The organism is Streptomyces sp. NPDC021100 (genome assembly GCF_044333095.1).
Taxonomy (GTDB): Bacteria; Actinomycetota; Actinomycetes; order Streptomycetales; family Streptomycetaceae; genus Streptomyces.
Window position 1 is genome coordinate 273,749 of record NZ_JBIRQH010000007.1, and the last position, 56,193, is coordinate 329,941.

Consider the following 56,193-nt stretch of genomic DNA (forward strand, 5'->3'; position numbering starts at 1 on the left):
GGGCATCGACACGACCGAACGCGCCGCGCGGCTGGCGGAGTTCCCGCTCGCCGCCGCGGCGGGGCCCGAGCTCTTCGGGGACGCGGACGCCGGGTTCGAGGCGGGGCTGTCGGCGATCATCGCGGGGATCGCGGCGACGCGGGAGCGGGCGGGCTGATCGGGGGTGGGCTTCAGCGGCTCTTCGCCGCCGGCTCCTGTGGTGTCGCTTCCAGTCCCCTCCGCAACAGCGGCGTCAGACGCCGCTCCACCCCCACGTGCAGCACCCAGGCCAGGGCCAGCATCAGTCCCACCGTCAGCGCCAGCACCCCGTACGACGGGATCCCCAGCCTCCGGTGCAGCACCTGCACCACGAGCCACCCCAGGTGCTCGTGGACCAGGTAGAAGGGGTACGTCAGCGCCCCCGCGACCGTCAGCCAGCGCCAGGACGGCCCCCGGGCCCCCCGCACCGCCACGGCCGCGACCGCCGCGTATCCCAGGGCCAGCACCGCGATGATCACGACGGGAGAGCGGTACGAGAAGTGGTGCGGGCCCGGCGGGTGCCACAGGCCCGCCACCGCGTAGTGCTGGCCGATCAGGAAGCTCACCGCGACGATGCCCCAGGCCGTCAGCGAGTGACCGTACCGGTGGACGAGGTAGAGGCCGATGCCGCCGATGAAGAACGACGAGTCCTCCGGCATCACCACCACCTTGAGCGCCTCGGCGTGCGCGGCCGTGGTGAGCGCCGACGCGAGCGTCCACACCGCGCAGAACAGGACGACGCGGTGGCGGGTCGCACCCGGCAGGACGACGAAGAGTGCGAACAGGGCGTAGAAACGGACCTCCACCCAGAGCGTCCAGCACACGCCGAGTACCCGCTCGGCGCCGACGGGCTGTTGCAGCATCGTCAGGTTGACGAGGGTGTCGCTGGTGGACACCGAGCCGTAGTGCCGCGCGAACGGGAGCGCGAAGGCGGCGGTGACCAGAAGGATCGCCGCCCAGTAGGCGGGGTAGAGGCGGGCGGCGCGGGAGGCGGTGAAGGAGCGGAGGGAGCGGCCCCAGCCGCTCATGCAGATGACGAAGCCGCTGATGACGAAGAAGAGTTGGACGCCTAGGCAGCCGTAGGCGAACGCCTGTGACAGGTGGGGGAATTGGTGGCGTGGGGAGCTTCCCCACGCCGTGGTGATCTGGCCGCCGCGGCCGCCGTAGTGGTAGAGGGCGACCATGAGGGCGGCGAGGAGGCGGAGGGCGTCGAGGGCGGTGAGGCGGGTGGGGTGGCGGGGGGTGGGGTGCCCCGGTCCCGCCCCTTCACCGTTTCCCGGGGCCGCGCCCCAGACCCCCTTGTCGCGGCTTCGCCGCTCGTCCTCAAGCGCCGGACGGGCTGAAATCAGCCCGTCCGGCGCTTGAGGACAGCGCGCGGCAGCGCGCTTCGGGGGTGCGGGGGCGGAGCCCCCGCAGGAAACGGTGAAAGGGCGGGGTTGGGGCTCCCCTCCGGGCCGGCTCACACGCGCCCCTTCCCATGCAACCGCCGCCGCAACCAACGGGCTTGGCGGGCCATCCGGCGTACCGCCGGGCTGCGCGGGAGGAACGCGAGGCGGCTCGGCAGGGCGCCGGGAAGGGCCAGGGACGTGAGGCGGCGGCGCTTGAAGTAGCGGCGGGTGCGGGCGGTCAGGTGGTGGGCGAGGTAGCGCTCGGCGGCCGGACGCAGGTCCGGGTTGATGCGCGGCTGCATCGCGTAACCCACCGCCGAGAGGAGGCCGTTCAGCTCGGCCGCGTCCGGCGGCGCCGCGTCGCCGGACGCCTTCTCCAGCGCGGGCAGCAGCGCGTCGACGATCGTCACCGGCACCCGGTTGCTGTTCTCGTACGGCGAGAGCCGGTCGAGCAGCAGGTCCGTGCCGGTCCGGGCGGCCGGGAGGCCGTAGAAGGCGCCCGCCGTGACGAGCGCGGTCGAGAAGCAGCCGGCCACCAGCGCGGGCCGCAGGCGCTGGAACACCGCCTCCGCCAGAGCGGTACCGTCCAGCACCGTGAGACGGACGCCGAGCCGGCCGGCCTCGTCCTCCAGCAGCCGCGACCAGCGCGCGGGGGCGGTCGGGTGGGGCTTGAAGACGACGTCCCGGTGGCCGCGCCCGGCCGCGCCGCGCAGCATGCGGACGTGCAGCCGCTCCTCCTCCTCGGGGGTGAGGATGCCCAGCGCGGAGAGGTACTGGCCGAGGAGCAGCGCGGCGCCTTCCGGGGCGGGCGGCAGCGGGGTGGCGTCGGCCAGTTCGGCCAGCACTTTGGTGACGACGTCGCCGGGGACGATCTCCGGCCGGACCCCGAACTCGCGGAGCAGCAGCGGGCGCAGGCCCGGTACGAGGTCGAGGTGGAGCAGTCGGCGCACCCGGGTGCCGACCAGCGGGTCGAGCTTGTCGCGCGTGGGGCCGTAGCTCATCAGCCCGTCCGCGTAGACGTCCAGCGGGGCGTCGGGGAAGATCCGGGCGACCGCCTGGGCCGGGTCGACCTGGAGGGATTCGAGGACGAGCGAGACTTCGTCCGTCCCCAGGTCCCACAGCAGCCGCAGGTGCCGCTCCCACAGGGGGACGTCGTCGGGGCGCGGGGACCAGCCGCCGGGGTGGAGCGGGCTGATCGTCTCGTTCCAGGAGAGGACGTCGTCGAAGCGGGTGCGCAGCCGGTCGAAGCCGGGGGTCCGGTCGAGGCCGGGGCTGGTCTCGGGGACGGCGGCGTTGTTGGCGACGAGCAGCAGCCGGCGGCCGGCGGCGGGGAAGAGGCCGGCGTCGAGGGCGGCGGCGAGGGTCGCGGCGCCGTAGAGGGTGGAGGCCAGGAAGATCTGGGCGGTGCGCGGGTGGCCGGGCATCAGGCGGGCACCCCCGCCCGGGGCGCGGGGACGGGCCGGCGGCGCAGTCTGCGCAGCCGGGCCGCCCGGTCGGCGTCCATGGCGTTCAGGGCGTCGTTCAGCAATGCCGGGGGCATCCGTTTCATCGCGGCGGCACTCATCGACCGCAGGGCGCGGGCGACGCCGGGTTCGAAGCGTTCGATGGAGCCGAGGTGGTGGGAAATGATCGCGCAATAGGTGCGCACGGCTTTCGGCAGCAGTGCGTCGGCGTCGCGGTCCCGGCGCGTTTCCTCGATCACCTGGTCGAATGCGCGCAGGAAATCGAGTTGCCGCACGTCGCCGATCTGGGTGAGCGAGGAAGCCACTCCGCGGCGGTAGAAGACGCCGAGGAGCCCGGCGATCGCGAAACTGCGGGCCTCGCGGTGCAGCCGCCAGATCCAGGGCCGGTCCTCGGCGGTGCGCAGACCGTCGGGGAAATGCAGGAGTCCGTCGTCCAGCAGCCTGCGGTGGTAGATGCCGGCCCAGGCGTACGGGTAATCGACGGCCGTGGAGCGGTCCGCGGGGAGTATCGCGTCGCGGGGGTCGAGGACGACCCCGCGCCGGCCGTCCGGAACACGGTGGAGGGTGCGGTTCCGGCCGGTGCACCGCACATGGTCGGTGCGGACGAAGTCCACGCCGATGTCCTCGATGACCTGCACCAATCGGGCGTAGTAGCCCGGTGCGAGCCAGTCGTCGCCGTCCAGGAAGGTCACGTACTCGCCGCGGGCCGCGTCCAGTCCGGTGTTGCGGGCGGTGGCCAGGCCGCCGTTCCGTTCGTGGCGCTTCAGCACCACGCCGGGTATGTCGTCCCGGGCCCGTTCCAGAAGCGCGGACGTACCGTCGGTCGAACAATCGTCGACGAAAATGAATTCGAAATCCTCGCGGGAGTTCGCTTTCAGGCTGAGCAGCGCGTCCGAGGCATACGTCTGCACATTGAAGAACGGCACGATGACGGAGAGCTTGACCACCCGCGTCACGTTAGGTGACGCCCCGGCATTCGTGCTGTCCGGTGCCGTAAGCCGGGGTGAACGAAGTGCGGCGGAATGATGAACCGGGTGCGTGCGTCAACCGCTTCGCCGGGTGTCGACACGCTGTTTACCGAGTGTTGCGCTCGCGTTGGTCAGCCAAACCGGATCCATTCCTATCGTCGGTTCCGTGCCCTCAGCGCCCTCCGCTCCCGCAGCGCCCCCGCATTCCGCGTCCCCGCCGCGCGTCGCCGTGCTCGCGGACTCCGACACCCGGTGGAAATGGGGAGCGCTCACCGCGCACCGGCTCGCCCCCGGCGCCCGGCTGGACGGCTTCCTGCTGCGCGGGCGGGCCACTCCCACCCGCCGCCAGCTCGCTGAAGTCAGCGTGCGGGCCGACGTGTTGCGGGAGGTAACCGCCGCGGAGTTCACGGCCGCGGCCGGCCGGCCTCCGTACGACGTCGTGCTGCTCGCCTGCGTCGGCGGCACCGTCCAGGCGATGCTGCACGCGCTCGCCCGGGCCTGGTCCGGCGCCGGACGGCGGCCGGTCGTCGTGACCGGCTACGTCGGCGTCGTCTACGAAAAGCTGGCCGACGGGCTGCTGTTGCGGCACGGAGCCGACGTGGTCCTCGCCAACTCCCGTCATGACGCCGACCGTTTCCGCGCGGTCTATGAAGGAGTCGGCGCCCCGGCGGACGGCGTCACGGAGTGCGCCCTGCCGTTCCTCGGGGGGCTCCCGTACGAGCCCGTGCCCCGTGAAGTGCGCCCGTACACCGTCGTGTTCGCCGCCCAGCCGTCCGTGCCGGAGAGCCGCGCGGACCGGCTGTACCTGCTGCGGAGGGCCGCCGGACACGCCCGCGCGCACCCCGGCCGCGATGTGCTGATCAAACTGCGCAGCAAGCCCGGCGAGCACACGACGCACATCGAGGAACACCCGTACCAGAAGCTCGCCGCCCGGCTGCCCGGCGGCCTCCCCGCCAACTGCCGCCTGGTGTACGGCAACATGGGCGCGGTCCTCGACCGCACCGACCTGCTGGTCACCGTCAGCTCCACCGCCGCTCTGGAAGCCCTGCACCGGGCGGTCCCCACGGCCGTCCTCACCGACCTCGGCGTCCGCGAACGGCTCGGCAACCACCACTTCCTGGGCTCCGGCTGCCTGACCTCATGGGACCACCTGGACGCCGGACGGCTGCCGAAGGCCGAACCGGAGTGGCTGGCCCGGCAGGGGGTCGTCGCCGACCAGCCCTACGAGCGGGCGTTCGACGCGGCCCGGCGGCGCGTCGCGGACCTCGTCGCCCGCGACCGGCTGCCGCCCCCGAGCCCGTACTACACACCCGAGACGGCCCCCGGCTACCTGCCCGCCGTCCTCGCCCGCCACGGCTTCGGCCCCGACGGGCGCCCGCTGCCCGGCCGCGCCGCGCCCCCGCCCGGCCGGAGCGCCCTGCGCCGCGCCGGCCGCGACATCCTGCGCGGGGCCGCCCGCGGGGCGTACCGGCACGGCGTACAGCGGGTGGCGCCCGTCATCCGGCGGCTGGGGGAGCTGTGAGCACGCCGGCCGGCCACCGCCGCCCCGCGCCGGACGGCGCGTCCGGAGCACCCGAACCCGAGGAGTCCCCGATGCCCTCCGTCCTCGCCGTCGTCCCCGCCCGGGGCGGATCCAAGGGGGTGCCCGGCAAGAACCTGGCGCCCGTCGGCGGGATACCGCTCGTCGCCCGCGCGGTACGCGCCTGCCGGGCCGCCGCGCTCGTCACCGACGTCGTCGTCTCGACCGACGACCCCGCCGTCGCCGCCGCGGCCCGCGCGGCCGGCGCGGAGGTCGTCGAACGGCCCGCCGCGCTCGCCGGGGACACGGCGACCAGCGAGGCGGCGGTGCTGCACGCCCTGGACGCGTACGAGGCCGCGACCGGCCGGGCGGTGGACACCGTCCTGCTCGTGCAGTGCACCAGCCCGTTCGTCACCGCCGGGGACGTCGACGGCGTCGCCGCGCCGGTCCTGCGGCGGGAGGCGGACTGCGCGCTGACGGTGGCGGCGTTCCACGGCTTCCTGTGGCGGGAGGGGCGGGATGAGGGGGAGGTGCCCCCATCCACCGGCGCCCGGGGCGTCAACCACGACGCGTCCCACCGGCCCCGCCGCCAGGACCGCCCGCAGGACCTGCTGGAGACCGGGGCCGCCTACGCCATGCGCGCCGACGGGTTCCGCGCCGCGCGGCACCGCTTCTTCGGCCGCGTCGAACCCGTCCGCACCGAGCCCGCTCGGGTCCTGGAAGTGGACGACCCCGCCGACCTGGCGCGCGCCCGCGCCCTCGCGCCCCTCCTGGACGCCGACGCGCCCGCCCCGCACTCCGCGCGACAGCCCGCCACCGGCACCCCCGACTGCTTCCCGGACGGGTTCCCCGGGCGCGACGGCATCGACGCCGTCGTCCTCGGCTTCGACGGCAACCGGGCCGACGGCCGGTTCCCGGTGGACGCCGACGGCCGCGAGCGCCCCGCCGTCCGCCCCTCCGTCCGCGTCCCGCATCCCTGACGGGTCACCGCCGTACCCCGCGTCCACGCCCGCGCGGCCCGGCGGACCGGCCCGGTACATCCCGGTCCGAGCCCGGCGAGAGGTCCGCACCCCACACCGCCCGCGAACCCCGCGCCCCGGCGCGGGGCCGCACCACCCGCGGGCCCCGCGCCCAGCGGCCCGCACCACCGCCCCCACACGCGTCCCCACACGAAGGAAACCGTCCCCATGGCCTCCACCGCCACCCTCATCAGCCCCGTCGCCCGCACCCGTCACCTGGGCGACCGCCCCGTCGGCCCCGGTCACCCCGTCTACATCACCGGCGAGATCGGCATCAACCACAACGGCGATCTCGATACCGCGCTCGCCCTCGTCGACGCCGCGGCGGACGCGGGCTGTGACGCGGTCAAGTTCCAGAAGCGGACCCCGGAGGTCTGCACCCCGCGCAGCCAATGGGAACTCGAAAGGGACACGCCCTGGGGCCGGATGACGTACATCGACTACCGCCACCGGGTGGAGTTCGGGGAAGACGAATACCGCAGGATCGATGCGCACTGCCGGGAGCGCGGCATCGCCTGGTTCGCGTCGCCGTGGGACGTCGAGTCCGTCGCCTTCCTGGAGAAGTTCGACCTCCCGGCCCACAAGGTCGCCTCCGCCTCGCTCACCGACGACGAGCTCCTGCGCGCCCTGCGCGCCACGGGCCGCACGATCGTGCTGTCCACCGGGATGTCCACCCCGAAGCAGATCCGGCACGCCGTCGAGGTGCTGGGCAGCGAGAACATCGTGCTCTGCCACGCCACTTCCACCTACCCGGCCCGGGCCGCCGAGCTCAATCTCCGCGTCATCCACACCCTCCAGGCCGAGTACCCCAACGTCCCCATCGGCTACTCCGGTCACGAGACCGGCCTCCAGACCACCCTGGCCGCCGTCGCCCTCGGCGCCGCCTTCGTCGAGCGGCACATCACCCTCGACCGCGCCATGTGGGGCTCCGACCAGGCCGCCTCCGTCGAACCCGGCGGTCTGCAGCGGCTGGTGCGCGACATCCGGGTGGTCGAGGAGTCCCTGGGGGACGGGGTGAAGCGGGTGTACGAGAGCGAACTGGCGCCGATGCGGAAGCTCCGCCGGGTGCCGGGCGTCGTCGCGCAGGCGGACGAACGGGCCGAGGGGGCCGAAGGGTCCCCCGGGAGCGACCGGACCGACTCCGCCGGTGACCGCGAACCGGCCGCGGTCTGACGGGCGCCGGCCGATGACCGAACCCGCCGACGACGCGGTGGACGACGACGCGGTGGACCCGGAGCGCTCCCGGCGGCCCGGGGGCCCGGCCGCCGAACCGGACCGCGGCCCGGCCGAGACCCTGGCCTTCGTCGAGAGCCCCGTCCAGCTCCTCAACGTCCTGGAGTGGGCGCACTCCCGCGCGAGCACGCCCCCCGCACCGCCTCCGCTCCCCGCCGGCCTCCTCAGCGCCGGCGTCCCCCGCCAGACTGACCGCCACGCCGCCGACCGCCGCGCCACCGAGGGCATCGACACCACCGACACCGCGAACGGCACCCACGACACCCACAGCACCGTCATCGTCGTCCTCGCCCCCCACGACCCCATGACCCGCGGCCAGCTCCGCCGCATGGCCGAGCTGGCCCGCGCGCAGGGGTACCGGCTGCGCTGGGAGGAGGCGCGCGGCGGGGCCGGGGCGCCGGTGCAGACCATCGGCGGGCTGGCCGGGCCGCTGCGCGCCGCCCGCCGCGTCGTCATCGGCGACCCGTTCTCGCGCTATGTGCAGCTGCTGCTCACCCTCACCCGGGCGAGGGAGCTGGTGGTGGTCGACGACGGCACGGCCACCATGGAGTTCGTCGGCCAACTCGCGCGCGGGGAACGGTTCGTACGCTGGCACCGCTACCGGGGCGGGCGCGGTGGCTGGGGAGCGCGTGACGTCGTCTTCGCGCCGGTGTCCGCTTCGGCGCGCCGGATGCTCACTCCGAACAACCGCCGAAGTGTGGAGTTGTTCACGTCGATGCCGGTCGAACCACCCCCGGGAGTGGCCGTCACGGCGAACACCTTGGCGTGGACGCGCGCGGCCTTCGGCCCGCCGCGCCTCACCCGGAGCACGGACCTGGTGGGAACGTCCCTGGTCGAGACGGGGATCGTGGACGAGGAGCGCTACCTGGAGGCCGTCGCCGCGCTGGCCGGGGAGCACGGCGCCACCCGCTACTTCGCGCACCGCCGCGAGAACACCGACAAGCTGCGCCTCATATCCGGACGGCTCGGCCTGGAGGTCGTCCGGCCCGACCTGCCCCTGGAACTGATCGCCCGGCGCGGCCCGATAGGACGTACGGTGCTGAGCTTTCCGTCCACCGTCGTGCACACGCTGCCGCTCGCGCTGGCCGGCACCGGGGTGACCGTCGCCGTGTGCGATGTCGACCCCGACTGGCTCACCGCCCATGCCTCGCCGCGTGCCGAGGGCTTCCTCTCCCGCGTCACCGGCAGCGCCCGAGGAGCGCACCGCCTACCGCGGATGTCCGCCCGGGCGAGTACCACCTGACGGTGTCTCGCAAAGGTACGCCGTAAATACGGGTCATACCCCCCTGACGGCCCATCCATGCGGCTGAACTTTTCATGATCGGAGGGCAGTTGCCCTGTGAAGGGCTCTACCCTTCAAAGGGTGAATCACCTGATGCCCTGTGAGGCCGCTCCCGAAACCTCCGTCGACGATCTCGAAGGCGACCTGGCCGGCGCGCTGCCCGGCCGTCTTCCGGCCGACCTGCGCGCCGAACTCATCGCGTTCCGACGGGACTTGCACATGCACCCCGAGCTGGGGCACCGCGAGTTCCGGACCACCGCGGCGGTCAGGGCCAGACTGGAGAAGGCCGGGCTGCGGCCCCGGACGCTGGCCTCCGGCACCGGGCTGATCTGCGACATCGGGCGTTCCCGGCCGGGCGCCGTGCGCCGCCCGGTGCTGGCCTTCCGGGCCGACCTCGACGCGCTCCCCATCCCCGACACCAAGCAGGTCCCGTACCGCTCCACCGTCCCGGGCGCGGCCCACGCCTGCGGGCACGACGTGCACACCACCGTCGTCCTCGGCGCCGGCCTGGTGCTCGCCGCGCTGGCCGAGGAGGGGCTGCTGCCGCACCCCGTCCGGCTGATCTTCCAGCCTTCCGAGGAGGTGCTGCCCGGCGGCGCCCTCGACGCGATCGAGGGCGGCGCCCTGGACGGCGTCGGGCGGATCATGGCGGTGCACTGCGACCCCAAGGTCGAGGTCGGACGGATCGGGCTGCGGACCGGACCCATCACCTCCGCCTGCGACAAGCTGGAGGTCGCGCTGGACGGCCCCGGCGGCCACACCGCCCGCCCCCACCTGACCACGGACCTGGTGACCGCCGCGGCCAAGGTGGCCACCGAGGTGCCCGCCCTGCTCGCCCGCCGGATCGACACCCGGGCGGGCCTCGCCGTCACCTGGGGACGGCTGGAGGCAGGCCACGCGGCCAACGTCATCCCACAGCGCGCCGAGCTCTCCGGAACCGTCCGCTGCCTGGACATCGACGCCTGGCGCGACGCCCCCGACCTGGTGCACGCCGCCGTGGACGAGGTGGCCGCCATGTACCGCGCCAAGTCGCAGATCACCTACATCCGGGGAGTCCCCCCGGTGGTCAACGACGCGGAGATCGCCGGGCTGCTGGGCCGGGCCATGACGGCGCGGCGCGGCGCGGACGCGGTGGAGGACACCGAGCAGAGCCTCGGCGGGGAGGACTTCTCCTGGTACCTGGAGCGGGTCCCGGGGGCCATGGCCAGGCTGGGCGTCCGCCCGGTAGGGGACACGTCGCGCCGCGACCTGCACCGCGGCGACTTCGACGTCGACGAGGGGTCCATCCAGGTGGGAGTGGAGCTGTTCACGGCCGCGGCTTTGCTTGATCGCAACCAAATGTAGGTTTGTCGGTCGAGTTCGGTTCGCGACGATCCGATAACGGCTTGGGACTAGCCCTTTTCAGGCCATCTACGCGCGTTACGATCCCTCCGAACCAGCGCCAATGGAGGCGCTTCGAGTGAAGGGGCCCTCGTGCGCCGGGTATCCACCATCACTGTCGCGGGCATTGCCACCGCGGCTCTCGCATTCACCCTCACCGCCTGTGGCGAGTCCTCGACCGAGTCGGGCGGCAAGGAGGACAAGGGTCTCGGTCTCGCCTTCGACGTCGGCGGCCGTGACGACCACTCCTTCAACGAGTCCGCCGCCCGCGGCGCCGACAAGGCGGAGAAGGAGCTGGGCGTCAAGGCCCGCCTGATGACCGCCAAGAACGGCGAGACGGAGGCCGAGCGCGAGCAGCGGCTGAACTCGCTGGCCGAGGCCGGGTACAACCCCGTCATCGGCGTCGGCTTCAACTACCAGAAGTCGATCGAGAAGGTCGCCAAGGACCACCCCGACACCACCTTCGCGGTGATCGACTCGGTGGCCCAGGGCAAGAACGTCGCGAGCGTCACCTTCGGTGAGCACGAGGGCTCCTACCTCGCGGGCGTCGCCGCCGCCCTGAAGTCCAAGACCCACAAGGTCGGCTTCATCGGCGGTGTGAACAACGCCCTCATCCAGAAGTTCCAGGCGGGCTTCGAGCAGGGCGTCAAGGACACCGACCCCAAGGCGCAGGTCACCTCGCAGTACCTGTACCCGAACAACGACAAGGGCTTCAACGACCCGGCCGCCGCCAAGGACAAGGCCAAGGGCATGCTCGACTCGGGCATCGACGTGATCTACACCGCGGCCGGCCTCTCCGGCAACGGCTCGATCGAGGCCGTCGCGGGCCAGAAGGACGCCTGGGCGATCGGCGTGGACTCCGACCAGTACCAGCTGCCGGGCCTGGCGCAGTACAAGGACCACATCCTCACCTCGGTGGTGAAGAACGTGGACGTGGCCGTCTTCGACCTGGTCAAGAGCGTCAAGGACAAGAAGCCGATCACCGGCCCGAAGACCTACCTGCTCAAGGACGGCGGCGTCTCGCTGGTGACCTCGGGCGGCTTCATCGACGACATCAAGGACAAGATCGAGGCCGCGAAGAAGAAGATCGTGGACGGTCAGGTCAAGGTCAAGACCCAGCCGTGACCCTCGGCCGGCTCCGGCCGGCCGACCGGTTGACCGGGCCCGGCGGGGAACACCCTCGCCGGGCCCGCACATACGCGCCAACGCTACGCGCGTAGCGTGCAGTTGCCGCGTGTAGCGTCACCCCCGCCCGTCCGGAGATCTCCACCGTGCCCCCACCCGGTGGACACCCCGGTGCCACCCCCGCTCCCTTTCCCCGAGGAGAGTGCGCCATCAAAGCGTCCAGCAAAGAGTCCAGCAGCGGCACCGCTCCCGCGGTGGAACTGCAAGGCATCACCAAGCGGTTCCCCGGTGTCGTGGCCAACCACGACATCTGCCTCACGGTCCGCCGCGGCACCGTCCACGCCCTCTGCGGCGAGAACGGCGCCGGCAAGTCCACCCTGATGAAGATCCTCTACGGCATGCAGAAGCCGGACGAGGGCACCATCACGCTCGACGGCGAGCAGGTCAGCCTGCACAGCCCGGCCGACGCCATCGCGCGCGGCATCGGCATGGTGCACCAGCACTTCATGCTCGCCGACAACCTGACCGTCCTGGAGAACGTCGTCCTCGGCGCCGAGAAGCTCCACGGCATCGGCGGCAGGGCACGCAAGAAGATCAAGGAGATCTCCGACGCGTACGGCCTCGGCGTCCGTCCCGACGTCCTCGTCGAGGACCTCGGCGTCGCCGACCGCCAGCGTGTGGAGATCCTCAAGGTCCTCTACCGCGGCGCCCGCACGCTGATCCTCGACGAGCCGACCGCGGTCCTGGTCCCGCAGGAGGTCGACGCGCTCTTCGACAACCTGCGCGAGCTCAAGGCCGAGGGCCTGACGGTCATCTTCATCTCGCACAAGCTCGGCGAGGTGCTCTCCGTCGCGGACGACATCACCGTCATCCGCCGCGGCACCACCGTCGGTACCGCGGTCCCCAGCGAGACCACGCCCAAGCAGCTCGCCGAGCTGATGGTCGGCGAGGAACTGCCCTCGCCGGAGACCCGCGAGTCCACGGTCACCGACACGCCCATGCTCACCGTCGAGGGCCTGCACCTGTCGGCCACCGACTCCGACGGTGTGGTCCGGACCGTCCTCGACGGCATCGGGTTCACCATCCACAAGGGCGAGGTCCTGGGCCTCGCGGGCGTGGAGGGCAACGGCCAGGCCGAACTGGTCGAGACGATCATGGGCATGCGCGACCCGGACCGCGGCACCGTCACCCTCGACGGCGTCGAGATCACCCACGCGCCGACCCGCAAGCGGCGTGAGGGCGGCATCGGCTACATCCCCGAGGACCGGCACCGCCACGGCCTGCTGCTGGAAGCCCCTTTGTGGGAGAACCGCATCCTCGGCCACGTCACGGAGAAGCCCAACAGCAAGGGCGCGTTCCTCGACAACAAGGCCGCCCGGGCCGACACCGAGCGCATCGTCCGCGAGTTCGACGTCCGCACGCCCGGCATCGAGGTCACCGCGGCCTCGCTCTCCGGCGGCAACCAGCAGAAGCTGATCGTCGGCCGCGAGATGAGCCACCAGCCGAAGCTGCTCATCGCCGCCCACCCCACCCGCGGTGTGGACGTCGGCGCGCAGGCGCAGATCTGGGACCAGATCCGCGAGGCGCGCCGCGAGGGACTCGCGGTGCTGCTGATCTCCGCCGACCTGGACGAGCTCATCGGGCTCTCCGACACCCTGCGGGTGATGTTCCGCGGCCGCCTGGTCGCCGACGCGGACCCCGCCACCATCACCCCGGAGGAGTTGGGCTCGGCCATGACCGGCGCCGCGACCGGGCACCTCGAGCACCCCGAGAACCCCGAAGAGCCGCCGGCCCCGGCCGACGGCACCAACGACGACAGCGACAGCGCGGAAGGAGGAGACTCCAAGTGAAGAAGTTCGACAAGAACAAGATCATCCTGGGGATCGCCGCGCCCCTGCTGGCGATCGTGGCCGCCGTCGCGATCACCTCGATCATCATCGCGGCCACCGGTAAGGACCCGTTCCACGCCTACCAGGTGATGGTCGACTTCGGCTCGAAGAGCGACAGCCAGGTCTGGATCATCAACAAGGCCACCCCGTACTACCTGTCCGCGCTGGCCGTCGCCATCGGCTTCCGGATGAACCTCTTCAACATCGGCGTCGACGGCCAGTACCGCATCGCGGCCTTCTTCGCCGCCGTCGTCGGTGGCGCGCTCACCCTGCCCGGCATCATCCAGATCCCGATCATCATCATCGTGGCGATGGCGGTCGGCGCGATCTGGGCGGGCATCGCGGGTCTGCTGAAGACCACCCGCGGCGTCAACGAGGTGATCAGCACGATCATGCTGAACGCCATCGGCGCCTCGGTGATCGGTTACTTCCTCCAGGACGGCCGGCTGGCGAAGAAGGAGGGCAACCTGCTCCACACGCCCTACCTGCCGGACTCGGCCCACTTCTTCGAGATCCCGACCACGCCCAAGCCGATCTACGGCTTCGTGATCGTCGCGGCCGTCGCGGGCCTGGCCTACTGGTTCATCCTGGGCCGCACCCGCTTCGGCTTCGACCTGCGCACCGTCGGGCAGTCCGAGTCGGCCGCCCAGGCCAGCGGCGTCAGCGTCAAGCGCATGATCGTCACCTCGATGCTGCTCTCCGGTGCCGTCGCCGGCCTCGTCGGCATGCCGACCCTGCTCGGCGTCTCGTACAACTACGGCACCGACTTCCCCACGGGCATCGGCTTCACCGGCATCGCCATCGCCCTGCTCGGCCGCAACCACCCCGTCGGCATGGCGCTGGGCGCCCTGCTCTGGGGCTTCCTAGACCGCACCGGCACCCAGCTCGAATTCGAGGGCTACGCCCAGGAGATCGTCGGCGTGATCCAGGGCGTCATCGTCCTCTGCGTCGTCATCGCCTACGAGATCGTGCGGCGCTACGGCCTCAAGACCCAGCAGCGCAAGGTCGGCGAGGAGCTCGCCGCCCAGGCCCGCAAGAGCGACAAGGCGGAGGTTTCCGCGTGAGTACCACCTTCACCTCCGGGCTCGCCGACCGGCTGAGCGGGAAGAACAAGGGCGACGGCGGAAAGCGGAAGCTCTCCTACCCCGTCATCATGCTGGGCGTGGCGGGCGCGCTGATCCTGCTCTCCGCGCTGCGCGCGATCACCGGCGCCAACGACCTGACCGGATCCGGCCAGTTCGGCTCGGCACTCGCGGCCGCGGTGCCGATCGGCCTCGCGGGCCTCGGCGGTCTCTGGTCCGAGCGGGCGGGCGTCGTCAACATCGGCCTCGAAGGCATGATGATGCTGGGCGCCTTCTCCGCCGGCTGGATGGGCTGGCAGCACGGCCCCTGGGTCGCGGCCGTGGCCGGCATCGTCGGCGGTGCGCTCGGCGGCCTGCTGCACGCGATCGCCACCGTCACCTTCAACGTGGACCACATCATCTCCGGTGTGGCCATGAACATCCTGGCGCTGGGCATCACCCAGTACTTCGCCAAGCTGTGGTTCGGCGCCGAGGGCAGCGCCGCCCAGCAGGCGGGCGGCAACGACAAGCAGTCGCCCGTCATGAGCAACATGGGCGACTTCTCCATCCCCGGCCTCGCCGACTGGCTCCACGACGTGGAGAAGCACCACTGGTTCCTCGTCTCGGACCTCGCCGGCATCGTGCGCGGCTTCGTCTCCGAGGTGTCGTGGCTGACGATCGTCGCCGCGCTGCTCTTCGTCGGCACGTTCTTCGTGCTCTGGCGCTCGGCCTTCGGTCTGCGCCTGCGTTCCTGCGGTGAGAGCCCGGTGGCCGCCGAGTCGCTCGGCGTCAACGTCTACACGTACAAGTACGCGGCGGTCGTCGTCTCCGGCGCCCTCGCCGGCCTCGGCGGCGCGTTCCTCGCCATCGGCACCCACATGTACTCCGACGGCCAGACCGGCGGCCGCGGCTACATCGGTCTCGCCACGATGATCTCCGGCAACTGGCGGCCGGGCGGCGTGGCCATGAGCGCCGGCCTGTTCGGCTTCATGGACAGCCTCCAGCTGCGCTCCGGCGGCCCGACCGTCCACGCGCTGCTGCTGCTGATCGCCGTGCTGCTGGTGGGCTTCGCGGCCTGGCGCTTCAAGGGCGGCAAGGTCAAGGCGGCCGTCGCCGCCGCGGTCGTCGCCGTGGCGCTGTTCGTCTGGTTCGCCCTGACGGACACCGTGCCGCTGGAGTTCGTGGACGCGACGCCGTACGTGGTCACGCTGCTGGTGCTGTCGCTGTTCTCGCAACGGCTGCGGATGCCCAAGGCGGACGGCAAGCCCTACCGAAAGGGTCAAGGAAAGTGACCTCTCCCGCTCTCTGGGCGGAGCTGCGTGCGCAGGCCCGGGACGCCATGTCCCGGGCCTACGCCCCGTACTCCGGCTTCCCCGTCGGTGCCGCGGCCGTCGTCGACGACGGCCGGGTCGTCACCGGCTGCAATGTGGAGAACGCCGCCTACGGCGTCGCCCTGTGCGCCGAGTGCGGTCTGATCTCCGCCCTCGTCTCCTCCGGCGGCGGCAAGCTCACCGCCTTCACCTGCTGCGACCGCAACGGCGACGTCCTGATGCCGTGCGGCCGCTGCCGCCAGCTCCTGTGGGAGCACGGCGGCCCGGAGCTCGCGGTGGACACGGCCTCGGGGATCCGCCCGCTGGCCGAACTCCTCCCGGACGCGTTTGGGCCCGCCGACCTCGATCGATGAAGATGTCCTCAAGCGCCGGACGGGCTGACGCGTCAGCCCGTCCGGGTCACTTTCCGGCCCCGGGAAGACCTGAGGACGCACGAACTTAAGGAAAATGTGCTGATGGACGCCATTTCCGTCATCCGCGCCAAGCGCGACCGCGGCCGTCTGACCGACGAGCAGATCGACTGGATGATCGACGCCTACACGCGGGGCGAGGTCGCCGACGAGCAGATGTCCGCGCTCGCCATGGCGATTCTGCTGAACGGCATGGACCGTGCGGAGATCGCCCGCTGGACGGCGGCGATGATCAAGTCCGGCGAGCGCATGGACTTCTCCTCGCTGCCCGTGCCCACCGCCGACAAGCACTCCACCGGCGGCGTCGGCGACAAGATCACGCTGCCGCTGGCCCCGCTGGTCGCCGCCTGCGGCGCGGCCGTCCCGCAGCTTTCCGGCCGCGGCCTCGGCCACACCGGCGGCACCCTCGACAAGCTCGAGTCCATCCCCGGCTGGCGGGCGCTGCTCTCCAACGACGAGATGATGGACGTCCTGCGGAACGTCGGCTCCGTCATCTGCGCGGCGGGCGACGGCCTGGCTCCGGCGGACAAGAAGCTGTACGCGCTCCGCGATGTCACGGGCACGGTGGAGGCGATTCCGCTCATCGCCAGCTCGATCATGTCGAAGAAGATCGCCGAGGGTACGGGCTCGCTCGTCCTCGACGTCAAGGTCGGCTCCGGCGCGTTCATGAAGAACATCGAGGACGCGCGCGAGCTCGCCTCCACGATGGTCGGCCTCGGCACCGACCACGGCGTCAAGACCGTCGCCTTGCTCACCGACATGTCGACCCCGCTCGGCCTCACCGCCGGCAACGCCCTCGAGATCCGCGAGTCCGTCGAGGTCCTCGCGGGCGGCGGCCCGGCCGACGTCGTCGAGCTCACCCTCGCCCTCGCCCGCGAGATGCTCGCCGCGGCCGGCCTGCCCGACGCGGACCCGGCCAAGGCCCTCGCCGACGGCTCCGCCATGGACCACTGGCGCCGCATGATCATCGCCCAGGGCGGCGACCCGGACGCGGCCCTCCCGGTCGCCCGCGAGCAGCACGTCGTCACCGCCGCCTCCTCCGGCGTCCTCACCACGCTCGACGCCTACGCCGTCGGCGTCTCCGCCTGGCGCCTCGGCGCGGGCCGCGCCCGCAAGGAGGACCCGGTGCAGGCCGGCGCGGGCATCGAGATGCACGCCAAGCCGGGCGACACGGTCACGGCCGGCCAGCCGCTGCTGACCCTGCACACGGACACCCCGGAGAAGTTCGACTACGCCCTCGCGGCCCTGGAGGGCGGCGTCGAGATCGCCCCGGCCGGCACGGACTTCACGCCGAACCCGATCGTGCTGGACCGCATCGCCTGACCTGCGGTTTCCCCATTCGGGTGAACGGGACCGGTGGACCTCCGCCGGTCCCGTTCGCCATGCTGGGGTCGGTGACGTACCTGATGAAGGAGAACCGCCGTGAGCGCACTCGCCGCTGACCACCCGCAGGGTCACAGTCACGAGTGGGAAGAGCTCGTCCGCCTCTGGGAGGAGACGGACGCGCCCGAGGGCTGCAAGGTGGAGATCATTGAGGGGATCGTCACCGTGTCACCAGCGCCTGCCAACCAGCACAACAGCATCGCCTGGAAGCTGCAACGCCAGTTGACCAACGTCATTCCCGAGGACTGGGGGCTGTACCAGACGCTGGCCGTAGCCATCCCTGCCCGGAGTGGTGTCTACATTCCGGATCTCGTGGTGGCGCCGGAAACAGTGGTCGACGCCAGTATCGAGGAGGCCGTGAACGAGTCGGAGAATTACATCCAGGCATCCGCCGCCTCGTTCATTTGCGAGATCACCTCGAAAACGAACGCCCGACACGACAGGATCAGCAAGCCGGCGGGCTACGCGAGGGCCGGTGTGCCGCTCTACCTGCTCATCGACAGGTGGGCGCCCGGGGGCCCCACGATCACGCTGTACGGCGAGCCCGGGGATGACGTCTACCGCGTCCTGCAGGCAGGGAAATTCGGGGACGACATTCACCTGCCGGCGCCCTTCGACCTGGTGATCGACACCAGCTCTTTCCCTTTGCGCTGACCGCTGGTCGGGTACCGCGCCGGGCGAGGGTGCCCCTGTCCCGCCCCTTCCCGTTTCTCGCGGGGGTGACCCCCGCACCCCCCAGCACGTCTGCGGCTCGCGTCCTCAAACTCCCCCAGAGGGGCCCCGGGAAACGGTGAAGGGGTGGGAGTGGGGCCGGCTCACGCCGATCGGAGTGCGCGGCGCTCCACCAGCGCCTTGCGCGTCGCGTACAGCGTGATCGACGCGGCCGCCACCATCGCGCCGAGGCCGAGGACGATCACCCCGTCCCAGCCCCCGGCGCGGAACGCGAGCGCGCCCACCGTGCCGCCCACCGAGCTGCCCAGGTAGTAGGCGGTCTGGTAGAGCGCGGACGCCTGGGCGCGGCCCGTGGTCGCGGTGCGGCTGACCGAGGACGAGGCCACCGCGTGGCCCGCGAAGAAACCGGCGGTGATGAGGACGAGGCCGAGCAGGACGGCCGTCAGGGAGGACGCCAACGTCAGCAGCAGGCCCGCGGACGTCGTGCCCATCGCCAGATACAGAGCGCCGCGCCGGCCCAGCCGGCCGACCAGCTTGCCGGCCGCGGCCGAGGAGACCGTGCCGACCAGGTAGACGAGGAAGACCGAGCCGACGAGCCCCTGCGGGAGGGAGAAGGGGGCCGCGGCCAGCCGGTAGCCGATCACGGTGTAGACCGCGCCGAAGACGGTCATGAAGAGCGCGCCGATCAGGTACAGCCGGACCAGCAGCGGGTCGGAGAGGTGCCGGCCGAGCGTACGGGCCAGGTCGCGCGGCGCCACCGAACCCGGGGTGAAGTGCCGGGCCTTGGGGATCAGCAGCCGGAACGCCACCGCGCACACCACCGCCAGCACGCCGACCGAGGCCAGCCCCGCGCGCCAGTCCCACGCCTGGGCCACCCAGCCGGCGAGGATGCGGCCGGACATGCCGCCGATCGCGTTGCCCGCCACGAACAGCCCGATCGCGCCGACCAGAGCCCGCGGACGGACCTCCTCCGCCAGGTAGGCCATCGCCGACGCCGGCACGCCCGCCAGCGCCGCGCCCTGCGCCACGCGCAGCCCGGTCAGCCAGCCGAGGTCCGGTGCGAACGGCACCAGCAGCCCCAGCAGCGCCGCGACGCACAGGGCGGCCGTCATCATGGCCCGCCGGCCGAACCGCTCCGAGAGGGCGCTGAGCGGGACGACGGCGAGGGCCAGACCGGCCGTCGCGCCGGAGACCGTCCAACTGGCCTGGTCAGCGGTCACCCCGAGGCCGTCGGAGATCGCGGGGAGCAGGGCCTGGGTGGAGTAGAGGAGCGCGAAGGTGGCGACGCCCGCCGCGAAGAGGGCGAAGCTCATCCGGCGGTAGCCGGGGTCGCCGGGCGCGGTCCGGGAGTCCTGGGCGGGGGAAGGGGACGGCGAGGGAAAGGCATCCGAGCGTGCTATGACGACGGATGCCCCGGTATCGGCAGGAGGCATGTCGAAACCGTATGCAGGCTGCATCTGATGCGTCCAATGCACAGAATGGCCATAATCCATCCTGTGAAGCATGAACGCAGGTCAGAGCGGCGTCTGTCACCGGGCGGCAACAGAAAAGACATCCCTGTTACTGGCGCGTCCTTGACACCCGTCACCCCGGCGGCGGCCGGGGGCCCCGCGCCGAGCGCGGATGTCGAGGCGGACTCCTGGGCGGTGACGCTCACTCCGCGGCTCGCCCAGTTCGTCGCCGTGGCCCGGCACGAGCACGTCACCCGCGCCGCCCAGCAGCTGGAGATGCCGCAGTCGACGCTCAGCCGCTCCATGGCCCGGCTCGAACACGACCTGGGCGTCGCCCTGTTCGCCCGCCACGGCCGTACCGTCTCGCTCACCGCCGCCGGCCGGACCTTCCTCGCCACGGTCGAGCGGGCGCTCGGCGAGGTGGACCGCGCCGCCGAGTCCGTCCGGGCGGACGCCGACCCCGCGGCCGGCAAGATCGCGTTCGGCTTCCTGCACACGATGGGCTCCGAGACCGTACCCGAGCTCATCCGCGCCTTCCGCGCCGACCATCCCCGCGTCCGCTTCCAACTCGTCCAGAACTACGGCGAGGCGATGATCGAGCGGCTCCGCGACGGCGACCTCGACCTCTGCCTCACCTCGCCGGTCCCGGACGCGCCGGACCTCGTCGCCCGCCGCCTCGACGAGCAGAAGCTGCGGCTCGTCGTCCCCGACGACCACCCGCTGGCCGTCCGGAAGCGGATCCGCCTCGCGGAGGCGTCCGCCGAGCTGTTCGTCACCCTCGAACCGGGCTACGGACTCCGCCGCATCACCGACGCCCTCTGCGCCGAGGCCGGATTCACCCCGAAGATCGCCTTCGAGGGCGAGGACCCCGAGACCCTGCGCGGCCTGGTCGCCGCCGGGCTCGGCGTCGCCCTGCTCCCGCCGCCCGCCGTGCCGCGCCCCGGCGTCGTGGAGCTGACCGTCACCGCGCCGCGCGCGGTCCGCGAGATCGGGGTGGCGTGGCTGGACGGCCACCCCGACACCCCGCCCGTGGCCGCCTTCAAGCGCTTCCTGCTCTCGCGCCGGGGGCAGTTGCTGCTGCACCGCTGACCGTCAGTGGCCGAGCGTCTCCCCGAACCCGCAGGCCAGCGGCATCCGCAGGCCCAGCGGGGGCGGCGCGGCCAGGGCGTCCGCCAACGGCCGGGCGCACGGATGGCCGAAGAGGGTGCCCCGGACGAAGTCGGCGGTGAGAGCCAGCACTTCGGCGCGGTGCTGCCGCAACCCGTGCCCGTCCGAATGGACTTCGAACCGGCACACCTCCCGGTTGATCTTCTTGGCCCGTTCGGCGAACCGGTAGGAGAGGTCCGGGTCGGTGCGCTCGTCATTGGTCCCGTGCACCAGCAGCACCCGGCGTCCGGCCAGCTGCCGCACCGGATCGGGGTCGAGGACGGCCTCCGGGTCGGGCAGCCAGAGGGCGATCGCCACCGCGCAGGTCACCGCCGGATGGCCGGCCGCCCGCAGCGCCGCCCGCCCGCCCAGGTCCGTACCGACCAGGCAGACCGGTACGTCGCCGTACCGCCGCACGACCTCGTCCGCCGCCCACAGCGCGTCCTCCACCGGATGCGCCGCCACGCCGTTCCAGCCCCGGTGGCGGTAGCGGACGACGTGGGTGGCCAGGCCCTCGCCGGCGCCCGCGCGGGTGAGCCGGCGGGCCAGCCGGCCCTGGGCGGCCGGGATCCGGGACGGCGGCCGCCGCCGCCCCACGGCCGGGCCGCCCGGCAGCAGCAGTGCCACCCCGGTGACGGCCTCCCCGGCCCGGCCCGCCCCGAACGGCCTGCTCAGCGCGGGCTCGACGGCCTTCCGGCGCTGTGGGCCGGGTTTGCGCCCCAACGGCCCCACGGGACCATGTGGTCCCTCTGATCCCTCTGGTTCCTCTGATCCCTGAGACGACCCTTCCGGCCCCAGCGGATCCGGTTGCGGCAGCGCTTGCTGAACCATGGCAGACAACGATGGCAGAACGAGACGCGGTGTCCACCCCGCCGACGGGTCACCGTTCCGTATCGTTCGGGTGCATCTACGCGCGTAGGGGCTAGAGTGCCGAAATGACGAGCGACACCACCGCACTCCCGACCCCCGAACAGATCCGGCGCGCCCCCAAGGTGCTCCTCCACGACCACCTGGACGGCGGCCTGCGCCCCGCCACGGTCGTCGACCTGGCCCGGGAGACCGGGTACGACCGCCTCCCCGAGACCGACCCCGAGAAGCTGGGCGTCTGGTTCCGCGAGGCCGCCGACTCCGGGTCGCTGGAGCGCTACCTGGAGACCTTCGCCCACACCTGCGCCGTCATGCAGACCCGCGAGGCCCTGGTCCGGGTGGCCGCCGAGTGCGCCGAGGACCTCGCCGCCGACGGCGTCGTCTACGCCGAGATCCGCTACGCCCCCGAGCAGCACCTGGAGGCCGGACTCACCCTCGAAGAGGTCGTCGAGGCCGTCAACGAGGGCTTCCGCGAGGGCGAGCGGCGGGCGAAGGAGGCGGGCCACCGCATCCGCGTCGGCGCCCTGCTGACCGCGATGCGGCACGCCGCCCGCGCCCTGGAGATCGCCGAACTCGCCAACCGCTACCGCGACTCCGGCGTCGTCGGCTTCGACATCGCGGGCGCCGAGGCCGGCTTCCCTCCCACCCGCCACCTCGACGCGTTCGAGTACCTCAAGCGCGAGAACAACCACTTCACCATCCACGCCGGCGAGGCGTTCGGCCTCCCCTCCATCTGGCAGGCCCTGCAGTGGTGCGGCGCCGACCGGCTCGGCCACGGTGTGCGGATCATCGACGACATCGAGATCGCCGAGGACGGCACGGTCAAGCTCGGCCGCCTCGCCTCCTACGTCCGGGACAAGCGCATCCCCCTGGAGATGTGCCCGACCTCCAACCTCCAGACGGCGGCGGCCACCTCGTACGAGGAGCACCCGATCGGCCTCCTCCGCAAGCTGCATTTCCGGGCGACGGTGAACACCGACAATCGTCTGATGAGCGGAACCAGCATGAGCCGCGAATTCGAGCACCTGGTCAAGGCGTTCGGCTACACGCTCGACGACATGCAGTGGTTCACCGTCAATGCGATGAAGTCCGCCTTCATTCCCTTCGACGAGCGGCTGGCCATGATCAACGACGTGATCAAGCCCGGATACGCCGAGCTCAAGTCGGAGTGGCTGTTCCGCTAGGAGCGACGGAAACCGCCGGGTCCTCGCATTCGCAGGCAATACGACTGGCGGTCAATCGTCCCTGAATACGACTGATACGGCCGGGAATTCAAACGTCCCGGCCGTGTCATTCGGTACGGGCCGGTCGTTCTCGTGACAGGTTGCAAAGCCTCCGGGAAATTACCCTCCCCCGTCACGAGGACAGATTTCACATGAAGCAGGGAACCATCAAGACCATCGGTGCCGCCGCCCTCGGCGCTGCCATCGCCGTCACCGCGGCGGGCACCGCGTCGGCCGCGGCTCCCACGGGCCCGCTGGAGAGGGCGACCAACCTGGCCGCCCGCACCAGCAAGCAGCTGCCCATCGAGGACCTGGCCCCGGTGCTCCCCGGCGGACCGGTGATCAGCGCCACCAACCGCGCGCTGGGCTCCTCCGCGCTGCAGACCACGGCCGGGGCCGTGGACCGCGCGGTGTTCCCCCAGAAGGGCCCGGTGGCGCAGGAGGGTCCGGGTGACAACAAGGGCAACGCCGGTCTCCTGGGCCTCGTCCCGGAGGGCGCCCTGCCCAAGGGCCTCTCGACCGGCAACCTGACCACCGGGCACCACTGAGACCGCGTCCAGACCCGGCACCACGTCCGCACACCGGCCGCGCACCCCGCTCGGGGGCGCGGCCGGTGTGCGGACGTGGCGCCGACGGGCCGTCCCGGCGGCGGCCGGCCGTCACCAGGATTCGGACGAGCGGTGGCCCTCGTCGGGCAGCATCACCCACAGCGCCAGATAGACCAGGAACTGCGGGCCCGGCAGCAGACAGGACACCAGGAAGATCAGACGCATCGTGGTGGGCGTGGTGCCGAAGCGGCGGGCGAGTCCCGCGCAGACACCGGCGATCATCCGGTGGTCACGCGGGCGGACCAGGGCGGCGGACATGGCGGGATCTCCTCGCGAACGAGCGGACGACCCGGGCGGCGGCCCGGGACCGGGAGGGATGTCCTCCCGATGACTCCACGCTAGGACCGGGCGCCCGGCAGGGCGTCACTCCACGGGGCGACTCCGACCCTGGGGATCGTCGGGGTCGGACCCTGAGACGTCCCCTCCTCCCGGAGGAGGGGACGGGGAGGGCGGGCCGGGGCACCCCGGCCCCGCCGGCGGAGCCGGGCCCGGGCCGCGGGCACCACCGCGAGGTGGGCGACCGCGACCCCGGTGACGTTGAGCAGCAGCGCGTCCAGATCCAGCACCTGCCCCACCACGCCGCCCCGGACCACCTGGAGGACCAGGGAGAGCATGGCGGAGGTGAAGACCGTACGGGCCAGCGAGCCGAGCGGCGACGCGTCGAGCCGGCCGCCCGCCCAGGGCAGCAGCACCCCCAGCGGCGCGAACGGGAGCAGCCCCCCGAAGATCGCCCGCGTCGCGTCCCAGGGCCCGAGCGCCAGGTCGGCGCGGAGCGTGGCGAACGGCTCCAGATGCGCGGCGGAGACCCAGGGAGCGGTCAGCGGCCGCATGGCCAGCCAGCCCACCACGACCAGGTGGGCGGCGAGGAGGACGCAGCCCGCGACGCGGTAGCGGTGTCGGAGGGCGGCCGTACCGCCGTAACCATGACGCTGCACGCACCACAGGACGCGGGGCGCGGGGCGCGCGGTTCCGGCCGCGGACGCGCGGTACCGGCGCGGTTCCGGCGCCGGCGCCGCGCCGGAGCGCTCAGTCGCCCTGGAGGTTCTCCGGGTGGGCCCGGGTGTCGTCCGTGCACACGTAGCTCCGGGGCGCCTCCCCGCCGGGCCCGCCGAGCAGCACCGAGCGCCGCCCCTCGGCCGCCGCGGTACCCGCGAACGTACAGACGATCTGCGCCAGGCCGAGCTGCGGGAGCTCGTCCGGCGGGGTGCTCAGCCGGAGCGTGCCGGCCGGGTCGTCCCGGCGCGGGCCGGCGACGGTGAGCCGCTGCGGCACGTCGGTGGACAGCCCGGTCGCCTCCTCGGCGGACGAGGGCTGGCGGCGCAGCTCCTCCAGGAGCGCCCGCGCCATGTCGACGGTGCGCTCCGGTCCGGGGCCGGTGCGCTGCCGGACCACCGGCGTCAGCTGGGAGGCGCACACCAGTTGCACGGTGAGCGTCTGGCCCTTGGGCTGGGGCGTGGCCGGGACCGGCGCCGGCCGGGTCAGGCAGGACGCCCGAGAGGGCGCGCTACCCGCGTCGACGGGGACGGCGGTGCCGCGGATCCCGCAGCCGGCGGCGAGGGCGCACAGGGCGGCGGTGAGCGCGGCCGTCCGCGCTGTGCGCCTCACTTCGTGCCCCCTTGCGCCGGACCGCGGCCGTCCTTGCCGCCGTTCCCGGTGTCCTTGGTGTCCTTGGTCTTCTTCGGGGCCTTCGCGCCCTTCGTACCCTTCGCGTCCTTGGTGCCCTGCGCGTCCGTGCCCTTCGCGTCCTCGGCGTCCCCGTCCTCGTCCCCGTCTCCGGTCGCGGACACGTCCCGCGGCAGCGTCAGAGTGAAGACCGCGCCGCCCTCGGGCGAGTTGGCGGCCGTGATCTCGCCGCCGTGGATGTGGGCGTTCTCCAGTGCGATGGACAGGCCGAGGCCGCTGCCCTCGGAGCGCGGGCGCGAGGCGCTGGCCTTGTAGAAGCGGTCGAAGACGTGCGGCAGCACGTCCTCGGGGATGCCGGGGCCGTGGTCGCGGACCTCGATGATCAGCTCGTCGTCCACCGGGCGCACCCGCACCCGCACCGGCGAGCCGCCGTGCTTGAGCGCGTTGCCGATCAGGTTCGCCAGGATGACGTCCAGGCGGCGCGGGTCGAGGCGCGCCATGATGCCGCGCTCGGCGTCCAGTTCGACGGCGTCCAGCCAGGCGCGGGCGTCGATGCAGGCGGTCACCTGATCGGCGACGTCCACGTCGTCCAGGACGAGCCGGGCCGTGCCCGCGTCGAAGCGGGTGACCTCCATCAGATTCTCCACCAGGTCGTTCAGCCGCCGGGTCTCGCTCACCACGAGCTGTACCGCGGGCGCGATCATCGGGTCGAGGGAGTCCGCCTCGTCCTCCAGCACCTCCGTCACCGCCGTGATGGCGGTCAGCGGGGTGCGCAGTTCGTGGGACATGTCGGCGACGAACCGCCGGCTCGCCGCCTCGCGGGCGCTGAGCTCCTCGACCCGCTGCTCCAGCGACGCGGCGGCCCGGTTGAAGGTCCGCGACAGCTCCGCCAGTTCGTCCGTGCCCGAGACCTGGAGCCGGGTGTCCAGCTTGCCCTCGCCCAGCCGGCTCGCCGCCTCGCCGAGCCGCTGCACCGGCCGCAGCACCGTCGAGGCCGCCGCCTGCGCGAGCAGGGCCGAGCCGATCAGGGCCAGGCCGGTGGCGATCCCCAGCGACCAGGCGAGCGAGTTGAGGTCCGCGCGCTCGTTCTCCAGCGACTTCAGCAGGTAGCCGGTGGGGCCGCCGCCGATCACCTTGGCGCCGCCCACCAGGTAGGGCTTGCCGTCGAGCGTGATCCGCTGCCAGTAGAGGTGGTACGGGTACGGGTTCGAGTCGTCGACCTTGCGTTCCCGGTTGACCGCGGTGACCAGCGTCTTCGGCACCGTCTCCAGGGTGAACAGGTCGCGGTCGGAGGGCGCCGCGCAGCTGCCGCCGCCCTTGACCTTCCCGATCAGCAGGACCGCGTACTTCTGCGAGGTCCCGGCCATCCGGTCGGCGGCGTCCTGGAGTTCGGGGCAGGTCGGCGACAACGGCAGCGCGCCGGTGTTGTCCTGGAGCGACTTGCGGAAGTCGTCCAGCGCCGCGTTCTGGGTCCGGGTGAGGACCGCGTCGCGGTTCAGCCAGTAGGCGATCGCCGACGCGGACACCGCCGCCGCCAGCGCCACCAGGGCGAAGACCAGCATCAGCCGCAGCCGCAGGCTGATCCACCGCATGCTGATCCTCATCAGACTCCCGGCGGCCCGGCCCCGGCCGGTCTCTTCCGTCACTGCACTCTCTCTGTCCGTATGTGTCGAACTCTGCCCGTGCGTTGTCACGGTCTGGGGAACTTCCGGCGTCACGGCCTGGGGAACTCCCGGCCCAGGAGGCGCCGGGGCCTACCGGATCACTGCGGCGAGTCGAGCCGGTAGCCGACCCCGCGGACCGTACGGATGAGGGTGGGGGAGGACGGCACGTCCTCGACCTTGGCGCGCAGCCGCTGCACGCAGGCGTCCACCAGCCGCGAGTCGCCGAGGTAGTCGTGCTCCCAGACCAGCCGCAGCAGCTGCTGGCGGGAGAGGGCCTGGCCCGGGCGGCGGCTGAGCTCCAGCAGCAGCCGCAGCTCGGTCGGGGTGAGCTGGAGGTCCTCGCCGTTCTTGGTGACCGTCATCGCCGAGCGGTCGATCACCAGCGAGCCGAACGTGGCCGAGTCGTTCGACTCCCGCTCGCCCCGGCGCAGCACCGCGCGGATCCGGGCGTCCAGCACCCGGCCCTGCACCGGCTTGACCACGTAGTCGTCCGCGCCCGACTCCAGGCCGACCACCACGTCGATGTCGTCGTTCCGGGCCGTGAGCAGGATGATCGGCAGCTGATCGGTGCGGCGGATACGGCGGCAGACCTCGAAACCGTCGATCCCCGGCAGCATCACATCCAGCACGATCAGGTCCGGCCGCTGCTCGCGGAGCAGCTTCAGGCCGTCCTCGCCGGACGCCGCCGTCACCACGCGGTGACCCTGGCGGGACAGGGAGAACTCAAGGGCCGTACGGATGGCGTCGTCGTCCTCGATCAGCAACAGGAAAGGCACAGTGGTCATTCTGGCCTACCGCAGGGCGGTAGTTCGACTTCCGCTCCCGCGGCCCGCCGCCGCCCTCCGGTCCGCGGCCCGGCACGGCTCGTCATGAAGGCCCCGCCCGCTGTTGCACGGCTGTGACAGTCGGCGGACAACGCCATGAAACTGGCCCACCAAGCTGGTGGTCACCGGGCGAGAAGCAGTCCGGAACCACACCGGACCCAGCTGGCTCCACCGACGGGGGGCGCGACATGAACACACTGCACAGCACCACCACCAGCGCAGTTCGCACGCGCCTTCACGACGCCGGGCGGAGCTCCGAGAAGTCCGGTGCCGCGGGCGTACGGGGGTGTGCCCGCGGCACCGGACGCCGGACGCCGGGGATGTACCTGACGGCCATCGACGCCGCCGTGTACGGCGAGCCGGCCGCGCCGCGGGATGGCGAAGGCGCCGCGGAGACCGCCGGCACCAAGGCGTCCCGGGCGGAGGCGGAGTTCACCGCCTACGTCCAGGAGCGCCGGGCCTCCCTCTACGCGACCGCCTACCACCTCACCGGCGACCGCTACGAGGCCGAGGACCTGCTGCAGAGCGCGCTGTTCTCCACCTACCGCGCCTGGGACCGGATCACGGACAAGGCGGCGGTCGGCGGCTACCTGCGCCGCACCATGACCAACCTGCACATCAGCGCCTGGCGCCGGCGCAAGCTCAACGAGTACCCGACCGAGGAGCTGCCGGAGACGGCGGGCGACCAGGACGCGATGCGCGGCACCGAACTGCGCGCGGTCCTCTGGCAGGCGCTCGCCCGGCTGCCCGAGCTCCAGCGGACGATGCTGGTCCTGCGCTACTACGAGGGCCGTACGGACCCGGAGATCGCGGAGATCCTGGACATCAGCGTCGGCACGGTCAAGAGCAGCATCTGGCGCTCGCTGCGCCGGCTGCGCGAGGACGAGGCCATCGGCTCCGGCCGTGGCGTCGAGGAGTCGTTCGGCGAGCTCGTGGCCTAGGACGACTCGGGGGGAACGGGGGAAGCCACGGGGGAATCGAGGGGGGAGAAAAAGGGGGGATAGAGGGGGGAACGGGGGAACCACGGGGAAAGGGAGCGGGCGGACGGCCGGGGGGTCTGTCCGCCCGCTTCCGCGTTCCCCGGGGCGGGCGGCCTCCGCCTCGGACCGTCGCGCCCGGCCGCCTCGTCCTCCGGGCGGGGTCAGACCGTCGCGCCCGGCCGCTCGGCCCGTTCCGGAGCGCCCACCTTCTCGCAGTGCCCGGCCGCCGCGGCCGCGATCCGGCCCATCGCCGTGTCCCGGCCGCAGGCGAACGCGCCGAGCGCGGTGTGCCGGGCCACGATCCCCCGCTCGTCGCGCATCAGCCGCAGCCCCCGGCGGACCAGGTAGAGGACCGGCTTGCGGGCCTCGCGCAGGTCGCGCAGCAGCCGCCGGCGGAACGTCGTCGAGGGGCGGCCGCGCAGGCACAGCGCGTCGGCCAGCACGCCCAGGTCGCGGCAGCGGTCGATGATGTCGGCGGCGAAGATCCCCTCCGCCACGAACAGCGGGGTACGGCCGATGTCCAGCGTGCTCTCGCCGGTCCGCGCGCTGGTGGAGATGTCGTACAGCGGCACGCCGGTGCGCCGCGTCCGGCAGAGCGCGTCGATCGCGGCGACCGCCGCGTCCGCGTCCCAGGACAGCGGCGAGTCCCAGTCCGGGCCCCCGCCGTCCGGGAGCTGGGGGAGCGTGGGGTCCGTGCCCTCCTTGTAGAAGTCGTCGAGGTTGAGCACGGGCAGCCCGGTGCGGGCGGCGAGGGACGACTTGCCGGAGCCGGAGGGGCCGGTCAGCAGGATCACACGGGCGCACGGCGCCTGGGGCGGGAGGGCAGTCACGGAACACCAGTGTGACGCATTGAGCCGGAAGGGGGACCCCCCTGGGTCGCCGGATGCGCCGGGAGTGATCGCTCAACTACGCTGCGTGGCTGAATGGTTCGGGTTCCCGGCTCGGCAGGTGGTCATGGCCTCGCACGCACGTCACGCGTTCCGTCCGTCCTCACGTCTCGCGCGCCCCCTGGTCCGGACGGGGCTGACGCTCACCGCGGGGGCCGCCATCGCCGTCACCGGGGCGACCGAGGCGAGCGCCCGTCCGGCCGCTCACCCGTCCGGCCACCCGTCCGCCCGTCCCGGTAGTACGGCGCAGGCCCAGCTGGGGCCGATCGATCTGGCCGCCGCGGCGGAGGGGGCGCGGATCGGCCTCCAGAAGTCGGTGGAGCCGCTCATCCCGGTGCTGCGGATGCTGCCCGTCAACCCGCTCGCGCGGACGGGCTCGGACCCGCTGAACAACGCGGTCGGCACGCAGGTGGGGGACTTCAAGCCGGTCAGCACGCGGGCGTTGACGGGCTCCCTGTCGGACGGCGGGAAGGTGCAGGACCTTCCGGGGCTGAACATGCTGCCGCGCTGAGGCGGTCCGTGGACGGGGAGAGGGCGGGACCGTGACGGTCCCGCCCTCTCGGTGTCTCAGTACGAGGAGCCGCCCGCGCCCAGCGACCCCGTCGGGTGCCAGACGGTCTTGGTCTCCAGGAACGCCATCAGCCGCTTGGTGCCCGGCGCCGCCGCCCAGTCCACAGCCTGTGGACGGAGAACGCGCTTCAGGTTGTCCGCCGCGGCCGCCTCCAGCTCGGTCGCCAGCTCCGCGCCCGCCCCGGCCAGGTCGATCGCGTTGACGTCCTGGTGCGCGGCCAGCGACGGCATGATCTCCGCCGCCCGGCCGGACAGGATGTTGACGACGCCGCCCGGCACGTCGGAGGTGGCCAGCACCTCGCCGAGGGAGAGCGCCGGCAGCGGCGCCCTCTCGGACGCGACCACGACGACCGTGTTGCCGGCCGCGATCGCCGGGGCGATCACCGAGACCAGGCCCAGGAACGACGAGTCCTGCGGCGCGACCACGGCCACGACGCCCGTCGGCTCGGGGGACGAGACGTTGAAGAACGGCCCGGCCACCGGGTTGGTGCCGCCCGCGATCTGGGCGATCTTGTCCGTCCAGCCGGCGTACCAGACCCAGCGGTCGATCGCGGCGTCCACCTGCGCGGCGGCCTTGGCCTTGGACAGGCCCTCCGCGTCGGCGACCTCGGCGACGAACTGGTCCCGGCGGCCCTCCAGCATCTCGGCGACGCGATAGAGGATCTGGCCGCGGTTGTACGCGGTCGCGCCGGACCAGGCGGAGAACGCCTTGCGCGCGGCCACGACGGCGTCACGGCCGTCCTTGCGGGACGACAGGGGCGCGTTGGCGAGCCAGTTGCCCTTCGAGTCGGTCACCTCGTACACCCGCCCGCTCTCGGACCGGGGGAACTTGCCCCCGACGAACAGCTTGTAGGTCTTGAAGACACTGAGTCGCTCAGACATCGAGGTAAGCCTCCAGACCGTGACGGCCACCCTCGCGACCGAAGCCCGACTCCTTGTACCCGCCGAAGGGCGAAGTCGGATCGAACTTGTTGAACGTGTTGGCCCAGACGACGCCGGCCCGCAGCTTGCTCGCGACGGCGAGCATGCGCGACCCCTTCTCCGTCCAGATGCCGGCCGACAGCCCGTACTGCGAGTTGTTGGCCTTGGCGACGGCCTCCGCCGGGGTGCGGAACGTCAGCACCGACAGCACCGGGCCGAAGATCTCCTCGCGGGCGATCCGGTGGGCCTGGGTGACGTTGGTGAACACCGTCGGCGCGAACCAGTAGCCGGACGAGGGCAGTTCGCAGGACGGGGCCCAGCGCTCGGCGCCTTCCGCGACACCGCTGTCGGCGAGCTCGGTGATCCGGGCGAGCTGCTCGGCGGAGTTGATCGCGCCGACGTCCGTGTTCTTGTCCAGCGGGTCGCCGACGCGCAGCGTCGCCATCCGGCGCTTCAGGGCGTCCATCAGCTCGTCCTGGATCGACTCCTGCACCAGCAGGCGCGAACCGGCGCAGCAGACCTGCCCCTGGTTGAAGAAGATGCCGTTGACGATGCCCTCGACGGCCTGGTCGACCGGGGCGTCGTCGAAGACGATGTTGGCGCCCTTGCCGCCCAGTTCGAGGGTGAGCTTCTTGCCCGTGCCGGCGACGGTCCGGGCGATGGCCTTGCCGACGGCGGTCGAGCCGGTGAAGGCGACCTTGTCGATGCCGTCGTGGCCCACCAGCGCGGCACCCGTGGTGCCGTCACCGGTCAGGATGTTGACGACGCCCTTGGGCAGCCCGGCCTGGCGGCAGATGTCCGCGAAGAACAGGGCGGACAGGGGCGTGGTCTCGGCCGGCTTGAGGACGACCGTGTTGCCCGCGGCGAGCGCCGGGGCGATCTTCCAGGCCAGCATCAGCAGCGGGAAGTTCCACGGGATGACCTGGCCCGCGACGCCCAGCGGCCTCGGGTCCGGGCCGAAGCCGGCGTGCTCCAGCTTGTCGGCCCAGCCCGCGTAGTAGAAGAAGTGCGCGGCGACCAGCGGGAGGTCCGCGTCGCGGGTCTCCTTGATCGGCTTGCCGTTGTCCAGCGTCTCCAGGACGGCGAGCTCGCGGGAGCGCTCCTGGATGATGCGGGCGATGCGGAAGAGGTACTTGGCGCGCTCGGAGCCGGGCAGCGCCGACCACTTCTCGAACGCCTTCCTGGCCGCCGTGACGGCCGCGTCGACGTCGGCCTCGGTGGCCTGCGCGACCTCGGAGAGGACCTCCTCGGTCGACGGCGAGACGGTCTTGAAGACCTTGCCGTCGGACGCCTCGCGGAACTCGCCGTCGATGAACAGCCCGTAGGAGGGGGCGATGTCGACGACGGCGCGGGACTCAGGCGCCGGTGCGTAATCGAAAGCCATGGTCAGTCCACCGTCACGTAGTCGGGACCGGAGTAGCGGCCGGTGCTGAGCTTCTGCCGCTGCATCAGCAGGTCGTTGAGCAGGCTGGAGGCACCGAAACGGAACCACTCGTTCGTCAGCCACTCCTCACCGACGGTCTCGTTCACCAGCACCAGGAACTTGAGCGCGTCCTTGGTGGTGCGGATGCCGCCCGCCGGCTTGACGCCGACCTGGACGCCGGTCAGCGCGCGGAAGTCGCGGACGGCCTCCAGCATCAGCAGCGTGTTGGCGGGGGTGGCGTTGACGGCGACCTTGCCGGTCGAGGTCTTGATGAAGTCGGCGCCGGCCAGCATGCCGAGCCAGGAGGCGCGGCGGATGTTGTCGTACGTCGACAGCTCGCCGGTCTCGAAGATCACCTTCAGCCGGGCGGCGGTGCCGTCCGGACGGCGGCACGCCTCCTTGACGGCCTTGATCTCCTCGAAGACCTTCAGGTAGCCCCCGGCCAGGAACGCGCCGCGGTCGATCACCATGTCGATCTCGTGCGCTCCGGCGGCGACGGCGTCCTTGGTGTCCGCCAGCTTCACCGGCAGGGCCGCCCGGCCCGCGGGGAAGGCGGTGGCGACGGACGCGACCTTCACGTCCGAGCCGCGCACGGCCTCGGCCGCGGTGGCCACCATGTCGGGGTAGACGCAGATCGCGGCGGTGCGGGGGGTATCGCGGTCCGTCGGGTCCGGGTTGAGGGCCTTGGCGCACAGCGCCCGGACCTTGCCCGGGGTGTCCGCGCCCTCGAGGGTCGTCAGGTCGATCATCGAGATCGCCAGGTCGATGGCGTACGCCTTCGCCGTCGTCTTGATCGAGCGGGTGCCGAGCGCGGCGGCGCGGCCCTCCAGCCCGACCGGGTCGACGCCCGGGAGGCCGTGCAGGAAGCGGCGCAGCGCACCGTCGGAGGCGGTGACATCCGCCAGCGAGGCCAGTCGCTCCGCGGCTTCTTTGCCGTGGGAAGGAACAGTGGGCATGGTCACCCGATGAGCATATCTACGCGCGTAGCGCGTGTCACCCCCTGCGGGGTGTCGAAGCGGTCCGTCAGCGGTCCGTCAGCGGTCCGTCAGCGGTCCGGACGTGGTCCGGAAGCGGTGCCGAGGCGGGAAGAACCCCCTTGGAGGCACTTCTTCCGTTTACTGTCGAGCGTCCGTGACATACGAAAGACCGTGCGATGACACGCGATCCATAGATTTTTCCCAGCACGACCGCCCGACTCACCGGCCCCACACCTTGAGGAAAGCGGCATGCGGATCGCCTACCCCGTCCAGCGCTCGTCATCAGGAGCCACGCATGTCCCGACGCCGTAACACCCTGCGCATCACCCTCGCCTCCGCCGCCGTCGCGGGGGTCGTGCTCGCCCCGGTCTCGTCCGCCTTCGCGTCGTCCCACACCCCTGCCGCCGCGTCGGCGAAGCCCTCGGCGTCCCGGGCCGCCAAGGCGCACAAGGACTTTCCGCCCGTTCCGGCGGGCAAGTGCGTGTACAAGAAGTCCCTGAGCATCGGCGCGGGCGCGTCCGCCGACCTGTACAACACCACCGGCGGCCCCCAGGTCTTCCTCATGACCACCGACGAGCGCGGCCGTCCCGAGGTCTTCGGGCACCTGGACCGCAAGCACCCGTCGCTGCCCAAGGACGCGGGCATCATCGCCAAGATCGTCAATGCGGGCAGTGCGCAGCCGAAGTTCGTGTTCCAGACCCAGGGTGGTCCCGGCAGCCACCCGGAGACGGTCCTGTTCCGGAAGCTGCCCAAGGGCTGCGTCGCGGTGCACCACGTCAAGTAACACCCCGCTTCACCCTCTATCACCCCAGCAGCATCCCGGCACCGGGGCGGGCCGTCGTCACCAGCGGCCCGCCCCGGTGTCGTCGTTTCCCCTTTACGCGGCGTTCCCGTTCATGCGCGTTCCCGCTGGTACGAGCGGTACGGCGTTGCCGTACTGCAACGTCCGGGAGGCCCGCGGTCCGGCAGAATCGGGCCATGACGAGTTCATCAGAAGCGCCGGAGTTCGCCGAGCGCCGCTACCGCTCGGCCGCCGGCATCGCGAGCGGCGTCCTGATGCTGGCGCTGGCCGCCTGGCTGGGCGGCGACGCGATCGTGCGGGGCAGCGGCCGGACGCCCTGGCTGGCCCTGGCGGGGCTGCTGTTCCTGGTGCCGCTGGTCATCGCGTTCACCGTGCGCCCCGCGGTCTGGGCCTCCGAGGACCGCCTCCTCGTCCGCAACCCCTTCCGGACGATCAGCCTCCCGTGGTCCCGCGTCGCCACCGTCCGCGCCGGATACTCCAGCGAGGTGCTGACCGAGGCCGCGAAGTACCAGCTCTGGGCCATCCCCGTCTCCCTCCGCCAGCGCAAGCGCGCCGCCGGCCGCCAGCAGCGCGCCGCGGCGGAGGGCATCAGCGACCGGGTCACCGTCCGCCCGTCCGACACCCCGGACCGCTCCCCCTCCGACCAGGCCATCGAGGACCTGCGTGAACTCGCCGAGCGCTGCGCGCGGCGGGAGGGCGCGCAGGGGGAAACGTCGGTCCGGTGGGCCTACGAGCTGATCGTGCCGTCGGTGGTGGGGCTGGTGTTGTGCGTGGTGCTTTACGCGGTGATCTGACCGCGCTGATCCGGTCGGTCCCCCGCCGGGAGGGTGACGGCCTCTTCCCGGCAGTCGCGGCAGAGCGCCCCGGGGTGGGCGGCGCGGATGGCGCGTTCACAGCCGTCGCAGGTCCGGAGGGGGAGCGGCTTCGGCGCCGCCGCCCGTGGATGTTCGTTCCACCGCGTGACGGTGACGACCTGCCCGCCCTCCGTCCGGACGCGCCGCCGCTCCAGGTATCCGGCGGCCTCCAGCTCGCGCAGGCCGCGTCCGATGGTCACTTCGCCCTCGCGGAAGCGGCGGGCGAGGTCCTTGATGCCGATGTGGACGCCGTCGGGGAGCGACTGCACGTACACCCCGATCCCGATCGCGACCAGCGACAGTTCGCGGTGCTGCGGGAGGTGGTTGCCGACGACGGTGAAGTGACTCGTGTGCCGGTGCCGCAGGTGGGTCACTCCACCGTGCGGACGCCCGGCGCGCGCGGACGCCCGCGCGCTAGACTGCGCCTCAGTCATGGGGAAGGTACTGCTTCCTCGTTGATCAGGCCCTCGCCCGGGATGCCCGTCCCGGCGGGGGCCGTCTGTGTTTGTGGGGTGGTTCGCGGCGACCGTACCGCGCCGCTCGGCGCACGATCCACCGCGTCACCCGATGGTGTGACGGGGAGGGTTTGGTTGGGTATGGCTTTCCCAACTTCCTTTTCCTTCAAGGGTCCGGGCGCGCCGGGAGGCGGTACGCCGGGTCCTGGTTCCCCGGATGCGGCGGGGCGTCCGCGAGCCGCACCCCAAGCCATGGAGGGCGTGAGCGACCGTGCCGGAGTTCGTCCCGCAGCAGCGGATCAGTGAGTTCAGCAACGACGGCTTCGAGCAAACGGCTTGGCGACTGGAAACGCGCGCCGGCTACGTCTCCGATCAGGTCACTCCGTCCTACGCGGAGTTCCTCCGCACCGGTGACACGGCCGGGGAAGTGGACCACCCGTGGTTCGACAACGTCCGCCGCATGACCGGATCGGGAAAGCGCTTCGAGCGCGTCCGTCTGGTCGACAAACCGCCCACGGTGAACCAGCGTTACCTCCTGGCCTGTGCCCGGACCAACGTCGCGGCGGGCGAGGACATCCGCTGCTTGTGGCGCGACGACGCCGACCGGCGCGGCCTGAACCTCTCCGACTTCTGGCTGTTCGACTCGCGGACACTCGCCCGGTTCCATTTCGACGGCGAACGCACGGTGGGCATGGAGCTGATCACGGATCCCGCGGAAGTGCTGCGCGCCTGTCAGATCCGTGACGCGGCATGGCACTACGCGGTGAGGTACGGCGAGTTCAGGGCCGCGATGCCGTGAGCACAGTGCTCCGCGAGGGCGTAGCGTCGGAGCATGGTCGCGAACGAGCACCTGGGTGATCGTCTGGGGAAGCTGCGGCGCTCGGCCGGGCTGACGCAGGAAGGGCTGGCGGGACGGGCAGGGGTGTCGGTCGACGTCGTGCGCAAGCTGGAGCAGCGGCGCAAGCACTCGGCCCGGCTCCCTACGCTGCATGCCTTGGCGAGGGGACTCGGCGTGGAGCTCACCGCCTTGCTGGGGGACCCGCCGGGGGTTCCCTCCACCGGGCAGGCCGAGCCGCCCCGGCTCGTGGCGCTGCGGCGGGCGATCGCGCCTCCTCTCTTCGCGCCGCCGCCCGAGCCGGACGGGCCGGAGGCCCTTACGTTTCCGTTGCTCCGCGCCACGCTCGAAGAGGCGTGGACGCTGTACCACGCCGCCGCATTCGAACCGCTGATGGCGGCGCTGCCGGGGATCATCGCGGACAACCGCCTGGCCGCCGCGGTGGGCGACGGCGCCCAACGCGCCGTCGGGCAAGCCGGCCTGGCGAAGGCGTTGCAGCTCGGCGGGCATCTGTCGATCCGTCTCGGCAAGACGGACCTCGCGCTGTCCGCGCTGGAACGGGCGGTCACGGCCGCCGAGGCGTCGGGGGATCCGCTGCTTCCCGCGATGGTCTGCAACTCCGTGGCCTGGGCCTACCAGCGTCAGAACCGGCTGGACGACGCGCTGGGCCTGGCCGTGCACGCCGCCGACGGCGTCGAGCGGGACCGGGCGCGCGGCACGGAGGGCGTACGGGTCTGGGGCGGTCTGCTGATGTCCGCCGCCACCAGCTCCGCCCGCTCCGGCGACTACGACACGGCCGACGAGATGATGCGCATTGCCGAGCAGGCGGCTGGCCGTCTGGCCGCTCTTCCGCCGGCGCCCAACGGCAAGCTGGTCAGCGTGTTCAGCCGGTCGTCCGTGCGCATCGAACGCGTGCGCCTCGCGGTGCAGCACGGCCGCCCGCAGGAAGCACTCCGTCTCGCCCGGCGGATGCGGCTGAGCGCCGACATCCCGCCGTCCTGGCGCACTTGGCTGCTCCTCGATCTGGCCCGCGCCCACGCGGACCTCGGCGACGCGGCCGAAGCGGTCCGCGCCCTGGAGAAGCTGCACCGCACGGCCCCGGGCTGGATGCGGCACCACACGCTCGCCGTCGCCATCGTCGTCGACCTGCTGTCCGGCCCGGCCCGGCCCGGCCGCCGGGGCTGCGCAGGCCGGCCACGCTCCTCGGGGTGGACGAGCGGGGGCGGTGAAGCGCCGGAAAGTGGGACGTTGCGTCCCTGTGGCCGCACAGCCCGTCACGGCAGGCTTGCCGCGAAGGAAGCGGCGGCGCGGGAAAACGGAACGAGCCGCCACTATGAACGGCGCACGGACCGACGGCGCGCCGCCCACAGACGGAAGCAGGCGATCACCATGCCCCCAGCCGAGGAGCCGAGCAGCCATGACCGCGACGCACATCCACCCGTGATGACGCTGATGACCGGCGACATCGAGCCCATCGACCTCGTCTCCGTCCGCGCCACCGTCCGCCGCGCCCTTCAGGTACGGGCTCGTCCGCCTCGGGCGGCGGAAGTGCGGGAGATCACCGGGGCGTTGCGGGGCCATGCGCGGCGGATGTTGCGGGTGGCGCGGAGTCGGGTGGAGGGGATCGAGCGGGGGACGGTGGCGTGGATCCAGTGGACCGCGTTGATCCACCGAGCTCAGGATGATCTGGACCGCGTCGCCGGGAGCGGCAGCGCCGCGGCGGCGATGTACATGGACGACCTCGGGCGGACGTGCCGGCGGCTCGCCGACTGCCTCGACGAGTGAGGCGCCGGTGCGCGCCGGCCGTGGAGCCCGGATGCGTGACCCGGAGGGCCCGGCGGCTCGGCGCGCAGCCCTGCCCCGTCCCGTACTACGCTGGCAGTAGGGCACGACGGTGTCCGGGGAGTTGCCATGGCCGGCACAGTCAGCAGATGGTTTTTCGAGCCGGGGCATACCGGCGTCCAGTTCCGGGCGCGGCACATGATGGTCACGTATGTGCGTGGGAACATCAAGGATGTGCACGGTTCGCTCGTGTGCGATCCCGAGGATCCCGAACACGCGCAGGTTGAGGCGACCATCGACGCCACGCAGGTCTGGACGGGGCAGCCGCAACGCGACGCACACCTGCGAAGTGCGGACTTCTTCGACGTTGAGCACCATCCGACCTGGACGTTCGCGAGCACGCGGGTGCGGCGGCTGAGCTCGACGGAGTTCGGTCTCGACGGGGATCTCACCGTGCGGGGCGTGACGCGGCCGGTGTCGCTCGACGTGATGTACCTGGGGCAGTGGGACACGCCCTGGTGGGAGGACGGCCGGGATCAGGGGCCGCGGCGGCGGGCCGGGTTCACCGGGCGGACGCGGATCAACCGGCAGGACTTCGGCGTCAGTTGGAACGACACCGTCGACCGGGGCGGCGTCGTGGTCAGCGACCTGATCGACGTCCGTGTGGACGTGGAGGCCGTGCTCGACGCGGACGCGGCCGAGGGCGCCGTTCCGTAGCGCGCGGACGGGGTGGAGGGGGTCGAGCGGGGGACGGTGGCGTGGATCCAGTGGACCGCGTTGATCCACCGGGCTCAGGATGACCCGGACCGTGTCGCCGGGAGCGGGAGCTTCGCGGCGGCGGTGTGCATGGCGGCCTCGGGCGGGCCTGCCGCCGCTCGCCGACTGCCTTGACGAGTGAGGCACCGGCCGAAGGCCGTACCTCGTACTCATCGGCGCGGCAACCGACCGGTTCACACCGCGACGAGCCGGATCCGGTCTCCGCACAGCTTGGTCATGTCGTCGACGTCCGAGGTCAGCATCACGACCGGTCGCCGCTGCCGGAGGGCCGTCTCGGCCACGGCCGCGTCGATGGCGTACTTGTGGCCGTGCAGACCGGCGGACATCAGCAGCGACGAGGCGGCCTTCGCCTCCTCGTCGCCCACGGCGACCACCCGTAGGCCGGACAGCAGCCAGCGCAGCCGGGCCTTGTCGGTGCGGGCGCAGATCACCACCTCCATGCCCCCCGCCGGGCCGCCGTGACCAGGAGCTTGGACAGGCCCTCGCTGTCCGGGACCAGGGTCCCCTCATGAGTCAGCTTGCGGCGGGCCACCGCTCCTCCTCGGCGAACACCTCGTCGAAGACCTGTCGGGCCCGCTCCCGCGCCTTTTCCGAAACCGGGCCCAGGCGCTGTTCGTAGTCGGCCAGGTACTCGTCCAGGATCCGGCCGCGCAGCTCACGCTCGACCGCTGCCGTGATGAACGCGGAGAACTCGCCCTTGCCGGCCCGCGCGCGGATCGCCTCCGCCGTCCCCTCCGGCAACGACAGACTCACCCGCGTCGCCGGGCCCTCACCGATGCCGTACGTCTCCTCGGTCATGCGGCCACGGTGCCAAGCGAGCAGGAAGCCGGCAAGGCGCGCAGGCCGGCGCGCGCCCCTCGCGGCGGCCAACCGCTCAGCCCGTCAGCGGGCCCCCGATCGCCGACGGTGCGACCGTGTGCGCCGACGGAGGGACGGCGGGGGCCTGCACCGGCTTGCCGAAGTCCGAGAGGGTGAGGGTGGCCGAGACCTCGCTGCCGACGCCCATCGGCATGCCGAAGCGGGTGCGGACGACGCGGCCGTCGCGGTCGATCCAGACGTCCGCGCGGGGCGGGAGCAGGCGTTGCATGTCCTTCCAGTGGGACGCGAGTTGCTGTCGTTGTGCCGCGACCATGCGGTGGGTGAGCGTCTTGAGGTCCGGCTCGGCGCGGTAGTGCGTCGTGGGCGCGCCGTTCACCTTCTCCTCGCCCACTTTCCTGGCGGACGGCAGCAGCGCCACCTGGCGGAGGACATGCGCGGGGTCGTTCATCGGGGCGCGGAAGAGGTAGTGCGCCTCCGCCCGGTCCTTGCGCACGGAGCGCCAGGCGGAGTCGCCGTCGGCCTCCTGCGGCATCCGGAAGTACACCGTGCGACCGGTGAAGACCTCGTCGAGCGTCACGGACCGCCCGCCGTCGCTCTGGAGCTGCACCTTCAAGTCGCCCGTGCCCGCGGCGAAGTCGTGGGCGCCGCGCAGGGCGAAGTCTGCGGTGGTGGTGCCGTCGCCCACGCGGATCCGCTCGTCGACCCGCGCGGTCGTACGCGCCGTCGCGGCCGCCGCGGCGCGGACCGTCGCGCCGTCGTCCGCCGGAGTGGGGGCGGGGGTGGTCCGGGACGGCGACGCGTTCGCCGCCGGTTTCCCCTTGCTCTCGGTCCCCTCCCCGCCGTCGCTTCCGCCTCCGCCGCAGGCGGTGCAGAGCATGATCAAGCCGACGAGCGTCACCGAGGAACGCCGCATCACTTACCCCCCAATAGTTGACAGGGCACCCCCGAGCCCCGTGAATCGAACGTTCACTCTAGCGGCGGTCGGCGGAGGACGACTGCGGATTTCCACGGCGGAGGCCCCGCCCCCGGTCTCCCCGGGAGCGGGGCCTCACAAGGCGCTGACCAGCGGCGTCAGATGCCCGCCGCCTCCGCCAGGTCCTTCTTGACCGACGCGAGGACGTCCGCCGCGCGGCGCCGCGCATCCGTCAGGTCCGCGGCGGAGCCGACCGGGACGACGACCTCCAGGTAGCACTTGAGCTTGGGCTCCGTACCGCTCGGACGGACGATCACCCGGGCGGCCGAAACGGTGCCCTCGGTGTCACCCGAAAGGTGGTATCGCAGGCCGTCGGTCGGCGGCAGCGCCTCGGAGCCCTCCGCCAGGTCCTCCGCCGACGCGACCGCGAGACCGGCCAGGGCCGTCGGCGGCTGCTCACGCAGACGGCGCATGGCGGCGGCGATCAGGGACAGGTCCTGGACGCGGACCGACAGCTGGTCCGTGGCGTGCAGGCCGTGCTCGACGGCCAGGTCGTCGAGGAGGTCGGTCAGGGACCGGCCCTGCTCCTTGAGCCCGGCGGCCAGCTCGGCGACCAGCAGGGCGGCGGTGATGCCGTCCTTGTCCCGGACGCCCGCCGGGTCCACGCAGTAGCCAAGCGCCTCCTCGTAGGCGTAGCGCAGGCCGTCGACGCGGGCCAGCCACTTGAAACCGGTGAGGGTCTCGGTGTAGTCGACGCCCTCGCTCGCCGCGGCGATGCGGGAGAGCAACGACGAGGAGACGATCGTCGTCGCGAACATGCCGGTCGCGTCCTTCCGGCCCAGGTGCGCGGCGAGCAGCGCGCCCACCTCGTCGCCGCGCAGCATCCGCCAGCCCGCGTCGGCGGACGGGTCGGGGACGGCGACGGCGCAGCGGTCGGCGTCCGGGTCGTTGGCGATGACGATGTCCGGCGCCTCGCCGCGCTCGGCCGCGGCGCGGGCCGTGGCGAACGCCAGGTCCATCGCGCCCGGCTCCTCCGGGTTGGGGAACGCGACCGTCGGGAAGTCCGGGTCCGGCTCGGCCTGCTCGGCGACGACGACCGGCGCCGGGAAGCCGGCGCGGGCGAAGGCGGCGGTCAGGACGGTCCGGCCGACGCCGTGCATCGGCGTGTAGACCACGCGCACGTCGCGGGCCGAGCCCTCGGTGAGGACGGCGTCGGTGCGCTTCAGGTACGCCTCGACGACTGCGTCGTCCAGCGTCTCCCAGCCGGACTCGGGGCGCGGAACGTCGTCCAGGCTCGCCACGGCGGCGATCTCGGCGGCGATGCCCGCGTCGGCCGGCGGCACGATCTGCGAACCGTCGCCCAGGTAGACCTTGTAGCCGTTGTCGCGCGGCGGGTTGTGGCTCGCGGTCACCTCGACGCCGGCCACGGCGCCCAGGTGGCGGATGGCGAAGGCCAGGACCGGGGTGGGCAGCGGACGCGGCAGCAGCGCCGCCTTCAGGCCCGCGCCGACCATGACGGCCGCGGTGTCGCGCGCGAAGTCCGCGCTCTTGTGGCGGGCGTCGTAGCCGATGACGACGGTGCCGTTGGCGTGGCCCTGCTTCTTGAGGTACGCGGCGAGGCCCGCGGCCGCCCGGATCACCACGGCGCGGTTCATCCGCATCGGGCCCGCGCCCAGCTCGCCGCGGAGGCCGGCGGTGCCGAACTGGAGGGTGCCGGCGAAGCGGGACGCCAGCTCGGGCAGGTTCTCGGCGTCGACGAGCGCGGTGAGCTCCGCGCGGGTCTCGGGGTCGGGGTCCTCGGCGAGCCAGGTCCGGGCTCGGGTGAGGAGGTCGTCTCGCTCCTGCTCCACGATGTTCCTCCGGGGGTTGTCTGAGTTGCGTGTGCGGGCCGCTGCGCGGTGCTGTTTCAGGGCGGTGCGGTGCGGGGTGCTGTGTGGTGCTGTGCCCCGGCGGTGGGGCGGACGGTCGCGGGGCGGCGGGTACACGGCTGTTACGGGTGTTCCCCGAAACGCCGCGAAGATCGCCCGGGGCCGCCCGGAGCCGGTGGGAACCGGCCGCCGGGAGGCGTCGGAGGGGCCTCGGGGCCTCGGTACGGGCCCGTTCGCCGCCTCGGCCTCCGGCGCGCTCCCGCCGTTCCGTCGCCGGGTGTGCCCGGGGCCGTACGGCCGCGTCCGGACGGACCGCCCGCTTCCGTACGGCCGCTCGGGCCTGTGGCGTCCGGGCCGATAGCGTCCGGACCCGTACAGCCGCCCGGGGCGGTGCGACGCGCCGGAGGCGCGGGCCCGCCCACGGCGGCCCGCCGTGGGTGGATCCGCGCCTCCGGACGACGACGACCGCCGCGGACGACCGTCACGGGCGTCCCGTCACAGGCGGGGCAGCACCTGGGCCAGCAGCGAGCCCATGCGGGCGGCCGAGTCGCGGCCGGCCTGGAGCACCTCTTCGTGGTTGAGGGGCTCGCCGGTCATGCCCGCGGCCAGGTTGGTGACGAGGGAGATGCCGAGCACCTCGGCGCCCGCCTCGCGCGCCGCGATGGCTTCCAGGGTGGTGGACATGCCCACGAGGTCGGCGCCCAGCAGGCGCGCCATGCGGACCTCGGCCGGCGTCTCGTAGTGCGGGCCGGGGAACTGGGCGTAGACGCCCTCCTCCAGCGTCTCGTCGACCTCCTTGCACAGGGTGCGCAGGCGGGACGAGTACAGGTCCGTGAGGTCGACGAAGTTGGCGCCGACGATCGGCGAGGTCGCCGTGAGGTTCAGGTGGTCGCTGATCAGCACCGGCTGGCCGGGGCGCATGCCGTCGCGGAGACCGCCGCAGCCGTTCGTCAGGACGACGGTCTTGCAGCCGGCGGCGACGGACGTGCGGACGCCGTGGACGACGGCGGCGACGCCGCGGCCCTCGTAGTAGTGCGTGCGGCCGAGGAAGACCAGCGCGCGCTTGTCGTTGATCTTGTACGAGCGCACGGTGCCCGCGTGGCCGGCGACGGCGGCGGCGGAGAAGCCGGGGAGCTCGGTGACCGGGAACTCGGTCTCGGGCGCGCCGAGCGCCTCGGTCGCGGGAACCCAGCCGGAGCCCATGACCAGGGCGACGTCGTGGGTCTCGGCGCCCGTGAGCTCGCGCAGTCGGGCGGCGGCGGCGTCGGCCGCGGCGTACGGGTCGGCCTGGATGTCCGGAGTAACTGATGCGTTCACGCGGACGAGGGTAACCGGTCGGCGCCTACGCGCGTAGATGTCGCAGGTTACGGTCTTGCGACTGTTGCTTTGTCGCTTCTCACGAAGCGGCCTGGGGTGGCCTGTGGGAGGTGCCCCGGACCCGCCCTCTCACCGTTTCTTGCGGGGCTTCGCCCCGCACCCCGAAGCGCGCTGCGCGCGCTGTCCTCAAACGCCGGACGGGCTGGATCGGCTCAGCACGGCCGCTTCCGCAGCTCCATCACATAGTCGTGCGGCGCCCCCGCCGACTCCGCCGCGTCCGCGATCTCGCCCAGGTAGCGGGCGGAGGGGAGGCCGCCCTCGTAACCGTTGAGGACGTAGATCCAGGCGGTCTCCTCGCCGTCCAGGGTGTGCACCCGGACCCGCATCCGCCGGTAGATGCCGAGGCCGACGCCCTCCCAGCGGTCCATCGACTCCTCGTCCATCGGGGCGATGTCGTAGAGGGCGACGAAGACCTGCGACCGCGGCTCCTCCACCACGGTGGCCAAGGCGCCCTCCCAGCCCATCTGCTCCCCGCCGAAGGTCAGGCGCCAGTCGGCGAGCCAGCCCGTGCCGCGCAGCGGCGAGTGGGGGGCGCGGCGCGTCATCAGCCGCGCGTCGAGGTTGCCGGCGTACGCGGCGTAGAGCGACATGGTTCTGAGGGTACGGGAGTGAGGCGGGACCGCATTTGGGATGGCAGTCTCGTAGGGACCGCCCGCTTCCGGTTCCGGCGCCGCATCCGACAGGCGCCGGAACCACCGGAGGCCCCGGAAGGAGTCGCTTTGATGGGTGCGGGACAATGGAGTACGTGACTCGGATCGTGATCATCGGTGGCGGACCCGGCGGCTATGAGGCGGCGCTCGTCGCCGCGCAGCTCGGTGCGGAGGTGACCGTCGTCGACTGCGACGGTCTGGGCGGGGCGTCGGTGCTGACCGACTGCGTGCCCTCGAAGACGCTCATAGCGACGGCGGAGGTGATGACCTCCTTCGACTCGTCGTACGAGGAGCTGGGCATCACCGTCGACGACGGGGCCGTCATCGGGGTGGACCTGGGGAAGGTCAACCGCCGGGTGAAGCGGCTGGCGCTGGCCCAGTCGCACGACATCACCGCCTCCGTGACCCGGGCCGGCGGCCGGGTGCTGCGCGGCCGGGGCCGGCTGGACCCGGTGCGGGAGGCCGACGGCACCCGCCGGGTGATCGTGCGGACGGGCGACGGCGAGGAGACGCTGCTCGCGGACGCCGTCCTGATCGCCACCGGCGCGCACCCCCGGGAGATCCCGGACGCGCTGCCGGACGGCGAGCGGATCCTCAACTGGACCCAGGTCTACGACCTGGAGGAGCTGCCCGAGGAGCTCATCGTGGTGGGCTCGGGCGTCACCGGCGCCGAGTTCGCCGGCGCGTACCAGGCGCTGGGCTCGGAGGTCACCCTGGTCTCCTCGCGCGACCGGGTGCTGCCGGGCGAGGACCCGGACGCCGCCGCCGTGCTGGAGGACGTCTTCCGCCGCCGCGGCATGAACGTCATGGCGCGCTCGCGGGCGCAGGCCGCCAAGCGGGTGGGCGACCGGGTGGAGGTCACCCTGGCCGACGGACGCGTCATCAGCGGTACGCACTGCCTGATGGCCGTCGGTTCGATCCCCAACACCGCCGACATGGGCCTGGAGGAATCCGGCGTCCGGCTGACGGAGTCGGGCCACATCCGGACGGACAAGGTCTCGCGCACCAGCGCCCCCGGCGTCTACGCGGCCGGCGACTGCACCGGTGTGCTGGCGCTCGCCTCCGTCGCCGCCATGCAGGGCCGGATCGCGATGTACCACTTCCTGGGCGACGCGGTGGCGCCGCTCAATCTCAAGGCTGTATCCGCGAACGTATTTACGGATCCGGAGATTGCGACGGTCGGGTATTCGCAGGCGGACGTCGACAAGGGCCTGATTGACGCCCGTGTCGTCAAGTTGCCGCTGCTGCGCAATCCCCGCGCGAAGATGCAGGGAATCCGGGACGGATTCGTCAAGCTGTTCTGCCGTCCGGGTACGGGGATCGTGGTCGGCGGCGTGGTCGTCGCGCCGCGGGCCAGCGAGCTGATTCATCCGATCTCGATCGCGGTCGACAACAATCTGACCGTGGAACAGATCGCGAACGCGTTCACCGTGTACCCGTCCCTGTCCGGGTCTGTCGCGGAAGTGGCGCGTCAGCTGCACACGCGGAAGGCCCAGCGGGAGGGCTGAGGCCCACCGGGGTTCCGGGGGACCGGAGGGGGTGGCTCTCCTTCCGGTTCCCTATACCACTTCTTGGGGTGCCCGGCGAACAACTTCCGTTAGTTGGTGCAACCTGCTGAAAGCAGATGGTCGTTGGCGTTACTGTCGGTTTCGTGTTCGCTGCAGAACGTCGTCAATTGATCCTCGAAATGGTGCGCGCCAACGGAGCGGTATCGCTGCGTGAGCTCGCCCGCGTCGTCCAGACCTCCGAAGTGACCGTACGGCGTGACGTACGGGCGCTCGAAGCGGAAGGGCTGCTCGACCGCCGGCACGGCGGTGCGGTGCTGCCCGGAGGTTTCACCAGGGAGTCCGGCTTCCCGCAGAAATCCCATCTAGCGACCGCGGAGAAGACGGCCATCGCCGACCTCGCGGCGAGCTTCGTCGAGGAGGGCGAGGCCGTCGTCGTCGGCGCCGGTACCACCACGCAGGAGCTGGCCCGCCGGCTCGCGCGGGTGCCGGGGCTCACCGTGGTGACCAACTCCCTGCTCGTCGCCCAGGCGCTCGCCCACGCCAACCGGGTCGAGGTCGTGATGACCGGTGGCACCCTGCGCGGCTCCAACTACGCGCTGGTCGGCAGCGGCGCCGAGCAGTCCCTCCAGGGGCTGCGGGTCTCCCGGGCGTTCCTCTCCGGGAGCGGTCTGACCGCCGAACGCGGCCTGTCCACCTCCAACATGCTCTCCGCCAGCGTCGACCGGGCCCTGGTGCAGGCGGCGGCCGAGGTCGTGGTCCTCGCGGACCACAGCAAGCTCGGCACCGACACCATGTTCCAGACCGTCCCGACGGACGTGATCACCAGACTCGTGACCGACGAGCCGCCGCCGCACGACGAACGGGCGGCGACGGAGCTCCAGGCGCTCGCCGACCAGGGGGTGCACATCTCCGTCGCGGGCCACGGTGCGCAGCCGGGCCCGCACGGCGAGTCGGGGCCGCCCGCCCGCCGGCGGGAGGCGCCGCCCCTGCCCGGGCAGCGGCGGGCCCACCCGCTGGGCGGCGAGGGCGCCCGGCACGGTGCCCACGGCGGTCCGCACGGCCAGCCCTACCCGGGGCCCGCACAGGGCGGACCGCCGGGGATGCAGGCGCAGCTACGGGGTGCCGGGCCGCTGGGCGAGCAGCCGTCGGCCCGCGTCGCGGACCTGGCGCCGCGGCGGCGCTGAGCCACCGCAGAACCGCCCGTTCGGGTGAATGCCGAACGGTGGCCATAACGGTGGCCATCGAGAAACGCGAACCCGCGGGACCCGTCAGTCCGCGCGGGGCTCGGGCCGGATGCCCCGCAGCGTCAGCGTGAGCAGGCGGTCGGCCAACTCCGGGTCCTCCGGCGTCTGTTCGACCGCCAGCGCGATGGCGTTGGTCAGCTGCAGCAGATCGGTCACGCTCACGTCCGCGCGGACCGCCCCGGCCCGCTGCGCCCGGGCGAGCAGCGTGCCGCCCGCCTCCCGCATCGGCAGGCTGCACCGGGCGAGCGCGGACGCCTCGTCGGACTGAGCGGCCATCAGGGCCCGGGCCAGTCCCCGGTAGGTGCTGGCGTGCGCGATGACGGCCCGCAGCCAGTCGACGAGCGCCCGGCACGGCTCGGGCGCGGCCAGCAGCTCCCGCGAGCGGGCCAGCAGCCCGTCGACCTCCCCCTGGAAGACCGCGCACATCAGCGCCGTGCGGTTGGGGAAGTGCCGGTAGAGCGTCCCGATCCCGACTCCGGCCCGCCGGGCCACGTCCTCCAGCGAGGCGTCCGTACCGTGCGCGGTGAAGGCGGTCCGCGCCTCCGTGAGCAGCCGTTCGTAGTTGCGCCGGGCGTCCGCCCGCATGGGTCGTGCTGACGTCCGTGCCGTCTCGGTCGTCATGTCCGTCCGTCCCTCCGGTCGCTCCCCGCGGTGTCAAGGATGTCATGGGGGCGGCGACGGCCGGGTGTCACGCCTGGGGTGCGTACGCACGCGGGCCCCGGCCGTGGGAACGGCCGGGGCCCGCGTGCGTCGTGTCCGACGTCAGTCCTTGATCTCGCAGATCACCGCGCCCGACGACACCGAGCCGCCGATCTCCGCCGTGATGCCCTTGACGGTGCCCGCGCGGTGCGCGTTGATGGGCTGCTCCATCTTCATGGCCTCCAGGACCACGATCAGGTCACCCGCGTCGACCTGCTGCCCCTCCTCGACCGCCACCTTGACGATCGTGCCCTGCATGGGCGAGGTCAGCGCGTCGCCGGAGGCGGCCGAACCGGCCTTCTTGGCGGCGCGGCGCTTGGGGCGGGCGCCGCCGGCGGCGGCGGTGCGGGCGATGGTCATGCCCAGCGACGATGGGAGGGAGACCTCCAGGCGCTTGCCGCCGACCTCGACCACGACGGTCTCGCGGCCCGGCGCCTCGTCCTCGTCCTCGGCGGCGGTGCCCGCGAAGGGAGGGATCGTGTTCTGGAACTCGGTCTCGATCCAGCGGGTGTGGACCTTGAACGGAGTGCCGTCGGTGGGGGCGAACGCCGGGTCGGTGACCACCGCGCGGTGGAACGGGATGGCCGTGGCCATGCCCTCGACCTGGAACTCGCCGAGCGCGCGGGCGGCCCGCTGGAGGGCCTGCTCACGGGTGGCGCCGGTGACGATCAGCTTGGCCAGCAGGGAGTCCCACGCCGGGCCGATGACACTGCCGGCCTCGACGCCCGCGTCCAGCCGGACGCCCGGACCGGACGGCGCGTCGAAGCGGGTGACGGTGCCCGGGGCGGGCAGGAAGTTGCGGCCCGGGTCCTCGCCGTTGATACGGAACTCGAACGAGTGACCCCGCAGCGGCGGGTCGTCGTAGCCGAGCTCCTCGCCGTCGGCGATGCGGAACATCTCGCGGACCAGGTCGATCCCGGAGACCTCCTCGGTGACCGGGTGCTCGACCTGGAGCCGGGTGTTGACCTCCAGGAAGGAGATCGTGCCGTCCTGGCCCACCAGGAACTCGCAGGTGCCGGCGCCCTCGTAGCCCGCCTCGCGGAGGATGGCCTTGGACGCGCGGTAGAGCTCGGCGTTCTGCTCGGAGCTCAGGAACGGCGCGGGCGCCTCCTCGACGAGCTTCTGGTGCCGGCGCTGGAGAGAGCAGTCGCGGGTGGAGACCACCACGACGTTGCCGTGCTTGTCCGCCAGGCACTGCGTCTCGACGTGCCGGGGGCGGTCCAGGTAGCGCTCGACGAAGCACTCGCCGCGGCCGAAGGCGGCGACCGCCTCGCGGACGGCGGAGTCGTAGAGCTCCGGCACCTCCTCCAGCGTGCGGGCGACCTTCAGACCGCGCCCGCCACCGCCGAAGGCGGCCTTGATGGCGATCGGCAGGCCGTGCTCCTCGGCGAAGGCGACGACCTCGTCGGCGCCCGAGACCGGGTCGGCCGTACCGGCCACCAGCGGCGCGCCGGCGCGCTGGGCGATGTGACGGGCCGCCACCTTGTCGCCCAGGTCGCGGATGGCGTGCGGCGGCGGGCCGATCCAGGTCAGGCCCGCGTCGATGACGGCCTGCGCGAACTCGGCGTTCTCGGAGAGGAAGCCGTAACCGGGGTGGATCGCGTCCGCCCCGGACTCCGCCGCGGCGGCGAGCACCTTGGCCATATCGAGGTAGCTGGCCGCGGGAGTGTCACCACCCAGCGCGTACGCCTCATCGGCCACCCGGACGTGCAGGGCGTCCCGGTCCGGATCGGCGTAGACCGCCACACTTGCGATCCCGGCGTCCCGGCACGCACGAGCAACGCGGACAGCGATTTCGCCACGGTTGGCGATGAGCACCTTGCGCACGATGGCTCCCTCCTTGAAACAAGGTGAGTTTAGGTACTGGCGACACTCTGTGCCGACCCGACGTCGAGGGTGACCTTGCCCACACGGAGCGTGAAGCGCGCGTTCCGCGTGCCCCGGAGACCCTTGATGTCCCACGGTACGCCGCCTGTACCTGGGTGGCGGGCGAATCGGGGTGTGGGCAAGGTCTCGACGATCACCCGGGTGCCCCGGGGCGCAATCTTTGTGGGGTCCCTACGAACGGACGACGGAAAGTTTGCGATGCGGCGCGTTCGGGAGGCGTGGCTTCCGGGGCGGGTGAGAGGGAAGGCGCGGGGGTGCGAGGGGAGGGCCCGAGTGGTGTCGGAGGGGAGCGGCACAGCGCGTTCAGGAATGGTGCGGCAGGTGTTCAACTGCCGTTTCCGCGATGCGAGTCCGGGCCGGCCCCCGGGGCGCGTGGGTCGCACACAGGCGGGGGAGGCGTGAAGTGCGTGCGATTTCCCGGGTGTTCCCCGGGGCGGCGGGGTGCGGAGGCGCCAGGAGCAGTGACCGATATGCCGTGACATCGTTGAAGAAGTCATGATCAAGCGCATTGCAGCAGCCGCCGCCCTGGCCGGGGCCGCCCTCTCCGTGACCACCGCCGCGTCCGCCGCACCGCTGCCGCTGCCGCAGCCGAAGGAGCCGACCGCGAGCGCGGGCGACGTGACGGCGCCGCCGGCCGCCGCCCCGCACCGGACGGCCACCGCACGGAACGCGCAGAAGCCGCAGAAGGCGCAGGACGCGGCTGCCGGGCAGAAGGCGGCCGCTTCGCGGAAGGCGGCCTCGGCGCAGAAGGCGGCGGGAGCCGCGAAGGCGGCCGGGACCGCGAAGACGACCCGAGCGGCGAAGAAGACCGGTGCCGTGAAGGCCACGGGCGCCGCGAAGACGCCCGGCGCCGCGAAGGCCACGCCCGCGCGGCCGGCGGCCGGCCCGCGGCACGCCGCCGGCGCGCGTCATGCGGCGGGTCCGCGTCACGCGGCCGGTCCGCGTCATGCGGCGGGTCCGCGTCACGCGGCCGGACGGCAGCAGCCGAGCGCGCCGTCACGGCAGCCGAGCGCGCCGTCGCAGGCGCCCATGGCGCAGTCGCAGTCGCAGCCGCAGCAGTCGATGCAGCCGCAGCAGTCGCCTCAGCAGTCGATGCAGCCGCAGGCACCCACCCCGCCGCAGCAGCCTCCGGCGCCCACTCCGCCCCAGGCCACCGAGCCGCCGCAGAACCCGCCCACCAGCATCTACCCGGACGCGGTCAACGAACTGGGCAAGCTGAGCCAGATCAGCCAGCTGAAGAAGGTCGGCCAGGCCACCAAGCAGCTTCCGCTCTGATCGCTCGGATCACGCCCGTCCCACCACGTCCGTCCCGCCACGCCCAGGCCACCCGGCCCCAGGACACCGCGCCGACACGCGGTACGGGCGTCACGCCCACAGATCGGTGATGGCCGTTCCCAGCTCCGCCAGCAGCTTGCGGAGGAGCGGCAGCGACAGGCCGATCACATTGCCCGGGTCGCCGTCGATCCCCTCGACGAAGGGGGCCGACCGGCCGTCCAGGGTGAAGGCTCCGGCCACGTACAACGGTTCGCCGGAGGCCACATAGGCGGCGATCTCGGCGTCGGTCGGCTCACCGAAGCGGACCGTCGTCGAGGCGGTCGCCGAGGTGCGCCGGCCGGTCGCCGTGTCGATCACACAGTGACCGGTCCGCAGCACGCCGGAGCGCCCGCGCATCGACTTCCAGCGGGCCGTGGCGTCCTCCGCGTCCGTCGGCTTGCCGAGCGCCCGGCCGTCCAGCTCCAGCACCGAGTCGCAGCCGATCACCAGCGCCCCCGCGGCCTCCGGCCGGGCGGCCACCGCCGCGGCCTTGGCCTCGGCCAGCACCAGCGCCAGCGCGCCCGGGTCGGGCGCGGTCAGCGCGTCCTCGTCCACCCCGCTGACGATCACCTCGGGGGCGAGCCCGGCCTGGCGCAGCAGGCCGAGGCGGGCGGGGGACTGGGAGGCCAGGACGAGGCGGCGCGCGGGCGTGGCGAGGGAGCCGGAGGAGGCGGCGGAGGGCGTGGCAGTCATACGGGCCAGGCTAAGGGAGACGCCGGGGGCGCTCCTCCGCCCGCCCGGGCGGCCCGCCGGGACAGCCCGCCCGGGCGGCACCCCGCGGGACCTCACTTCTTCAGCACCGCCTGCATGATCTTCTTCGCGATGGGCCCCGCGAGCCCGCCGCCCGAGACGTCCTCGCGGTCGACCCCCGAGTCCTTCGGGTCGACGAAGACGGCCACCGCGACCGGCGAGCCGTCGGACTGCTTGGCGTAGGAGACGAACCAGGCGTACGGGATCTCGCTGTTGCCGACGCCGTGCTGCGCGGTGCCCGTCTTGCCGCCGACCGTCACCCCGTCGATCAGCGCGGCCTTGCCGGTGCCCTCCCGCGCGGTGAACTCCATCATCTCCCGCACCTTGCGGGCCGTATCCGCCGAGACCGCCTGCGACATCTCCTCCGGCTTGTGCCGCTCGACCGTGGACAGGTCGGGCGAGCGCAGGCCGTCGACCAGGTACGGCTTCATCAGCTTGCCGTCGTTGGCGAGCGCGGCGGTCATCATCGCGACCTGGAGCGGGGTGGCGGCGAGGCTGCCCTGCCCGATGCCGGTGAGCGCGGTCTGCGGCCGGTTCATCTCCTTCGGGTAGACGCTCTTGGCGGTTCCCACGGGCATGAAGAGGTCCTGGTTGAACCCGAACTTCTCGGCCGTCTCCCGCATCCTGTCCTTGCCCAGCTCGGCGGCGATCTTGGCGAAGACGTTGTTGCACGAGTACTGCATCGCGACCTTGAGCGAGGCGTTGCGGCAGGGCGCGTTCTCGTTCTCGTTCTTCATCGGCGTGACCGTGTCCGGCAGGTTCCAGGGGTACGGCGAGTCGGTCGGCGAGTCGACGTCGTGGTACAGGCCGTGGTCGAGGGCGGCCGCGGCGGTGAGGATCTTGAAGGTGGAGCCCGCCGGGTACAGCTCCTTGATCGCCCGGTTGGAGAGCGGCTTGTCCTTGTCCTTCTCCAGCGCCTGCCAGGCCCGCGCGTCCTTGTCGCGCTCCCCGGAAAAGACCGACGGGTCGTACGACGGCGTGGAGACCAGGGCGAGGATCTTCCCGGTGGCGGGCTCGATCGCCACGGCGGCGCCCTTGTACTTCGCCAGCCCCTCGTAGGCGGCCTGCTGCGCCTTGGGGTCGATGGTCGTGACCACGTCGCCGCCCTCGGGCTTCTTCCCGGTCAGCGCCCGGGTGGTGTTCCGGAGGAACAGCCGGTCGTCGTCGCCGGTGAGGAAGCGGTTGTAGACGTGTTCGAGCTGGCTGTTGGCGTAGATCTGCGACGAGTAGCCGGTCACGGGTGCGTACACCGGCCCGTTCTTGTATGTGCGTTTGTACTTCAGGTCGCCCGCGGACGTCGGCGTGGAGCCGGTGACCGGACTGCCGCCGACGATGATGTCGCCGCGCGGCTGCGCGTAGGCGGCGATCTTCACCCGCCGGTTCTTGTCGTGGTGCGCGAGTTCGTCGGCCTGGACGAACTGCACCCATGTGCTGCGCACCAGCAGCGCGAGGACCAGCAGGCCGGTGAAGATCGCTATATGTCGCACGGGCTTGTTCAAGGTGTGACCACTCCCCGGTTCGCGGTGGACCCCCCCAGGGGAGGATGCGGAACCGGAGCGGCCTGGTTGCAAAAGGGAAGAAACCTGTGAGGTTCCTGTGAAAAGGGGCAATACCCGCGGAACGCCCCGAAAGATCCCTCACGGAACCCTCACAGCCTCGTCATGGCGTCCCGAGCAGCACGAACAGCACCACCATCCCGACCGCCAGCAGCAGCCCGGCCCGCCGCAGCATGGCCTGGGCCTCGCGCAGCTCGTCGGGCGGTTCGTCGGACGGGTCGGACCACAGCACACCCCCATGGTCCGGCGCGCGGTTCCGTCCGGCCTGAGTACGGGTACTCAGGCCGGGATGTGAACCGGGTCTCCCGGGCCCGGGCGGGCCGGTGGCCCGGGATCAGGCCGGCCAGTACGACGTGCGCCAGGCCCGCGGTCCGGGCGCCGGCGCCCGCCGGGTCCTGGCCAGCCGGGCCGGGCTGGCCCACTCGGGGCGGACGACCTCGTCCGGCGCGGCGGCGTTCGCCCGGGCCGCCGCGCGGGCCTGGACCACCGCCAGTGCGGCGGCCAGCTCCTCCGGCGTGGGGTTGCCGCGTACCACCTTGATCACCTGAAGCTCCCTTCACGCGCTGCCACCGCTCTCCGCGGCTGCCCGCCGCGCGTCCCGCCCACACCGCGTACGGGGCCGGACCGCGGCGCCCTCTTCGTACAGCCGACCGCTACAGCGGGATGTTCCCGTGCTTCTTGGGCGGCAACACCTCGCGCTTGTCCCGCAGGGTGCGCAGGCCCCGGACGATGTGCCGGCGGGTGTCCGACGGCATGATCACCGCGTCCACGTAGCCGCGTTCGGCCGCCGTGTAGGGGTTGAGGAGCGTGTCCTCGTAGTCGGCGATCAGCCGGGCGCGCAGCTCCTCGCGCTCCTCGTCGGACTCGACGGCCGCCAGCACCCGGCGGTGCAGGATGTTGACCGCGCCCTGGGCGCCCATGACGGCGATCTGGGCGGTCGGCCAGGCCAGGTTCAGGTCCGCGCCGAGGTGCTTGGAGCCCATCACGTCGTACGCCCCGCCGAACGCCTTGCGGGTGATCACCGTGATCAGCGGGACCGTGGCCTCCGCGTAGGCGTAGATCAGCTTGGCGCCGCGCCGGATGATGCCGTTGTACTCCTGGTCGGTGCCGGGCAGGAAGCCGGGGACGTCCACGAAGGTGAGCACCGGGACGTTGAACGCGTCGCAGGTGCGGACGAACCGTGCCGCCTTCTCGCTGGCGTCGATGTCCAGGCAGCCGGCGAACTGCATCGGCTGGTTGGCGACGATGCCCACCGGGTGGCCCTCGACCCGGCCGAAGCCGGTGATGATGTTCGGCGCGAACAGGGCCTGGGTCTCCAGGAACTCGCCGTCGTCCAGCACGTGTTCGATCGCGGTGTGCATGTCGTACGGCTGGTTCGCCGAGTCCGGGATGAGGGTGTCCAGCTCCCGGTCGGTGTCCGAGACCTCCAGGTCGGCCTCCTCGGGGAAGGCGGGCGGCTCGGAGAGGTTGTTGGACGGCAGGTAGGAGAGCAGCGCCTTGACGTACTCGATGGCCTCCTTCTCGTCGCCCGCCATGTGGTGGGCCACGCCGGAGGTCGCGTTGTGGGTGCGCGCGCCGCCCAGTTCCTCGAAGCCGACGTCCTCACCGGTGACGGTCTTGATGACGTCGGGGCCGGTGATGAACATGTGCGACGTCTGGTCCACCATCACCGTGAAGTCGGTGATCGCCGGGGAGTAGACCGCGCCGCCCGCGCAGGGGCCGACGATCAGGGAGATCTGCGGGATCACCCCGGAGCCGTGCACATTGCGGCGGAAGATCTCGGCGAACAGGCCGAGCGCGACCACGCCCTCCTGGATCCGGGCGCCGCCGCCGTCGTTGATGCCGACGACCGGGCAGCCGGTCTTCAGGGCGAAGTCCATGACCTTGACGATCTTCTCGCCGTAGACCTCGCCCAGCGAGCCGCCGAAGATGGTGAAGTCCTGCGAGTACACACAGACTGTGCGGCCGTCGACGGTGCCGTAACCGGTGACGACGCCGTCGCCGTAGGGGCGGTTCTTCTCGATGCCGAAATTGGTGGAGCGGTGCCGCGCGAACTCGTCGAGCTCGACGAACGACCCCTCGTCCAGCAGCAGCTCGATCCGCTCCCGGGCGGTCAGCTTGCCCTTGGCGTGCTGCTTCTCCACCGCCCGCGCGGATCCGGCGTGCGTCGCCTCGTCGATCCTGCGCCGGAGGTCGGCGAGTTTGCCCGCGGTTGTGTGGATGTCGATCCCCTCGGTGCCCGCGGCACCTTCCGCGCCGGGCGGGCCGGCGGCGTCGGGACGGCGGGCGGCGGGCTGGGCGGCTGACTCGGACATCGGGCTGCGGCTCCTGTGTGTCCTGAGGTGGGCGGTGGTCCGGAGAAGCGGGGGTGAAGGGAGACGGGGGCGGGGACGGAGTGCTGGACGACCTGCTGCGGGCGTGCCGGATCCGGCCGCCGGAACGGCCCGGATCGGGGCTACCGGGTCGTAGCGTATCGGCGCGACCGCGTTCCGGGAGTGCGGCGTTGGCCACACCTCGTGGGGCCGGTGAGACCTGGGCCGTCGGGGGTTTGGGGGTGGTGGCCGACGGGGTAGACGAGGCGGCCGTCAGGGGCGGTATGCGTGCTCCGCGGGGGCGGCCGGTGAGGCGACGGCACGTCCGGCCGGGAGGTTCGAGGCGATGTCTAAGGTGACGGTATGACTCCCCCCGACACCCCCGGAAGCCGCTGGTCCGACCTGGACCGGCCTCCGCTGAACGCCCCCGCGCTCCGGCGCGCGCTGCTGCGGCCCGGAGGGCTGTGGACGTCGCTGGACGTGGTC

The 56,193-nt window shown here is 72.4% G+C and carries 52 protein-coding genes and 4 pseudogenes (2 of these 56 only partly in view); 28 read left to right on the forward strand and 28 right to left on the reverse strand.

Translation table 11 applies throughout. The features are described 5' to 3' along the window. On the forward strand, positions 1-157 hold the end of the coding sequence (locus ACH4PU_RS16635) for a TetR/AcrR family transcriptional regulator C-terminal domain-containing protein (RefSeq protein ID WP_398272044.1). It extends 494 nt beyond the left edge of the window; only the last 157 of its 651 coding nucleotides appear in the window; its start codon lies off the left edge, out of view; the stop codon is at positions 155-157. A gap of 13 nt (positions 158-170) precedes the next feature. Here ACH4PU_RS16635 and ACH4PU_RS16640 read toward each other — a convergent pair whose 3' ends face one another. From ACH4PU_RS16640 to ACH4PU_RS16650, 3 genes are all read right to left on the reverse strand, one after another. Next, positions 171-1,364, reverse strand: coding sequence for an acyltransferase family protein (locus ACH4PU_RS16640; RefSeq protein ID WP_398272170.1), 1,194 nt, complete (start codon positions 1,362-1,364; stop codon positions 171-173). Positions 1,365-1,477: 113 nt separating this feature from the next. Further along, positions 1,478-2,830: a polysialyltransferase family glycosyltransferase gene (locus ACH4PU_RS16645; protein ID WP_398272046.1), complete on the reverse strand. Its 1,353-nt coding sequence runs from the start codon at positions 2,828-2,830 to the stop codon at positions 1,478-1,480. Then, positions 2,830-3,816, reverse strand: a complete 987-nt coding sequence (locus ACH4PU_RS16650) for a glycosyltransferase family 2 protein (RefSeq protein WP_398272048.1) — start codon at positions 3,814-3,816, stop codon at positions 2,830-2,832. The genes ACH4PU_RS16645 and ACH4PU_RS16650 overlap by 1 nt, the downstream gene beginning before the upstream one ends. A gap of 250 nt (positions 3,817-4,066) precedes the next feature. Here ACH4PU_RS16650 and ACH4PU_RS16655 point away from each other — a divergent pair, with 250 nt between their 5' ends. The 12 genes and pseudogenes from ACH4PU_RS16655 to ACH4PU_RS16710 all read left to right on the forward strand — a co-directional run bounded on the left by ACH4PU_RS16655 (position 4,067) and on the right by ACH4PU_RS16710 (position 18,123). Further along, a complete protein-coding gene (locus ACH4PU_RS16655; RefSeq protein ID WP_398272172.1) occupies positions 4,067-5,359 on the forward strand; it encodes a DUF6716 putative glycosyltransferase in 1,293 nt (430 codons plus the stop codon). 71 nt (positions 5,360-5,430) lie between these two features. Then, a pseudogene (locus ACH4PU_RS16660) lies at positions 5,431-6,306 on the forward strand (cytidylyltransferase domain-containing protein); the annotation flags it as partial. A gap of 237 nt (positions 6,307-6,543) precedes the next feature. After that, a complete protein-coding gene (locus tag ACH4PU_RS16665) occupies positions 6,544-7,548 on the forward strand; it encodes an N-acetylneuraminate synthase family protein (RefSeq protein WP_398272050.1) in 1,005 nt (334 codons plus the stop codon). 13 nt (positions 7,549-7,561) lie between these two features. Further along, positions 7,562-8,851, forward strand: coding sequence for a hypothetical protein (locus tag ACH4PU_RS16670; RefSeq protein ID WP_398272052.1), 1,290 nt, complete (start codon positions 7,562-7,564; stop codon positions 8,849-8,851). 132 nt (positions 8,852-8,983) lie between these two features. After that, positions 8,984-10,234: an amidohydrolase gene (locus ACH4PU_RS16675; protein ID WP_398272174.1), complete on the forward strand. Its 1,251-nt coding sequence runs from the start codon at positions 8,984-8,986 to the stop codon at positions 10,232-10,234. Between the two features lie 129 nt (positions 10,235-10,363). Then, positions 10,364-11,395, forward strand: a complete 1,032-nt coding sequence (locus ACH4PU_RS16680; protein ID WP_398272054.1) for a BMP family protein — start codon at positions 10,364-10,366, stop codon at positions 11,393-11,395. 254 nt (positions 11,396-11,649) lie between these two features. Next, positions 11,650-13,245 (forward strand): ABC transporter ATP-binding protein, encoded by a 1,596-nt coding sequence (locus ACH4PU_RS16685; protein WP_398272056.1) that lies wholly within the window; start codon positions 11,650-11,652, stop codon positions 13,243-13,245. Further along, positions 13,242-14,348, forward strand: coding sequence for an ABC transporter permease (locus ACH4PU_RS16690; protein ID WP_398272058.1), 1,107 nt, complete (start codon positions 13,242-13,244; stop codon positions 14,346-14,348). Before ACH4PU_RS16685 ends, ACH4PU_RS16690 begins: the two co-directional genes overlap by 4 nt. Continuing rightward, complete coding sequence (locus ACH4PU_RS16695; RefSeq protein ID WP_398272060.1) at positions 14,345-15,637, forward strand: ABC transporter permease; 1,293 nt, start codon at positions 14,345-14,347, stop codon at positions 15,635-15,637. Before ACH4PU_RS16690 ends, ACH4PU_RS16695 begins: the two co-directional genes overlap by 4 nt. Next, positions 15,634-16,029, forward strand: a complete 396-nt coding sequence (locus tag ACH4PU_RS16700; RefSeq protein ID WP_398272062.1) for a cytidine deaminase — start codon at positions 15,634-15,636, stop codon at positions 16,027-16,029. The genes ACH4PU_RS16695 and ACH4PU_RS16700 overlap by 4 nt, the downstream gene beginning before the upstream one ends. 96 nt (positions 16,030-16,125) lie before the next feature. Next, a complete protein-coding gene (locus ACH4PU_RS16705; RefSeq protein ID WP_398272064.1) occupies positions 16,126-17,409 on the forward strand; it encodes a thymidine phosphorylase in 1,284 nt (427 codons plus the stop codon). 99 nt (positions 17,410-17,508) lie between these two features. Then, complete coding sequence (locus ACH4PU_RS16710) at positions 17,509-18,123, forward strand: Uma2 family endonuclease (RefSeq protein ID WP_398272066.1); 615 nt, start codon at positions 17,509-17,511, stop codon at positions 18,121-18,123. Positions 18,124-18,284: 161 nt separating this feature from the next. Here the strand turns inward: ACH4PU_RS16710 and ACH4PU_RS16715 are convergent, their stop codons facing one another. Beyond that, entirely contained in the window at positions 18,285-19,574 is a 1,290-nt protein-coding gene (locus ACH4PU_RS16715) for an MFS transporter (protein ID WP_398272068.1), read from the reverse strand. Between the two features lie 45 nt (positions 19,575-19,619). Between ACH4PU_RS16715 and ACH4PU_RS16720 the strand changes: the two genes are divergently transcribed. Further along, the gene (locus ACH4PU_RS16720) at positions 19,620-20,681 is read left to right on the forward strand and encodes a LysR substrate-binding domain-containing protein (RefSeq protein ID WP_398272070.1); all 1,062 of its coding nucleotides are present in this window, start codon (positions 19,620-19,622) and stop codon (positions 20,679-20,681) included. 3 nt (positions 20,682-20,684) lie between these two features. On the opposite strand, the gene ACH4PU_RS16725 is transcribed toward ACH4PU_RS16720, so the two are convergent. Next, positions 20,685-21,461 carry an alpha/beta hydrolase family protein gene (locus ACH4PU_RS16725; protein WP_398272072.1) on the reverse strand — a complete coding sequence of 259 codons (777 nt, stop codon included), beginning with the start codon at positions 21,459-21,461 and terminating at the stop codon, positions 20,685-20,687. A 212-nt stretch (positions 21,462-21,673) separates the two neighbouring features. Between ACH4PU_RS16725 and ACH4PU_RS16730 the strand changes: the two genes are divergently transcribed. Then, positions 21,674-22,789 (forward strand): adenosine deaminase, encoded by a 1,116-nt coding sequence (locus ACH4PU_RS16730; RefSeq protein WP_398272074.1) that lies wholly within the window; start codon positions 21,674-21,676, stop codon positions 22,787-22,789. 191 nt (positions 22,790-22,980) lie between these two features. Continuing rightward, positions 22,981-23,376, forward strand: coding sequence for a hypothetical protein (locus ACH4PU_RS16735; RefSeq protein WP_398272076.1), 396 nt, complete (start codon positions 22,981-22,983; stop codon positions 23,374-23,376). A gap of 111 nt (positions 23,377-23,487) precedes the next feature. Here the strand turns inward: ACH4PU_RS16735 and ACH4PU_RS16740 are convergent, their stop codons facing one another. The 5 genes from ACH4PU_RS16740 to afsQ1 form a co-directional block, all read right to left on the reverse strand. Next, the gene (locus ACH4PU_RS16740) at positions 23,488-23,694 is read right to left on the reverse strand and encodes a PspC domain-containing protein (protein WP_398272078.1); all 207 of its coding nucleotides are present in this window, start codon (positions 23,692-23,694) and stop codon (positions 23,488-23,490) included. Positions 23,695-23,774: 80 nt separating this feature from the next. Then, positions 23,775-24,371 carry a VanZ family protein gene (locus ACH4PU_RS16745; RefSeq protein WP_398272080.1) on the reverse strand — a complete coding sequence of 199 codons (597 nt, stop codon included), beginning with the start codon at positions 24,369-24,371 and terminating at the stop codon, positions 23,775-23,777. A 91-nt stretch (positions 24,372-24,462) separates the two neighbouring features. Continuing rightward, positions 24,463-25,041, reverse strand: coding sequence for a hypothetical protein (locus ACH4PU_RS16750; protein WP_398272082.1), 579 nt, complete (start codon positions 25,039-25,041; stop codon positions 24,463-24,465). Then, positions 25,038-26,663: an ATP-binding protein gene (locus tag ACH4PU_RS16755; protein ID WP_398272084.1), complete on the reverse strand. Its 1,626-nt coding sequence runs from the start codon at positions 26,661-26,663 to the stop codon at positions 25,038-25,040. The genes ACH4PU_RS16750 and ACH4PU_RS16755 overlap by 4 nt, the downstream gene beginning before the upstream one ends. Positions 26,664-26,821: 158 nt before the next feature. After that, positions 26,822-27,499, reverse strand: a complete 678-nt coding sequence (gene afsQ1 / locus ACH4PU_RS16760; protein WP_004943811.1) for a two-component system response regulator AfsQ1 — start codon at positions 27,497-27,499, stop codon at positions 26,822-26,824. 236 nt (positions 27,500-27,735) lie between these two features. Here afsQ1 and ACH4PU_RS16765 point away from each other — a divergent pair, with 236 nt between their 5' ends. Then, a complete protein-coding gene (locus ACH4PU_RS16765) occupies positions 27,736-28,488 on the forward strand; it encodes a SigE family RNA polymerase sigma factor (protein ID WP_398272086.1) in 753 nt (250 codons plus the stop codon). Between the two features lie 200 nt (positions 28,489-28,688). On the opposite strand, the gene ACH4PU_RS16770 is transcribed toward ACH4PU_RS16765, so the two are convergent. After that, positions 28,689-29,357 (reverse strand): ATP-binding protein, encoded by a 669-nt coding sequence (locus ACH4PU_RS16770; protein WP_398272088.1) that lies wholly within the window; start codon positions 29,355-29,357, stop codon positions 28,689-28,691. Between the two features lie 85 nt (positions 29,358-29,442). Between ACH4PU_RS16770 and ACH4PU_RS16775 the strand changes: the two genes are divergently transcribed. Beyond that, positions 29,443-29,925, forward strand: a complete 483-nt coding sequence (locus ACH4PU_RS16775; RefSeq protein WP_398272090.1) for a hypothetical protein — start codon at positions 29,443-29,445, stop codon at positions 29,923-29,925. Between the two features lie 56 nt (positions 29,926-29,981). Here ACH4PU_RS16775 and ACH4PU_RS16780 read toward each other — a convergent pair whose 3' ends face one another. From ACH4PU_RS16780 to deoC, 3 genes are read right to left on the reverse strand one after another with little or no spacing between them, the layout of a single operon-like run. Then, positions 29,982-30,866 (reverse strand): aldehyde dehydrogenase family protein, encoded by an 885-nt coding sequence (locus ACH4PU_RS16780; protein WP_398272092.1) that lies wholly within the window; start codon positions 30,864-30,866, stop codon positions 29,982-29,984. Next, a complete protein-coding gene (locus ACH4PU_RS16785) occupies positions 30,859-32,295 on the reverse strand; it encodes an aldehyde dehydrogenase family protein (RefSeq protein ID WP_398272177.1) in 1,437 nt (478 codons plus the stop codon). The genes ACH4PU_RS16780 and ACH4PU_RS16785 overlap by 8 nt, the downstream gene beginning before the upstream one ends. After that, positions 32,292-33,284, reverse strand: coding sequence for a deoxyribose-phosphate aldolase (deoC, locus tag ACH4PU_RS16790; protein WP_398272179.1), 993 nt, complete (start codon positions 33,282-33,284; stop codon positions 32,292-32,294). The genes ACH4PU_RS16785 and deoC overlap by 4 nt, the downstream gene beginning before the upstream one ends. A gap of 316 nt (positions 33,285-33,600) precedes the next feature. On the opposite strand from deoC, the gene ACH4PU_RS16795 reads away from it, so the two are divergent. Then, positions 33,601-34,089, forward strand: a complete 489-nt coding sequence (locus tag ACH4PU_RS16795; protein WP_398272094.1) for a hypothetical protein — start codon at positions 33,601-33,603, stop codon at positions 34,087-34,089. A 194-nt stretch (positions 34,090-34,283) separates the two neighbouring features. Further along, positions 34,284-34,901: a PH domain-containing protein gene (locus ACH4PU_RS16800; protein ID WP_398272096.1), complete on the forward strand. Its 618-nt coding sequence runs from the start codon at positions 34,284-34,286 to the stop codon at positions 34,899-34,901. On the opposite strand, the gene ACH4PU_RS16805 is transcribed toward ACH4PU_RS16800, so the two are convergent. After that, positions 34,886-35,335 carry a hypothetical protein gene (locus tag ACH4PU_RS16805; RefSeq protein ID WP_398272098.1) on the reverse strand — a complete coding sequence of 150 codons (450 nt, stop codon included), beginning with the start codon at positions 35,333-35,335 and terminating at the stop codon, positions 34,886-34,888. The genes ACH4PU_RS16800 and ACH4PU_RS16805 overlap by 16 nt on opposite strands. A 352-nt stretch (positions 35,336-35,687) precedes the next feature. On the opposite strand from ACH4PU_RS16805, the gene ACH4PU_RS16810 reads away from it, so the two are divergent. The 4 genes and pseudogenes from ACH4PU_RS16810 to ACH4PU_RS16825 all read left to right on the forward strand — a co-directional run bounded on the left by ACH4PU_RS16810 (position 35,688) and on the right by ACH4PU_RS16825 (position 38,750). Further along, positions 35,688-36,215 carry a DUF6879 family protein gene (locus ACH4PU_RS16810; RefSeq protein WP_398272100.1) on the forward strand — a complete coding sequence of 176 codons (528 nt, stop codon included), beginning with the start codon at positions 35,688-35,690 and terminating at the stop codon, positions 36,213-36,215. Between the two features lie 33 nt (positions 36,216-36,248). Next, positions 36,249-37,480 (forward strand): annotated as a pseudogene (locus ACH4PU_RS16815) (helix-turn-helix domain-containing protein). A 271-nt stretch (positions 37,481-37,751) separates the two neighbouring features. Next, positions 37,752-38,036 (forward strand): annotated as a pseudogene (locus ACH4PU_RS16820) (DUF6415 family natural product biosynthesis protein); the annotation flags it as partial. A 126-nt stretch (positions 38,037-38,162) separates the two neighbouring features. Beyond that, positions 38,163-38,750 (forward strand): YceI family protein, encoded by a 588-nt coding sequence (locus ACH4PU_RS16825; protein ID WP_398272102.1) that lies wholly within the window; start codon positions 38,163-38,165, stop codon positions 38,748-38,750. 233 nt (positions 38,751-38,983) lie between these two features. Here ACH4PU_RS16825 and ACH4PU_RS16830 read toward each other — a convergent pair. The 6 genes and pseudogenes from ACH4PU_RS16830 to ACH4PU_RS16855 form a co-directional block, all read right to left on the reverse strand. Further along, positions 38,984-39,342, reverse strand: a pseudogene (locus ACH4PU_RS16830) (DNA-binding protein). Further along, positions 39,324-39,608, reverse strand: a complete 285-nt coding sequence (locus tag ACH4PU_RS16835) for a hypothetical protein (RefSeq protein WP_398272104.1) — start codon at positions 39,606-39,608, stop codon at positions 39,324-39,326. The pseudogene ACH4PU_RS16830 and the gene ACH4PU_RS16835 overlap by 19 nt, the downstream one beginning before the upstream one ends. Positions 39,609-39,684: 76 nt before the next feature. Beyond that, positions 39,685-40,542, reverse strand: a complete 858-nt coding sequence (locus ACH4PU_RS16840; RefSeq protein WP_398272107.1) for a hypothetical protein — start codon at positions 40,540-40,542, stop codon at positions 39,685-39,687. Positions 40,543-40,700: 158 nt separating this feature from the next. Further along, positions 40,701-42,392 carry a phospho-sugar mutase gene (locus ACH4PU_RS16845; RefSeq protein WP_398272110.1) on the reverse strand — a complete coding sequence of 564 codons (1,692 nt, stop codon included), beginning with the start codon at positions 42,390-42,392 and terminating at the stop codon, positions 40,701-40,703. Positions 42,393-42,905: 513 nt separating this feature from the next. Further along, positions 42,906-43,727, reverse strand: a complete 822-nt coding sequence (locus tag ACH4PU_RS16850) for a purine-nucleoside phosphorylase (RefSeq protein ID WP_398272113.1) — start codon at positions 43,725-43,727, stop codon at positions 42,906-42,908. A gap of 212 nt (positions 43,728-43,939) precedes the next feature. Next, on the reverse strand, positions 43,940-44,377 hold the full coding sequence (locus tag ACH4PU_RS16855) for a gamma-glutamylcyclotransferase (protein ID WP_398272116.1): 438 nt from the start codon (positions 44,375-44,377) through the stop codon (positions 43,940-43,942). A 146-nt stretch (positions 44,378-44,523) separates the two neighbouring features. Between ACH4PU_RS16855 and ACH4PU_RS16860 the strand changes: the two genes are divergently transcribed. Both ACH4PU_RS16860 and ACH4PU_RS16865 read left to right on the forward strand, forming a co-directional pair. Beyond that, a complete protein-coding gene (locus ACH4PU_RS16860; protein ID WP_398272118.1) occupies positions 44,524-45,945 on the forward strand; it encodes an NAD(P)H-quinone dehydrogenase in 1,422 nt (473 codons plus the stop codon). Between the two features lie 179 nt (positions 45,946-46,124). Further along, positions 46,125-47,129, forward strand: a complete 1,005-nt coding sequence (locus tag ACH4PU_RS16865; protein ID WP_398272181.1) for a DeoR/GlpR family DNA-binding transcription regulator — start codon at positions 46,125-46,127, stop codon at positions 47,127-47,129. Positions 47,130-47,213: 84 nt separating this feature from the next. Here ACH4PU_RS16865 and ACH4PU_RS16870 read toward each other — a convergent pair whose 3' ends face one another. Together ACH4PU_RS16870 and ACH4PU_RS16875 are read right to left on the reverse strand one after the other, a co-directional pair. After that, entirely contained in the window at positions 47,214-47,810 is a 597-nt protein-coding gene (locus ACH4PU_RS16870) for a TetR/AcrR family transcriptional regulator (protein ID WP_398272120.1), read from the reverse strand. 141 nt (positions 47,811-47,951) lie between these two features. Beyond that, entirely contained in the window at positions 47,952-49,715 is a 1,764-nt protein-coding gene (locus tag ACH4PU_RS16875; protein ID WP_398272122.1) for an acetyl/propionyl/methylcrotonyl-CoA carboxylase subunit alpha, read from the reverse strand. Between the two features lie 555 nt (positions 49,716-50,270). Between ACH4PU_RS16875 and ACH4PU_RS16880 the strand changes: the two genes are divergently transcribed. Continuing rightward, entirely contained in the window at positions 50,271-51,050 is a 780-nt protein-coding gene (locus ACH4PU_RS16880) for a hypothetical protein (protein WP_398272125.1), read from the forward strand. A gap of 90 nt (positions 51,051-51,140) precedes the next feature. Here ACH4PU_RS16880 and ACH4PU_RS16885 read toward each other — a convergent pair whose 3' ends face one another. The 5 genes from ACH4PU_RS16885 to ACH4PU_RS16905 all read right to left on the reverse strand — a co-directional run bounded on the left by ACH4PU_RS16885 (position 51,141) and on the right by ACH4PU_RS16905 (position 55,710). After that, a complete protein-coding gene (locus ACH4PU_RS16885) occupies positions 51,141-51,782 on the reverse strand; it encodes a Maf family protein (protein WP_398272128.1) in 642 nt (213 codons plus the stop codon). Positions 51,783-51,874: 92 nt separating this feature from the next. Then, positions 51,875-53,338, reverse strand: coding sequence for a peptidoglycan D,D-transpeptidase FtsI family protein (locus ACH4PU_RS16890; protein WP_398272131.1), 1,464 nt, complete (start codon positions 53,336-53,338; stop codon positions 51,875-51,877). A 160-nt stretch (positions 53,339-53,498) separates the two neighbouring features. After that, complete coding sequence (gene mmpB, locus ACH4PU_RS16895) at positions 53,499-53,627, reverse strand: morphogenic membrane protein MmpB (protein ID WP_004949086.1); 129 nt, start codon at positions 53,625-53,627, stop codon at positions 53,499-53,501. Positions 53,628-53,729: 102 nt separating this feature from the next. Continuing rightward, positions 53,730-53,939: an acyl-CoA carboxylase epsilon subunit gene (locus tag ACH4PU_RS16900; RefSeq protein WP_004949088.1), complete on the reverse strand. Its 210-nt coding sequence runs from the start codon at positions 53,937-53,939 to the stop codon at positions 53,730-53,732. 109 nt (positions 53,940-54,048) lie between these two features. Continuing rightward, a complete protein-coding gene (locus ACH4PU_RS16905; protein ID WP_398272135.1) occupies positions 54,049-55,710 on the reverse strand; it encodes an acyl-CoA carboxylase subunit beta in 1,662 nt (553 codons plus the stop codon). 360 nt (positions 55,711-56,070) lie between these two features. Here ACH4PU_RS16905 and ACH4PU_RS16910 point away from each other — a divergent pair, with 360 nt between their 5' ends. Next, on the forward strand, positions 56,071-56,193 hold the beginning of the coding sequence (locus tag ACH4PU_RS16910) for a biotin--[acetyl-CoA-carboxylase] ligase (protein WP_398272137.1). The gene runs 735 nt beyond the window's last position; the window shows 123 of its 858 coding nt (coding positions 1-123); the start codon lies at positions 56,071-56,073; its stop codon lies beyond the right edge, outside the window.

What these genes read in the sequence shown, in the direction of transcription:
- ACH4PU_RS16645 (WP_398272046.1), bottom strand. Translation starts at nt 2,830, where the DNA reads ATGCCCGGCCACCCGCGCACCGCCCAGATCTTCCTGGCCTCCACCCTC.
- ACH4PU_RS16865 (WP_398272181.1), top strand. Translation starts at nt 46,125, where the DNA reads ATGGTGCGCGCCAACGGAGCGGTATCGCTGCGTGAGCTCGCCCGCGTC.
- ACH4PU_RS16835 (WP_398272104.1), bottom strand. Translation starts at nt 39,608, where the DNA reads ATGACCGAGGAGACGTACGGCATCGGTGAGGGCCCGGCGACGCGGGTG.
- ACH4PU_RS16800 (WP_398272096.1), top strand. Translation starts at nt 34,284, where the DNA reads ATGACGAGTTCATCAGAAGCGCCGGAGTTCGCCGAGCGCCGCTACCGC.
- ACH4PU_RS16720 (WP_398272070.1), top strand. Translation starts at nt 19,620, where the DNA reads ATGGCCATAATCCATCCTGTGAAGCATGAACGCAGGTCAGAGCGGCGT.
- ACH4PU_RS16765 (WP_398272086.1), top strand. Translation starts at nt 27,736, where the DNA reads ATGAACACACTGCACAGCACCACCACCAGCGCAGTTCGCACGCGCCTT.
- ACH4PU_RS16780 (WP_398272092.1), bottom strand. Translation starts at nt 30,866, where the DNA reads ATGTCTGAGCGACTCAGTGTCTTCAAGACCTACAAGCTGTTCGTCGGG.
- ACH4PU_RS16905 (WP_398272135.1), bottom strand. Translation starts at nt 55,710, where the DNA reads ATGTCCGAGTCAGCCGCCCAGCCCGCCGCCCGCCGTCCCGACGCCGCC.
- ACH4PU_RS16885 (WP_398272128.1), bottom strand. Translation starts at nt 51,782, where the DNA reads ATGACTGCCACGCCCTCCGCCGCCTCCTCCGGCTCCCTCGCCACGCCC.
- deoC (WP_398272179.1), bottom strand. Translation starts at nt 33,284, where the DNA reads ATGCCCACTGTTCCTTCCCACGGCAAAGAAGCCGCGGAGCGACTGGCC.
- ACH4PU_RS16715 (WP_398272068.1), bottom strand. Translation starts at nt 19,574, where the DNA reads ATGCCTCCTGCCGATACCGGGGCATCCGTCGTCATAGCACGCTCGGAT.
- ACH4PU_RS16855 (WP_398272116.1), bottom strand. Translation starts at nt 44,377, where the DNA reads ATGTCGCTCTACGCCGCGTACGCCGGCAACCTCGACGCGCGGCTGATG.
- ACH4PU_RS16880 (WP_398272125.1), top strand. Translation starts at nt 50,271, where the DNA reads ATGATCAAGCGCATTGCAGCAGCCGCCGCCCTGGCCGGGGCCGCCCTC.
- ACH4PU_RS16730 (WP_398272074.1), top strand. Translation starts at nt 21,674, where the DNA reads ATGACGAGCGACACCACCGCACTCCCGACCCCCGAACAGATCCGGCGC.
- ACH4PU_RS16740 (WP_398272078.1), bottom strand. Translation starts at nt 23,694, where the DNA reads ATGTCCGCCGCCCTGGTCCGCCCGCGTGACCACCGGATGATCGCCGGT.
- ACH4PU_RS16870 (WP_398272120.1), bottom strand. Translation starts at nt 47,810, where the DNA reads ATGACGACCGAGACGGCACGGACGTCAGCACGACCCATGCGGGCGGAC.
- ACH4PU_RS16675 (WP_398272174.1), top strand. Translation starts at nt 8,984, where the DNA reads ATGCCCTGTGAGGCCGCTCCCGAAACCTCCGTCGACGATCTCGAAGGC.
- ACH4PU_RS16755 (WP_398272084.1), bottom strand. Translation starts at nt 26,663, where the DNA reads ATGAGGATCAGCATGCGGTGGATCAGCCTGCGGCTGCGGCTGATGCTG.
- ACH4PU_RS16670 (WP_398272052.1), top strand. Translation starts at nt 7,562, where the DNA reads ATGACCGAACCCGCCGACGACGCGGTGGACGACGACGCGGTGGACCCG.
- ACH4PU_RS16860 (WP_398272118.1), top strand. Translation starts at nt 44,524, where the DNA reads ATGGAGTACGTGACTCGGATCGTGATCATCGGTGGCGGACCCGGCGGC.
- ACH4PU_RS16825 (WP_398272102.1), top strand. Translation starts at nt 38,163, where the DNA reads ATGGCCGGCACAGTCAGCAGATGGTTTTTCGAGCCGGGGCATACCGGC.
- ACH4PU_RS16665 (WP_398272050.1), top strand. Translation starts at nt 6,544, where the DNA reads ATGGCCTCCACCGCCACCCTCATCAGCCCCGTCGCCCGCACCCGTCAC.
- ACH4PU_RS16795 (WP_398272094.1), top strand. Translation starts at nt 33,601, where the DNA reads ATGTCCCGACGCCGTAACACCCTGCGCATCACCCTCGCCTCCGCCGCC.
- ACH4PU_RS16735 (WP_398272076.1), top strand. Translation starts at nt 22,981, where the DNA reads ATGAAGCAGGGAACCATCAAGACCATCGGTGCCGCCGCCCTCGGCGCT.
- ACH4PU_RS16840 (WP_398272107.1), bottom strand. Translation starts at nt 40,542, where the DNA reads ATGCGGCGTTCCTCGGTGACGCTCGTCGGCTTGATCATGCTCTGCACC.